The organism is Myxococcus sp. AB025B, assembly GCF_006518215.1.
In the GTDB taxonomy this organism is placed as follows: domain Bacteria; phylum Myxococcota; class Myxococcia; order Myxococcales; family Myxococcaceae; genus Myxococcus; species Myxococcus fulvus.
The window spans coordinates 1-56,479 of record NZ_SRLW01000008.1 but is presented as its reverse complement, the minus strand read 5'-3'; the positions used below and the strand labels follow the sequence as shown (position 1 = coordinate 56,479).

At 69.5% G+C, this 56,479-nt stretch carries 50 protein-coding genes, 2 tRNA genes and 2 pseudogenes (1 of these 54 cut by a window edge); 23 read left to right on the top strand and 31 right to left on the bottom strand.

The window, feature by feature from the left end:
* The 3 genes in view from FL311_RS02775 to FL311_RS02765 are tightly spaced (each overlapping or abutting the next) and all read right to left on the bottom strand, a layout consistent with a single transcriptional unit that may run on beyond the window.
* Positions 1 to 842, bottom strand: the 5' portion of a protein-coding gene (locus FL311_RS02775) for a myxosortase-dependent metalloprotease, MXAN_2677/MXAN_2678 family (RefSeq protein ID WP_228556634.1). Its footprint begins 64 nt before the window's first position; 842 of the gene's 906 nt are visible here — the first part of the coding sequence; its start codon is at positions 840 to 842; its stop codon lies beyond the left edge, outside the window.
* The gene (locus FL311_RS02770) at positions 839 to 1,738 is read right to left on the bottom strand and encodes a myxosortase-dependent metalloprotease, MXAN_2677/MXAN_2678 family (RefSeq protein ID WP_141323257.1); all 900 of its coding nucleotides are present in this window, start codon (positions 1,736 to 1,738) and stop codon (positions 839 to 841) included. The genes FL311_RS02775 and FL311_RS02770 overlap by 4 nt, the downstream gene beginning before the upstream one ends.
* Positions 1,735 to 2,301 (bottom strand): hypothetical protein, encoded by a 567-nt coding sequence (locus FL311_RS02765; RefSeq protein ID WP_141323256.1) that lies wholly within the window; start codon positions 2,299 to 2,301, stop codon positions 1,735 to 1,737. Before FL311_RS02765 ends, FL311_RS02770 begins: the two co-directional genes overlap by 4 nt.
* Before the next feature lie 89 nt (positions 2,302 to 2,390).
* On the opposite strand from FL311_RS02765, the gene gltX reads away from it, so the two are divergent.
* The 5 genes from gltX (at position 2,391) to FL311_RS02740 (ending at position 5,364) form a co-directional block, all read left to right on the top strand.
* A complete protein-coding gene (gene gltX, locus FL311_RS02760; RefSeq protein WP_141323255.1) occupies positions 2,391 to 3,830 on the top strand; it encodes a glutamate--tRNA ligase in 1,440 nt (479 codons plus the stop codon).
* A gap of 56 nt (positions 3,831 to 3,886) precedes the next feature.
* The gene (locus FL311_RS02755; protein ID WP_046712924.1) at positions 3,887 to 4,294 is read left to right on the top strand and encodes a hypothetical protein; all 408 of its coding nucleotides are present in this window, start codon (positions 3,887 to 3,889) and stop codon (positions 4,292 to 4,294) included.
* Positions 4,295 to 4,370: 76 nt separating this feature from the next.
* A tRNA-Gln gene (locus tag FL311_RS02750) sits at positions 4,371 to 4,441 on the top strand.
* A 111-nt stretch (positions 4,442 to 4,552) separates the two neighbouring features.
* Positions 4,553 to 4,624 (top strand) — tRNA-Glu (locus tag FL311_RS02745).
* A gap of 59 nt (positions 4,625 to 4,683) precedes the next feature.
* Positions 4,684 to 5,364: a DUF2625 family protein gene (locus FL311_RS02740; protein ID WP_141323253.1), complete on the top strand. Its 681-nt coding sequence runs from the start codon at positions 4,684 to 4,686 to the stop codon at positions 5,362 to 5,364.
* A 9-nt stretch (positions 5,365 to 5,373) separates the two neighbouring features.
* On the opposite strand, the gene FL311_RS02735 is transcribed toward FL311_RS02740, so the two are convergent.
* Positions 5,374 to 6,345: a response regulator gene (locus FL311_RS02735; RefSeq protein ID WP_194869019.1), complete on the bottom strand. Its 972-nt coding sequence runs from the start codon at positions 6,343 to 6,345 to the stop codon at positions 5,374 to 5,376.
* 58 nt (positions 6,346 to 6,403) lie between these two features.
* On the opposite strand from FL311_RS02735, the gene FL311_RS02730 reads away from it, so the two are divergent.
* Positions 6,404 to 7,000, top strand: a complete 597-nt coding sequence (locus tag FL311_RS02730; protein ID WP_141323249.1) for a hypothetical protein — start codon at positions 6,404 to 6,406, stop codon at positions 6,998 to 7,000.
* Here the strand turns inward: FL311_RS02730 and FL311_RS02725 are convergent.
* Complete coding sequence (locus FL311_RS02725) at positions 6,972 to 8,129, bottom strand: sensor histidine kinase (RefSeq protein WP_141323248.1); 1,158 nt, start codon at positions 8,127 to 8,129, stop codon at positions 6,972 to 6,974. The genes FL311_RS02730 and FL311_RS02725 overlap by 29 nt on opposite strands.
* Positions 8,130 to 8,367: 238 nt before the next feature.
* Positions 8,368 to 8,670, bottom strand: coding sequence for a DUF2795 domain-containing protein (locus FL311_RS02720; RefSeq protein ID WP_141323247.1), 303 nt, complete (start codon positions 8,668 to 8,670; stop codon positions 8,368 to 8,370).
* Between the two features lie 178 nt (positions 8,671 to 8,848).
* On the opposite strand from FL311_RS02720, the gene FL311_RS02715 reads away from it, so the two are divergent.
* Positions 8,849 to 9,094 carry a hypothetical protein gene (locus FL311_RS02715; RefSeq protein WP_141323246.1) on the top strand — a complete coding sequence of 82 codons (246 nt, stop codon included), beginning with the start codon at positions 8,849 to 8,851 and terminating at the stop codon, positions 9,092 to 9,094.
* A gap of 70 nt (positions 9,095 to 9,164) precedes the next feature.
* Here FL311_RS02715 and FL311_RS02710 read toward each other — a convergent pair whose 3' ends face one another.
* From FL311_RS02710 to FL311_RS02680, 7 genes and pseudogenes are all read right to left on the bottom strand, one after another.
* Positions 9,165 to 10,790, bottom strand: a complete 1,626-nt coding sequence (locus FL311_RS02710) for a pyruvate dehydrogenase complex dihydrolipoamide acetyltransferase (protein WP_141323245.1) — start codon at positions 10,788 to 10,790, stop codon at positions 9,165 to 9,167.
* A gap of 5 nt (positions 10,791 to 10,795) precedes the next feature.
* Positions 10,796 to 11,791 (bottom strand): annotated as a pseudogene (locus FL311_RS02705) (pyruvate dehydrogenase complex E1 component subunit beta); the annotation flags it as partial.
* Between the two features lie 42 nt (positions 11,792 to 11,833).
* The gene (pdhA, locus tag FL311_RS02700) at positions 11,834 to 12,958 is read right to left on the bottom strand and encodes a pyruvate dehydrogenase (acetyl-transferring) E1 component subunit alpha (protein WP_141323274.1); all 1,125 of its coding nucleotides are present in this window, start codon (positions 12,956 to 12,958) and stop codon (positions 11,834 to 11,836) included.
* A gap of 134 nt (positions 12,959 to 13,092) precedes the next feature.
* Complete coding sequence (locus FL311_RS02695) at positions 13,093 to 13,839, bottom strand: hypothetical protein (RefSeq protein WP_141323243.1); 747 nt, start codon at positions 13,837 to 13,839, stop codon at positions 13,093 to 13,095.
* Between the two features lie 55 nt (positions 13,840 to 13,894).
* Positions 13,895 to 15,460 (bottom strand): hypothetical protein, encoded by a 1,566-nt coding sequence (locus FL311_RS02690; protein ID WP_141323242.1) that lies wholly within the window; start codon positions 15,458 to 15,460, stop codon positions 13,895 to 13,897.
* Positions 15,461 to 15,532: 72 nt separating this feature from the next.
* A complete protein-coding gene (locus tag FL311_RS02685) occupies positions 15,533 to 16,993 on the bottom strand; it encodes an MFS transporter (RefSeq protein ID WP_141323240.1) in 1,461 nt (486 codons plus the stop codon).
* A gap of 75 nt (positions 16,994 to 17,068) precedes the next feature.
* A complete protein-coding gene (locus FL311_RS02680) occupies positions 17,069 to 17,749 on the bottom strand; it encodes an NUDIX hydrolase (protein ID WP_141323239.1) in 681 nt (226 codons plus the stop codon).
* Positions 17,750 to 17,890: 141 nt separating this feature from the next.
* On the opposite strand from FL311_RS02680, the gene FL311_RS02675 reads away from it, so the two are divergent.
* The 3 genes from FL311_RS02675 (at position 17,891) to FL311_RS02665 (ending at position 24,019) form a co-directional block, all read left to right on the top strand.
* Positions 17,891 to 20,404: a bifunctional UDP-sugar hydrolase/5'-nucleotidase gene (locus tag FL311_RS02675; RefSeq protein ID WP_141323238.1), complete on the top strand. Its 2,514-nt coding sequence runs from the start codon at positions 17,891 to 17,893 to the stop codon at positions 20,402 to 20,404.
* Positions 20,401 to 22,407 carry a hypothetical protein gene (locus tag FL311_RS02670; RefSeq protein ID WP_141323236.1) on the top strand — a complete coding sequence of 669 codons (2,007 nt, stop codon included), beginning with the start codon at positions 20,401 to 20,403 and terminating at the stop codon, positions 22,405 to 22,407. Before FL311_RS02675 ends, FL311_RS02670 begins: the two co-directional genes overlap by 4 nt.
* A 79-nt stretch (positions 22,408 to 22,486) precedes the next feature.
* Entirely contained in the window at positions 22,487 to 24,019 is a 1,533-nt protein-coding gene (locus FL311_RS02665; RefSeq protein ID WP_141323235.1) for a hypothetical protein, read from the top strand.
* Between the two features lie 491 nt (positions 24,020 to 24,510).
* Here FL311_RS02665 and FL311_RS02660 read toward each other — a convergent pair whose 3' ends face one another.
* The 9 genes from FL311_RS02660 to FL311_RS02620 all read right to left on the bottom strand — a co-directional run bounded on the left by FL311_RS02660 (position 24,511) and on the right by FL311_RS02620 (position 33,894).
* Entirely contained in the window at positions 24,511 to 24,945 is a 435-nt protein-coding gene (locus FL311_RS02660; protein WP_194869016.1) for a hypothetical protein, read from the bottom strand.
* Positions 24,946 to 25,407: 462 nt separating this feature from the next.
* The gene (locus FL311_RS02655; protein ID WP_141323231.1) at positions 25,408 to 25,632 is read right to left on the bottom strand and encodes a hypothetical protein; all 225 of its coding nucleotides are present in this window, start codon (positions 25,630 to 25,632) and stop codon (positions 25,408 to 25,410) included.
* A gap of 235 nt (positions 25,633 to 25,867) precedes the next feature.
* Entirely contained in the window at positions 25,868 to 27,712 is a 1,845-nt protein-coding gene (locus FL311_RS02650; protein WP_141323229.1) for a GspE/PulE family protein, read from the bottom strand.
* A complete protein-coding gene (locus FL311_RS02645) occupies positions 27,697 to 29,493 on the bottom strand; it encodes an adhesin (protein ID WP_141323227.1) in 1,797 nt (598 codons plus the stop codon). Before FL311_RS02645 ends, FL311_RS02650 begins: the two co-directional genes overlap by 16 nt.
* 118 nt (positions 29,494 to 29,611) lie before the next feature.
* Positions 29,612 to 30,346 carry a uroporphyrinogen-III synthase gene (locus FL311_RS02640; RefSeq protein WP_228556633.1) on the bottom strand — a complete coding sequence of 245 codons (735 nt, stop codon included), beginning with the start codon at positions 30,344 to 30,346 and terminating at the stop codon, positions 29,612 to 29,614.
* 42 nt (positions 30,347 to 30,388) lie between these two features.
* Positions 30,389 to 31,330: a hydroxymethylbilane synthase gene (gene hemC, locus FL311_RS02635; protein WP_141323224.1), complete on the bottom strand. Its 942-nt coding sequence runs from the start codon at positions 31,328 to 31,330 to the stop codon at positions 30,389 to 30,391.
* Entirely contained in the window at positions 31,327 to 32,661 is a 1,335-nt protein-coding gene (gene hemA / locus FL311_RS02630) for a glutamyl-tRNA reductase (RefSeq protein ID WP_141323222.1), read from the bottom strand. The genes hemC and hemA overlap by 4 nt, the downstream gene beginning before the upstream one ends.
* Before the next feature lie 2 nt (positions 32,662 to 32,663).
* Positions 32,664 to 33,479: an inner membrane protein YpjD gene (locus FL311_RS02625; RefSeq protein ID WP_141323221.1), complete on the bottom strand. Its 816-nt coding sequence runs from the start codon at positions 33,477 to 33,479 to the stop codon at positions 32,664 to 32,666.
* A gap of 34 nt (positions 33,480 to 33,513) precedes the next feature.
* On the bottom strand, positions 33,514 to 33,894 hold the full coding sequence (locus FL311_RS02620) for a hypothetical protein (protein WP_194869015.1): 381 nt from the start codon (positions 33,892 to 33,894) through the stop codon (positions 33,514 to 33,516).
* A 178-nt stretch (positions 33,895 to 34,072) separates the two neighbouring features.
* On the opposite strand from FL311_RS02620, the gene trxA reads away from it, so the two are divergent.
* Both trxA and FL311_RS02610 read left to right on the top strand, forming a co-directional pair.
* A complete protein-coding gene (gene trxA / locus FL311_RS02615; protein ID WP_046712904.1) occupies positions 34,073 to 34,402 on the top strand; it encodes a thioredoxin in 330 nt (109 codons plus the stop codon).
* Between the two features lie 465 nt (positions 34,403 to 34,867).
* Entirely contained in the window at positions 34,868 to 35,194 is a 327-nt protein-coding gene (locus FL311_RS02610; RefSeq protein ID WP_141323218.1) for a hypothetical protein, read from the top strand.
* Between the two features lie 116 nt (positions 35,195 to 35,310).
* Here FL311_RS02610 and FL311_RS02605 read toward each other — a convergent pair whose 3' ends face one another.
* The 5 genes from FL311_RS02605 to mreC all read right to left on the bottom strand — a co-directional run bounded on the left by FL311_RS02605 (position 35,311) and on the right by mreC (position 40,663).
* On the bottom strand, positions 35,311 to 35,997 hold the full coding sequence (locus FL311_RS02605; RefSeq protein WP_141323216.1) for a PilZ domain-containing protein: 687 nt from the start codon (positions 35,995 to 35,997) through the stop codon (positions 35,311 to 35,313).
* Positions 35,998 to 36,134: 137 nt separating this feature from the next.
* Positions 36,135 to 37,286, bottom strand: a complete 1,152-nt coding sequence (gene rodA / locus FL311_RS02600; RefSeq protein ID WP_046712901.1) for a rod shape-determining protein RodA — start codon at positions 37,284 to 37,286, stop codon at positions 36,135 to 36,137.
* Positions 37,270 to 39,309 carry a penicillin-binding protein 2 gene (mrdA, locus tag FL311_RS02595; RefSeq protein WP_141323214.1) on the bottom strand — a complete coding sequence of 680 codons (2,040 nt, stop codon included), beginning with the start codon at positions 39,307 to 39,309 and terminating at the stop codon, positions 37,270 to 37,272. Before mrdA ends, rodA begins: the two co-directional genes overlap by 17 nt.
* Positions 39,306 to 39,806 carry a hypothetical protein gene (locus FL311_RS02590; RefSeq protein ID WP_141323212.1) on the bottom strand — a complete coding sequence of 167 codons (501 nt, stop codon included), beginning with the start codon at positions 39,804 to 39,806 and terminating at the stop codon, positions 39,306 to 39,308. Before FL311_RS02590 ends, mrdA begins: the two co-directional genes overlap by 4 nt.
* The gene (mreC, locus tag FL311_RS02585) at positions 39,803 to 40,663 is read right to left on the bottom strand and encodes a rod shape-determining protein MreC (RefSeq protein WP_141323211.1); all 861 of its coding nucleotides are present in this window, start codon (positions 40,661 to 40,663) and stop codon (positions 39,803 to 39,805) included. The genes FL311_RS02590 and mreC overlap by 4 nt, the downstream gene beginning before the upstream one ends.
* A 218-nt stretch (positions 40,664 to 40,881) precedes the next feature.
* Here mreC and FL311_RS02580 point away from each other — a divergent pair, with 218 nt between their 5' ends.
* Positions 40,882 to 42,450, top strand: a complete 1,569-nt coding sequence (locus tag FL311_RS02580) for a SurA N-terminal domain-containing protein (RefSeq protein WP_194869014.1) — start codon at positions 40,882 to 40,884, stop codon at positions 42,448 to 42,450.
* Between the two features lie 83 nt (positions 42,451 to 42,533).
* Here FL311_RS02580 and FL311_RS02575 read toward each other — a convergent pair whose 3' ends face one another.
* A complete protein-coding gene (locus FL311_RS02575) occupies positions 42,534 to 43,628 on the bottom strand; it encodes a sensor domain-containing diguanylate cyclase (protein ID WP_141323208.1) in 1,095 nt (364 codons plus the stop codon).
* A 50-nt stretch (positions 43,629 to 43,678) separates the two neighbouring features.
* Here FL311_RS02575 and FL311_RS02570 point away from each other — a divergent pair, with 50 nt between their 5' ends.
* Together FL311_RS02570 and FL311_RS02565 are read left to right on the top strand one after the other, a co-directional pair.
* Positions 43,679 to 44,278, top strand: coding sequence for a nucleoside triphosphate pyrophosphatase (locus FL311_RS02570; RefSeq protein ID WP_141323207.1), 600 nt, complete (start codon positions 43,679 to 43,681; stop codon positions 44,276 to 44,278).
* On the top strand, positions 44,275 to 44,946 hold the full coding sequence (locus FL311_RS02565; RefSeq protein ID WP_141323206.1) for a YggS family pyridoxal phosphate-dependent enzyme: 672 nt from the start codon (positions 44,275 to 44,277) through the stop codon (positions 44,944 to 44,946). Before FL311_RS02570 ends, FL311_RS02565 begins: the two co-directional genes overlap by 4 nt.
* A 15-nt stretch (positions 44,947 to 44,961) precedes the next feature.
* Here FL311_RS02565 and FL311_RS02560 read toward each other — a convergent pair whose 3' ends face one another.
* On the bottom strand, positions 44,962 to 45,171 hold the full coding sequence (locus FL311_RS02560) for a hypothetical protein (protein WP_141323204.1): 210 nt from the start codon (positions 45,169 to 45,171) through the stop codon (positions 44,962 to 44,964).
* Between the two features lie 330 nt (positions 45,172 to 45,501).
* Between FL311_RS02560 and FL311_RS02555 the strand changes: the two genes are divergently transcribed.
* The 6 genes from FL311_RS02555 (at position 45,502) to FL311_RS02530 (ending at position 53,069) form a co-directional block, all read left to right on the top strand.
* On the top strand, positions 45,502 to 46,308 hold the full coding sequence (locus tag FL311_RS02555; RefSeq protein WP_141323202.1) for a DUF3108 domain-containing protein: 807 nt from the start codon (positions 45,502 to 45,504) through the stop codon (positions 46,306 to 46,308).
* Positions 46,309 to 46,333: 25 nt separating this feature from the next.
* Positions 46,334 to 48,025, top strand: coding sequence for a DUF4091 domain-containing protein (locus tag FL311_RS02550; protein ID WP_141323200.1), 1,692 nt, complete (start codon positions 46,334 to 46,336; stop codon positions 48,023 to 48,025).
* 22 nt (positions 48,026 to 48,047) lie between these two features.
* Positions 48,048 to 48,962, top strand: coding sequence for a DUF3108 domain-containing protein (locus FL311_RS02545; protein WP_141323198.1), 915 nt, complete (start codon positions 48,048 to 48,050; stop codon positions 48,960 to 48,962).
* Positions 48,963 to 49,098: 136 nt separating this feature from the next.
* Complete coding sequence (locus FL311_RS02540) at positions 49,099 to 50,562, top strand: hypothetical protein (protein WP_141323196.1); 1,464 nt, start codon at positions 49,099 to 49,101, stop codon at positions 50,560 to 50,562.
* A 44-nt stretch (positions 50,563 to 50,606) separates the two neighbouring features.
* A complete protein-coding gene (locus tag FL311_RS02535) occupies positions 50,607 to 51,704 on the top strand; it encodes an imelysin family protein (protein ID WP_141323194.1) in 1,098 nt (365 codons plus the stop codon).
* 27 nt (positions 51,705 to 51,731) lie between these two features.
* Positions 51,732 to 53,069 carry a di-heme oxidoredictase family protein gene (locus FL311_RS02530; protein ID WP_141323192.1) on the top strand — a complete coding sequence of 446 codons (1,338 nt, stop codon included), beginning with the start codon at positions 51,732 to 51,734 and terminating at the stop codon, positions 53,067 to 53,069.
* 32 nt (positions 53,070 to 53,101) lie between these two features.
* On the opposite strand, the gene FL311_RS02525 is transcribed toward FL311_RS02530, so the two are convergent.
* Positions 53,102 to 53,995 carry a LysR family transcriptional regulator gene (locus FL311_RS02525; RefSeq protein ID WP_141323191.1) on the bottom strand — a complete coding sequence of 298 codons (894 nt, stop codon included), beginning with the start codon at positions 53,993 to 53,995 and terminating at the stop codon, positions 53,102 to 53,104.
* Between the two features lie 108 nt (positions 53,996 to 54,103).
* Between FL311_RS02525 and FL311_RS02520 the strand changes: the two genes are divergently transcribed.
* Positions 54,104 to 55,003 (top strand): SDR family oxidoreductase, encoded by a 900-nt coding sequence (locus tag FL311_RS02520; RefSeq protein WP_141323189.1) that lies wholly within the window; start codon positions 54,104 to 54,106, stop codon positions 55,001 to 55,003.
* 64 nt (positions 55,004 to 55,067) lie between these two features.
* Complete coding sequence (locus tag FL311_RS02515) at positions 55,068 to 55,430, top strand: hypothetical protein (RefSeq protein WP_194869013.1); 363 nt, start codon at positions 55,068 to 55,070, stop codon at positions 55,428 to 55,430.
* A gap of 392 nt (positions 55,431 to 55,822) precedes the next feature.
* Here FL311_RS02515 and FL311_RS43935 read toward each other — a convergent pair.
* Positions 55,823 to 56,479 (bottom strand): annotated as a pseudogene (locus tag FL311_RS43935) (elastin); the annotation flags it as partial.

Below are 56,479 nucleotides of genomic sequence, written 5' to 3'. Positions count from 1 at the left end.
GCGCCCGGAGCCGAGGCGCAGCCGGTGCCGCGCCCGTCTCCCAAGAGGGCCAGCCCCGTGTTCTTCATGATGCACTGATTGGGTGGCAGCCCCTTCGGGTAGATGGAGCAGAAGCCCTCGGCGGAGCCTGCGTCGATGATGCGCTTCTGCGTCTCACCGAGCGGCGCGGTGCGCTCCATCGTCGCGCCCGGATAGGGCACGTGGTCCAGCCCCACCACGTGGCCAATCTCGTGCGTCATGGTGTTCTGCAGGTCCATGGCCACGCAGTCGACGGACTCGGAGCCCTCCACGCACGGCGGAGCGTCCACCGTGGTGAAGAGGTAGCCCGCCGCGTTGACCTCGATGTCCGCGTCCCACACCCGCCCGCTCTCGACGCCGTGGGAGGAGATGGTGATGGCCAGCGTGCGCGAGTCCTCGTCCCAGCACGCGTACTTGTTGCCGCAGGTCATCTCCGTCCAGCACGCGTCGTCCTCGGGGGCGACGTCGAAGCAGTACGTCTCGCGGAAGGTGATGATGTTGTAGTTGGACGCGGGGTCCTCCTTCACGTACCCCACCTCCACCTTCCCCTCCCAATCCCTGCCCCGGCGGAACGTGTAGTCGCTGCACGTCGCGGCCACGCGCCGCCACGACTCGAAGGAGGCCTCGATGGCGGCCACCTCCGTGTCGCCCGGCGTGCGCGCGCTGCCGGCGGCATCCAGGTGGTAGACGTACTCGGGGGCGGGCCAGACCAGACACATGCGGCCGTTCCCGTTCGCCGTGGTGCGGCGGTAGGGATACGTGTCCTGAGCCACGGCGGGCGCGCTGGCGACGAGCGTCAGCGCGAGCACCAGGGGCCTGCTCACGAGCGGCCCTCCGCCGCGCCGCGCCTGCGCCGACGCAGCCACGCCCACGCGAGCAGCGCCGGCCCCATCGACGTCGCGGTGGCGCCCGTCGCGGAGCAGCCCTTGTCGCCCAAGGGGCCGCCCACCAGCGTGTCCATCGCCGGGTGGAAGTCGGACTGGCTGGGCCTGCCCTTCGGATAGACATCGCAGACGAAGTCGCGCGAGCCCGGGTCGATGTCGCGCTTGGACACCTCGCCCGGCGGCGCGCTCGGGAACATGGTCGAGCCCGTCACGCGCGTGTGGTCCAACCCGATGAAGTGGCCAATCTCGTGCGTGGCGGTGTTCTGCACGTCGGTGGCGACGCAGTTGCCCTGCCCCTGCGCCGTGCACGGAGGCCCGTCCACCGCGGTGAAGAAGTACCGGCTCGCGTTGAAGGAGATGTCCGAGTCGTAGATGATGCCCGAGCGCTTGTCGTACGTGGTGAGGGTGATGGCGAGCGTGCCATCGTCGTCATCCCAGCAGTCGTGCTGGTTCGCGCACGTCTCTTCCTTCCAGCAGGGGTCGGTCGACTGCACCAGCCCGCTGCAGTTCTGGGTGCGGAAGAGCACCAGGTTGTGGTTCGTCTTGCCGCGCAGGTAGCCCACCTCCCGCGAGTCCACCAGCGGCCCCTCCCGCAGCGACAGGTTGCCGCACGATGTGAAGATGTCCTGCCAGCTCTGGAAGGAGGCCCGGACGGCCTGGAACTCGGTCTCCCCCGGCGTGGCGGGGTTGCCGTCGCGGTTCAGGTTCCAGGTGACGAGCGGCACCGTCCAGTACAGCGCCTGCGTGGACGGGTCTCCCGCCGTCACCCGGCTGCGCACGTACGGGTCGAACTGGCCGACGGCCATCAGCGTGAGCAGCGCGGCCACGGGCATCACGGCGTGGACCCCTTCTTCAGCGCGGCGCGCACGGTGGCCTTCAGCTCCTCCAGCGTCCGGGGCTTCTGCGTGGCCGTCGTGGGCTTGCGCGTGACGGGGTCCAGCAGCAGCGCGTCGGAGTGCTCGGGGATGACCATGGCGGGCTTGCCGGCCTCGTCGCGGCGCACCTGGAACTTGCCCTGGGCCATGCCGGCGACGCGGAAGGCGGAGGCGCCGCGCTTGCGCAGGAAGACGACCACCTCCTCGTCCTTCTTGAAGGTCGCCAGGCCATGCACCGTCTGGCCGACGTCGCCCACCTCGCCTCCGGGCTGCGTGACGAGCACCGTGCTGCCCGGCTGACCCTTGAGCGGGTCGGTCACCTGGACCTCGATGTCGGTGACGATGCGCCGACCATCCCCGCTCCAGCGGCTCTCCACGCGGCGCACGACGCCATGAACGACGGCATCCGCTTCCTGGGAGAGCTGCGTCACGTCCACGCGCAGCTGCGTGGTAGCGGACGCGGTCCATCCCCCCAGGAGCGCCACCGTCAACATTCCCAAGCGAAATCGCTGACGAATCGACATACGCGTTATCTCCCTCGGGGCGCACCATACCTCAGCGAGCCCATCCGCGTTGACCCCTCGACCGCCTCCCTGCTAATCCGCGCGCCCGTATGACTTCCGCCCCTCGCGTCCGCTTCGCTCCGTCTCCCACCGGATACCTCCACATCGGCGGTGCCCGGACGGCGTTGATGAACTACCTGCAGGCCCGCCGCTACGGCGGCACCTTCATCGTCCGCATGGAGGACACGGACCGCGTGCGCTCCACGCAGGAGTCGGTGCAGGCCATCCTCGACGGCCTCGAGTGGCTGGGCATCGACTGGGACGAGGGCCCCGGCAAGGAGGGCCCTCACGCGCCCTACTTCCAGACCCAGCGCCTGGACACCTACCGCGAGCACTCCCAGCGCCTGCTCGCCGAGGGCAAGGCCTACCGCTGCTACTGCACCCGGCAGGACCTGGAGGCGCAGCGCGAGGCGGCCGAGAAGGCCGGCGCCTTCTACAAGTACCCGGGCACGTGCCGTGAGCTGAAGGGCCCGCCCGAGGGCCGCCGCGAGGAGGAGGCCGTCATCCGCTTCAAGATGCCCTCCACGGAGGGCACCGTGTCGTTCGACGACAAGGCGCTGGGCGTCATCACCAAGCCCTACTCGGACCTGGACGACTGGGTCATGCTGCGCGCGGACGGCATCCCGCTCTACAACTTCGGCTGCGTCATCGACGACCACCTGATGGACATCACGCTGGTGGCGCGCGGGCAGGAGCACGTCAACTCCACCTTCCCGCAGCTGATGCTCTACATGGCGCTGGGCTGGAAGCCGCCCGAGTTCGCGCACCTGCCGCTCATCCTCGGACCGGACCGCGAGAAGCTCTCCAAGCGCAAGCACCCCGAGGCGGACGTGATGCTGCACAAGCGCACGGGCATCCTGCCGGAGGCGCTCAACAACTTCATCATCCGGTTGGGCTGGAGCCACGGCAACGACGAGGTCATCAGCCGCGAGCAGATGAAGGAGTGGTTCGACTTCTCCGGCGTCGGCACCACCTCCGGCGTGTGGAATCCGGAGAAGCTCCTGTGGCTCAACCAGCAGTGGATGAAGGAGCTGCCGGAGGCCACCGTCGCGGAGCGGCTGGTGCCCTTCCTCGAGGCCAAGGGCTTCCAGGTGAAGGGCGACTCGCGCCTGGTGCCGCTGGTGCACGCGCTCAAGGAGCGCTCGCGCACGCTGGAGGAGATGGCCACCACCGCGTCGCTCTACTTCCGCTCCGGCGTCACGCTGGACGAGAAGGCCGCGGCCAAGCACCTCACGGGGGACTCGCTGGGGCTCTTGCGCAAGGTGCGCGACGGCATCGCCGCGCTGCCGGAGTGGACGGTGGAGGCGCTGGACGGCGTGGTGAAGTCCGTCAGCGAGTCCTCCAGCGTGGGCATGGGCAAGGTGGCACAACCCGTGCGGGTCGCCATCACGGGCAACACCACGAGCCCGGGCATCGGCGAGACGCTGCTGCTCGCGGGTCGTGACGAGGCCCTGCGCCGCATCGACGCCGCCCTGTCGCGCGGCGCGTGACCTCCGCCTCACGAAGCGGTGGACGTTCCCCGCTTCGGCCCCTATCTTCACGAGCCATGATGCGAGCGCTTGACACCATGAGACAGCGTTTTTATAAGGCGCGCCCGCTCGGCGCGTTGATGTGTGCGCTCTGGGCGGTGGTGGCGAGCGCCGAGGTGGTCAGCGGCGCCCAGCTCCCGGACGGCTCCCAGAAGGTGGGGGAGAACCGGTACCGGGCGCCAAAAGACTTCGAGGCGACGCTGGATTACTACCGCTCGGTCTACTCGACGAGCAGTTATCCTCGGAGGCAGATCGTCAACCAGCCGGGCGTGAAGGCGGTCCACATCACCAACCCCTCGGGGAAGAACTTCGCGGGGCTGAATATTTACGAGGCGAACGAGGAAGTTCGCATCTACATCGTCCCGACGCAGCAAGCGGCCAAGCCGGCGAAGAAGCCGGAGCCCAAGTCAGGGAAGAAGAAGTAGAGCAGTCAGCAGGAAACGCCCACCGAAGTTGTTGCAGTCGATGGGCGGTGTTGGTAGTAGAGGCAGCCGCAGTGATTGGGGAATCGTCTAACGGCAGGACAGCAGACTCTGACTCTGCTTATCTAGGTTCGAATCCTAGTTCCCCAGCTCGCAGCACCGCAGTTCGCAGCAAAAAAAGCTCGAATCAAGATGGTTGACGAGAGCTGAAGCAGGATGTAGGAAGCAGCAGCAGAAACACGGTGGTTGCAGCGAAATGTCGGCCCTGTCGTCTAGCGGTTAGGACGGTGCCCTCTCACGGCACAAACTCGGGTTCGAATCCCGGCAGGGTCACTCAGACGCCGCCTTCTGAAAAGAAGGCGGCGTTTTGTTTTTCCGGAGTGTGGTGACACATGCGGCCGCTCGAGGCGTTGCTTGAAACCGAGGACCCCGCGTGGCCGTTGGTGCGGGAGTGGTTGGACTCGGCGAGCAACCCGGTCGAGGTCCTGCCGCGCGACGAAGCCGCCGCCGGAGCTGTGCTCCACCTGCTTCAGGTGACGACGCGCTCTCCCCTGGGCGCGGTGGCCTACGAGACAGGGGGCCTGCTCGTCGACGGGGGCTGGCTCCGAATCCTGGGCGGCGGGGGCCCGCGCATGCGCGGCAGTCTGGCGACGTGGAATGCGCTGGGCCCGCATCCCGCGGTGGCCTCGACCCGGGGAATGCTGCTCGTGGCCCATGATGTCCTCGGCGGCTTCTTCGCGCTCGACGGCGGGGCACTCGGCGAAGGGCGAGGCGGCGCGTTCTACTTCGCGCCCGACACGCTCCGCTGGGAGGACCTGGGGCGCGGCTACTCGGACCTGCTGGCGTTCTTCCTCTCTGGAGACCTCGCCGGGTTCCATGGCGCGTACCGCGCGGCCGGCTGGAGCGAAGAGGCCTCGAGGCTCTCACCGGATGAGGGCTTCTCCCTCCACCCTCCCCTCTGGACGGCCGAAGGCAAGGACCTCACCCAGGTGTCTCGACGGGCTGTGCCCATGACGGAGCTGCTGGCGCTTCAGCTCGACCTCGCACGCCAGCTCGACGCCGGCGAGGCCTGAAGCACCGGCTCATGCCGACGGCGCGAGGATGCTCTGGCGGAACGCGGAGAGCGCGGCGGCCAGTCGGTCCTGGGCTCGCTGGACACCCCGGCGCAACAGCAGCATCCGCACCTTCTCCGGCAGGACACTGGCGCCCTGCGTGGTGCCGAAACCCACCAGGTCCATGCGCAGGGTGATGGCCTCCAGCAGGTCACCCAGGTCCGCCTCGGGACTGGCCAGCAGCAGCACGTCCGGGGGCCGGCTCTGCAGGCGCTCCGCCAGCGTGCGCCACTGAGGGTCCCCCGTCTCCACCACCACCACGTCCACCTCCTCGAGCTCCGGCGCGTACGGCGGCAGCTCCCGCACCTCGAACCCGGACTCGCGCAGCGACTCCAGCGCCTCGGCGCTGCCCACCACCGCCACGCGGCCCGCCTGGACCTGGCGTGACGACTCCTCGTAGGCCCGGAGCTCCTCCTCCAGCGCCACGTGCGCGGGCTCCGGCGCGTCCTGCCCCGCGGCCAGGAGCGCCGCGGCCTCCCGGGCCACCTCCCGCGCCTGCTCTCGGACACGCGTCCCGGACGTGCGCCGCTCCAGCGCCGCGCGCACCTTGGCGCGCAGCACCCGCAGGTCATCGAAGGGCTTGAGGATGTAGTCGCTCGCCCCCGCCGCGAAGGCCGCGATGACGGACTCGCTGCTCGCGTAGGCGGTGATCATCAGCGCCTCCAGCGTGGGCTGCAGCGTCCGCGCCTGCGCGACGAGCTCCACCCCGCCCATGCCGGGCAGGTTCTTGTCCGTCACCAGCACGTCGATGCGCTGCTCACGCAGAATCGGCAGCGCCTCCTCCGCGCTCGCCGCCACCAGCACCACGAGGTCCGACTCGCGCTCCAACAAGCGGGCGCAGATGTCGAGCACGACGGGCTCGTCGTCCACCACCAACACCGTCGAGGCGAGCGTTCCCCCCTCCCCACCGTCGCCCTCACCGGTCTCGAACGGGAGATCCATGGCTTTGGAGATTCGCACAGCTTCACGCGGACTTCGAGGCTCGCATGCGGGGACCGGTATGCTTATGCCCGTGGCGAGCTTCGAGGACGCGTTGCAGGAGAATCGGGTGCCCCCGCTGTTGGGCGACGTGCGCCTGCGTTACGACGGGGGCCGGCTGGTGGGGGAATCCCGCCCGCCCCGGTGGGATGCGCGCATGCTGCCGGGCCTGTGTGTCGGTGTCGCCGTGGGCTGCGCCCTGGGCGCCGCCGTCCTGGTGGGACAGGAGAAGGGCTCGCTCCCGGCCGCCTCCGCCACCCTGGCCCTGGTGGCCGCGGCCCTGGTGGGAGCCGCCCTCCGGCTCGAGTCGAAGCTCGGCCGCCGCCGCTTCGTGCTCCACTTCCGCTCGGAGACCCTGCGAGTCGAGCGACTGGCGTGGACTCCCGGCGCCACCCGCACGGAACTCATCCCCTTCGACGAGGTCCGCGCCGTGCACATCGTCGAGCGCACCGGCTCCGGCTACGCGCTGGTCGTGGAGTACGGCCCCCAGGGCGCCCAGGCCCGGCGCGCCGTGCTGGTGGAGAAGGTGCGCCACGCGGAGGGAGAGACGCTCCACCGCGTGTGGCGCATGCTCAGCAACGCCTTCGGCCTCAGAGGGGCGGGGCTCGCCGGAGGGTGATTTCGATGTCCGTGCCCTCGCCGGGCGTGGACGACAGCCGCAGGTTGCCTCCCGCCTGCGCCACCAGCTCGCGGCAGATGGACAGGCCCAGGCCCGTGCCGATTCCCACCGGCTTCGTCGTGAACAGCGGCTGGAACACGCGCTCCTGCAGGTCCACGGGGATGCCGCAGCCGTTGTCCGCCACCGTCAGCACCACGTCGTCAGGCCGCACCGCCCAGCGCACCTCGATGCGCCCCTGCCGCCCCGTGCCCGACATGGCCTGCGCGGCGTTCACCACGAGGTTGAGCAGCACCTGGCACAGCTTCACCGGCCCGAAGATGACGCGCACCGCCTCGCCGTTGCTCGTCAGCCGTGCCCTGTCCCGCACCTCCGCCCGCGCCAGCTTCACCGCGAAGGAGACCACCTCGGCCACGTCCGCGGTGGCCTCCATGTCCTCGCCGCGCGCCTGGGCCCTCAGGCCCAGCGCCACCTGACGCAGGTGCTCGGCGCCGTCCGCCAGGTCCTTGATGAGCGCGGGCAGGTCCTCCACCGTCTCCGCCACCGACGGGTTCGGATCCGAAGACAGGTGCTTGGACACGTACTGGATGACGCTCGTCAAATCCCGCTGCAGCGAGGACACGTTCTGCGACAGGTAGCCCACCGGGCCCATCAGCTCGTGCGCGATGCCCGCCGTCACCTGCCCCAGCGTGGCCAGACGCTCCGACTTCATCATCCGCCCTTCCACCTCGCGGATGCGCAGCTCCAGCCGGGCAATCTTCAGCGCGTCGTCCAGCGCCGCCTGCAGCTCCGAGCGGTCCCACGGCTTGACGAAGTAGCGCGTCACCTGGCCGCGGTTCACCGCGTCGATGACCGCCTGCATGTCCGCGTACGCCGTGACGAGCATGCGCTTGGCGTCGGGGGCAATCGAACGCGCGCGCTCCAGCAGCTCCACGCCCGTCATCCCCGGCATCCGCTGGTCGGAGAGGATGACGCCAATCTCGCCCTTGCGCTGCTCGAGCAACGCCAGCGCCTCGCTGGGAGACGCGCTGCGGAAGATGCGGAAGCGCTGTCCGAAGTTCGCGTCGAAGACCCGCAGGTTCAGCGCGTCATCGTCGACGTACAGCACCGCGGGTAGTTCAGACGGGTTCATGACGCTCCTCCTGGCCGGCTATCCCTCAAAGAGGCCAGGCTGGTGCCGCCTAGAATAGCGCCTCCTCCGACTCCCTTTCTGCTGGGTGCCGACGGAACCGTCCCCCCGGGACGTAATGCCTCGCGAACTCTAGACCAACCAGACAGGTTTGACCCCCAGGAAAATCCAGACGAGTGCCCGTCACCCTGCCCGCTCACCGGGCATGCCGGCGACGGGAGGGCGCGGAGTGTTGGAGGGCTCAGCGAGTGGAGGTGAGGACGGGCGCGCGTGCGTCCGGGGATGCCAGGGCATCACCGCTGTCCTGCTCCAGGGCCACGGCCACCGCGTCCACGGAGGCGAAGCGGCCCCTGGGGAGGGCGCCCAACAGCGAGAGCACCGTGGGAGGGGCCTCGTTCTCACGAGCCACCCAGGTGAGCTCTTCCGCGGTGAGGGGGAACACCGCGCCGAGCAGGGCCTGGTGCAGCGACTGCGCGAGAGGCAGCGGCTGGCCCACCCGCTCCTCCAACTCCGACACACCCTGGACAAGCCGTTCGCGTGTCATGTCGTCGTTCATTTGGACGAAGTTAAGCAGCGAACCGATTCGGCTGCCGGCCTTTTTTTCGTGGCCGCCCAGCAACCAGGAGAGCGGGCCACGCAGCGGGCCCCGGGTGGCCACCTTCCGCGGGGCGCCCCACCGTTAATCGCGCAACTTCACACGCACCCTCAGGAGGGACTTCGGCATGGCGCACCAGGACAAGCCCGACGACAAGCCGCGCAAGGCGGGCAGTGACGCGGATTACGCCGAGCGCATCGACCACGTGGAGGCCGCGCGCCCCGAGCCCTGGCCCGGAATCCGCGGACGCTCGCACGAGGATGAGCAGGAGCTCCCCACCGGCACGCCGCGAGAGCAGCAGGCCCAGGTGACGCAGGCGCAACGCAAGCTCGAGGAGGAAGAGGCGAGCGAGCGCGAGCCCACCCGCGAGTAGAAACGAGAGGGCCCGCTCCCTGGCGCTCCGGGGACGGAGCGAGGAAGCGGGCCACTCACCTGCCAGCAGCCTAGAAGAGCAGCCGCGTGGGGTGCTCCAGCAGGCCGCGCAGCTCGCGGAGGAACTCCGCGCCGATGGCACCGTCGACGATGCGGTGGTCGCACGACAGCGTGGCCGACATCATCTTGCGGATGACCATCTGACCGTCGCGCACCACGACCTTGTCCGTCACCGCGCCCACCGCGAGGATGGAGGCCTGCGGCGGGTTGATGATGGCGGCGAAGTTGTCGATGCCGTACATGCCCAGGTTGCTCACGGTGATGGAGCCGCCCGTGTACTCCTCGGGCTTGAGGGCCCGCTTGCGCGCGCGCTCCGCCAGCTCGCGAATCTCCGTGGACAGCGCCTGCAGCCCCTTGGTGTCCGCGTCGCGGACGATGGGGGTGATGAGGCCCTGCTCCAGCGCCACCGCGATGCCCACGTCCACCGAGCCGTGGTGGATGACCTGGTCACCCTGCAGCGACACGTTGACCTTCGGGTAGCGGCGCACGGCCATGGCCACGGCCTTCACGATGAGGTCGTTGACGGAGACCTTGAGGTCCATCGCCTTCGCCTCCTCGCGCACCTTCACCGCGGCGTCCATCTCCACCTCGATGGTGAGGTAGAAGTGCGGCACGCCGGGCTTCACCTCCGTCATCCGCTGCGCGATGACCTTGCGCATGGAGGACAAAGGCTCGGTGCGGGACTCCGCGCGCGCCACCGTCGGCGCCGCGGGGCCCTTCCTCGCGGCCGGCGCGGACGGCGCCTGCGCGGGGGCCTTCGCTCCACCCTTGGCCAGCGCCTCCTCGATGTCGCGCTTCACCACGCGCCCCGAGGGACCCGAGCCCTGCACCTGCGCGATGTCCAGCCCGCGCGCCTGGGCGATCTTCTTGGCGAGCGGACTGGCCCGGACCCGGCGTCCCCCACCAGCCGCGGAAGGCGCCTGGGGAGCGGGAGCCTGGACCGGCTGCGCGGCGGGAGCGGCCTTGGGGGCCTCGGGCGCGGCGGCCTTCGGCGCGGGAGCGGCGGCGGCCGCCTTGCCCCCCTTGGGCGTGAGGTACGCGATGGGCGAGCCGACCGGGGCCGTCTGGTTCTCACCGACGACGATCTCCACCAGCGTCCCGTCGTCGTAGGCCTCGATCTCCAGGTTGGACTTGTCCGTCTCCAGCTCGGCCAGGGCCTCACCAGAGGAGACCTTGTCCCCCACCTTCTTCAACCACTTGACGATCTTCCCCTCCGTCATCGTCGGGGACAGGCTCGGCAGTTGGATGGCGATACGGTCCCCACCACCGGACGCGGCGGGCGCGGCAGCGGGCTTGGGGGCCTCGGGCGCGGCGGCCTTCGGTGCGGGAGCGGCGGCGGGCGCGGGAGCCGGAGCGGCGGCCTTCGGCGCGGGCGCGCCTCCAGCGGCGACCTTCTCGCCCTTCGCGCCGACATAGGCGATGGGCGCGCCGACGGGGGCGGTCTGGTTCTCGCCGACGACGATCTCCAGCAGGTAGCCGTCGTCGTACGCCTCGATCTCCAGGTTGGACTTGTCCGTCTCCAGCTCGGCGATGGCCTCACCGGAGGAGACCTTGTCCCCCACCTTCTTCAGCCACTTGACGATCTTCCCCTCCGTCATCGTCGGGGACAGGCTCGGCATCTGAATGGGCGTGGCCATAGGGGTCAGGCTCCCTCGCGGTACAGCACCTTCTTCACCGCCGCGATGATCTTGGGCGCGTCCGGCTGCGTCGCGTTCTCCAGGTTCGCCGCGTAGGACATGTTCACGTCGAGCCCCGTCACGCGCTCCACCGGCGCATCCAGGTCGTCGAACGCCTTGGACTGGATGATGTCCACCACGGAGGCGCCCACACCCGCCAGCGCCCAGCCCTCCTCCACGATGACGGCGCGGTTCGTCTTGCGCACGCTCGCGAGGATGGCCTCCTCATCCAGCGGCCTCAACGTGCGCAGGTCCAGGACCTCCGCGTTGATGCCCTCCTTCGCCAACTCCTCGGCCGCCTGCATGCAGAAGTAATACATGCGGCTCCAGGTGATGATGGTGACGTCCGTGCCCTCGCGCTTCACGTCCGCCTTGCCCAGCGGCACCACGTGCTCGCCCTCGGGCACCTCGCCCTTGAGCGCGTAGAGCCGCTCGCCCTCGAACATGATGACCGGGTTCTCGTCCCGGATGGCCGCCTTGAGCATGCCCTTGGCGTCCGCGGGCGTGGCCGGCGCAATCACCTTCAGGCCGGGGAAGTGCGCGTAGTTGGCCTCCAGCGCCTGGCTGTGCTGGCTGGACAGCCGGCCGCCGGCGCCGCCCGGGCCCCGGAACACGATGGGGCAGCGCAGCTGGCCGCCGGACATGTGGCGCAGCTTGGCCGCGTTGTTGACGATCTGGTCCATCGCCAGGATGGCGAAGTTCCACGTCATCATCTCCACCACCGGACGCAGGCCCACCATGGCCGCGCCCACGCTCATTCCACCGAAGCCCAGCTCGGAGATGGGCGCGTCGATGATGCGCGCGCTCCCGAACCGGTCCAGCAGTCCCTGCGACACCTTGAAGGCGCCGTTGTAGCGGCCCACCTCCTCGCCAATCAGGAAGACGTTGGCGTCGCGCTCCATCTCCTCGGCGAGCGCCTGGTTCAGGGCCTCGCGGTACATCAACTCGGGCATCGTCGGCTCCGACTCGAAATCAAAAAGGGTTGGGGTGTGACGGGCCGGGCACTAGTGGCTCAGGCCCGCCTTCTTGTCCGCGGCTTCCGCCTGCTCGCGCGGCTCCAGGTCCCAGGTGACCTTCAGCTCCTGGCCGCTCGGGTACTTCGGCCAGTTCGTCACCTTCACGCCCAGCACGCGCTCACGCGGGCGAACGTCCTCCTCGCCCGGCTCGACGATGGTGTCGCGCCACAGCTCCTCCAGGCTCGGCTCCGGGGACTCGTCCGCGAACTTCACCGCGGCGTCCACCTGCGCCTTCACCTCTTCCTCGATGCGCTCGAAGTCGGCGTCCGCCCCCAGGCCATTCTTGATGGCGTGGTCGCGCAGCTTGGGGATGGGGTCGTTCTTGCGCTCCTCCTCCACCTCCTGCTTGGTGCGGTAGTTGGCCGGGTCCGCCATCGAGTGGCCACGGAAGCGGTACGTGTTCGCCTCCAGCAGCACCGGGCCCTTGCCCGCGCGGCACCACGCGGCCGCGTCCTTCACGGCCTCGTACATCTTCAGCACGTCCATGCCGTCCACCGGCTCGCCGCGCATGTCGTACGCCGCGGCGCGCTTGTAGATCTCCGGCACCGCCGACGTGCGCGCGATGGCCGTGCCCATGCCGTAGCGGTTGTTCTCGCAGATGTAGATGACCGGCAGCTTCCACTTGGACGCCATGTTGAACGTCTCGTGGAGCGCGCCCTGGTTGGCCGCCGCGTCGCCGAAGTAGCAGACCGTCACGCGGTCCTCGTTGCGATAGCGGCTGGCGAAGGCCATGCCGGCCGCGAGCGGAATCTGCCCGCCGACGATGCCGTAGCCCCCGTAGAAGTGGTGCTCGATGTCGAAGATGTGCATCGAGCCGCCCTTGCCCTTGCTGTAGCCGGAGCCCCGGCCGAACAGCTCCGCCATCACCATGCCCGCGTCGCTGCCGCGCGCCAGGGGCTGGCCGTGGTCGCGGTAGGCGCTGAGCATGTAGTCGTCCTGGCGGATGGCCTCCACGGGCCCCACCGCCACCGCCTCCTGCCCGATGTACAGGTGGCAGAAGCCGGCGATCTTCCCCAGCGTGTACTGCTGACCCGCGCGCTCCTCGAAACGGCGGATGAGGTACATCTTCCGGTACATCGTCAACAGCTGTTCTTTCGAGTACGGGCTGGCCACCGCGGGTGCCTCCATGCAGGCCGTCCCTCCTCACCCGGGGACGGCGAATGCCGTGCGCCTCATAGCGCGCGGACCTGGGACTTCAAAGCCTTTCAAACCCCGCGCCCTTCCCCCGAAAATTCAGGCGCGGTGCGTCAGGAAACGAGCGTGAAGTGCGGCACGCTGATGATGCCGTCCAGCAGCGTCACGGCCCGGCCGGAATGATCCGTGGCCAGATGAATGACGGTGGCGTCGGGGAAGCGGCGCCGGTAGTCGTTGGCGTGGGTGGGCTCGTTGTCGAAGGCGGCCACCACGGTCCCCAGCCGGCCCAGTTGCGCGTGGGCCTCGCGCTTGAACGCATCGTCGTCGTCGTAGGGCGCGGGCTTCATCACGAGCATCACCCGCTCCCCATCCGGCACGGCCATGCCGAGCCGGCGCATGCAGGCGACGGAGCCCTCGCGCATGCCCTCGTGACGGCCCGTGACGTAGACGAGCCGGGCGCCAGTGCCCACCACCGCGTGCGTGAAGGCCGCCGCGCCGTCGATGGCCTCGTCCACCGCGCAGTACTCGCTGGTGAAGAAGCGCTCGCCCCAGAAGTGGCGCGCGGGCTCGAAGTGCCGCTCCACCAGGGCCGCCTCCAGGCCGCACGCGCGCATCGCCTCGCGCATGTCCCAGCCGGAGTTCCAGTGGTGGGCCGCGCACGCGGACAAGGGCTCCACCGCGTGCGCCGTGCCGTATTCCCGGAGGATGCGCGCCTGGCGCTCCCGGTTGTCGAGCAGGGTGGAGTCCAGGTCGAACGCCAGCACCGCCTGCTCCCCGAGCGAGCGGGCCTTGGCCAGGATGGCGTGGAGGCTGTCGCGCCAGTCGTCGCGGATGCGCTTCTTGAAGTCTTCGTGGGCCATGAGCGCGGCGAACATTACCCGCGCGGGCCGCCGAGCGCCGCCGAAACCGCCCGACTCAGGCGGCCGACTGCCAGGGCATGGGGCCAGGGGGCGCCCCGGCCGCCGTGTCCGCGAAGCGCAGCATGCGCTGGATGCCGTTGCGGTCCAGCACCAGCCGCACTAGCTGCGTGCTCTCCTGGCGCCGGTCCGTCTCCTCCTCCTCGACGGTGAAGCGCAGCACGACGTCCACCGGATAACGCTTGGCGCCCCGGATGTGACCCACGGACAGGTCCGCCAGGTCCACGTACTCGAGCGCCAGCTCCGGCTCGTCCATGTCGCGCAGGAAGCGCTCCACGTTGAAGCGCAGGATGTCCGTCACGCCGGACAGCCCCCGCTCCGTGCGCGGCAGGAGCCGGGCGTCCAGGATGATGTGCTTCTGGTAGCGGATGACCGTCTCGGTCAGCTCGCCCTGGGACACGGTGAGGAAGTCGTCCTGGTGGCGCAGCGAGGCCACCGAGTCGGGCACCTTGGGCGCGTAGTCCACGCGCTCCTCGCACGTGCCGATGGTCCTCCCCGTCACCGGGTCCACCAGGTCCGCGGTCCGGTCCGACAGGTGCGTGGCCGCCACCCGGCTGAGCACCCGGCGCAGACCCTCCTTGATGCGGTCCTTCATCATGTAGCCGACCACGGCGATGAGGAAGAAGTTGAGGCTCACCTGCGTGAAGCGGATCTGCGCCCACAGCGCCACCGCCGTCGCGAAGGCCATGGCGATGCCCGCCGCCAGCGCGAAGAGCACCTCCTCCCAGCCCTGCCGCTTCTGGCGCCGGCGCGAGGACAGGAAGAGCACGTTCATGCAGAACTTCTTCAGCATGCCCAGCCGCTGGATGTACTCCTCGTTGTCCCCCGTGGGGCTCAGCACGCTGCGAAGCCGGTGCTCCTTGCGGTAGGACTCCTCGCGAAGCACCGCCTCCATCAGCCCCTTGCGAAGCTGCAGCCACGGCTCCCCACGCGGAAGCGCCTTCATGTCCGCCACCGCGCGCCGGAAGCCGTTCTCCACCAGCAGGCTCACGTACTCGTCCACCAGCCGCAGCGACGCGCGCGAGCGCTCCTGCAGCCGCAGCTCCCCCACCGAGCGCAGCCACTGCCGGAAGCGCGCGAGCACCTCGCTCACCCCCGCCTGCATCGCCACCACGTCCGACTCCAGCGTCGCGCACGCCTCCGTGGGCAGCGCCACCGGCCCCTCGCAGCGCGTCTCCACGCCCGTGGCGAAGCGCCTGAGCGCCCCACGCAGCACGCACGACAGGAGCTTCGCCTGGTAGACGATGTCCTTCTCCGAGCCCAGCCCCGTGCGCAGCCACGCCTCCAGCCGCACCAGCGGCGAGGCGTCCGACGTGAGCAGCTCCTGCACCGCCATCACCGGCGTCTTGAAGCGCACATAGTTGTGGATGTCCGCGTAGAAGTCCGCGCGGGGGTACGTCTCCGCGTCGATGTTCAGGCTCCCCGGGAGGAACAGATGCGCCTCCACCAGGTAGCGCGTCTCGTCCGCCCCCGAGGGCTGGTACTCGAGCTTGATCTCGAACTGCTTCCGGTCGTGAACCTCGAAGCGGCTCTGCAGTGGCAGTGGGGCGGGTACCTGGGACACGGCCACACTCTACGTCACAACCCTGTCACGGGGGAGTGACGCCCCCGTGACGTCCTGCGGTCCACAACGGCCTCAGCCTCCCGTACCGGTCTTGGGAGTCGCCACCGGTTGGGTGACCACCGAGGCCCCCCCGACGGGCGCCGTCTTCGGCTGCGGGCGGGCATTCCACACCCGCGTGGCCAGCAGCAGGCCCGCGAAGGACAGGGGCAGCATGGCCAGGGGCCAGTTGCCCCAGTTGCTGGGGTCCTTGGCCACCTCTCCCGCCGGGAGGATGCGACCCAGCAGGATGGATTGGAGGGCGGTGCCCGCGTACACGGCGCCGTCGATGATGCCCACCGCGAGGCCCGCGTTCTTCTTGCCGCCGAAGTCCATGCTCGCCGTGCCCGACAGCATGCCGTGCACGCCGATGACACACAGGGACATGAAGATGACCGTCCAGCCGAGCGCCGGGCTGTTGAGCAGGAACAGCGTGGCCACCGCGCCCAGGCTCATGCCCGCATAGAGCACCGCCGACACCGGCCCGCGCCGCGAGTCGAACACGCGGTCGCTGATGACGCCGGCGAACATGCCGCCGGTGATGCCCGCGACACACAGCAGCATGCCCCAGTTGGCCGCGACGAACGCCTCCGACAGGCCCGTCGCCTTCGCGAACTTGGGGTACCACTGCATGATGGCGTTGCGCATGAAGCCGCTGCAGAACTCCACCATCAGGATGATGATGATGGTGCGGTTGCTGATCATCTTCTTGAACACTTCCCACACGCTGCTGGACGCCGCCTCGCCGCTGGACGCGTCCGCGGTGTCGAAGTCCGGGTGGCCCGTGTGGCTGGGCGTGTCGCGGATGACGAAGAAGTCCAGCACCACGAAGGCCGCGAGGATCGCCGCCGGCACGAAGAACACCCAGTACGTGGGCGCCGCCTTGGCGATGAAGCGGCTCCAGTCGTAGGCGAAGTAGACGCCCAGCGAGATGAGGATGCCGAAGACGCCGCCCAGCTGCCCTCGCTCGCGCACGTGGAACCAGGACGCGTTCACCTTGACGATGGAGACCGCGCCGAAGCTCTGGAAGTACATGTTGACGGCGTAGAGGAACGACAGCGTCCCCACGATGCCGCCCGGCGGCTGCCAGCCCTCGGTGAGGACCTTGTAGACCACCACGCCCATCAGCACGTTCGCCACCGACGAGCCCGCGGCCGACAAGAGGATGGTCTTGCGGCCCCCGAGCCTGTCGGTCAGCGGTCCGTTGAGCAGGAACGCGCAGCCGTAGACGAGCGTGCCCCAGAAGAAGATGGTGCCGAAGTCCGCGTTGGACGTGTGGCCCTTCATCGCGCTGGTGGCTTCGTTGAGGTTGTAGCGCCCCATGTAGAGGAACGCGTACGTCATCCCCAGCGGGAACCAGTTGAAGAAGCGGCGTCGGCGGAAGGCGTCCGTGTGGCCCAGCTCCACCTTGGGCAGCCGCGCGAGCACGAGCGCGATGGCTCCCAGCAGGATGAGAATGGGCAACAGGTTGGCCAGCCACGGGGGCAGCGACGACATGCAGCGACCTCGGCAGTGGAGTGCGAAAACGCCGCGCACCCTACCCCGGCCACCGCCCCCGGAGAAACTCCGTGCTCATCCCAATCGGGCGAGCAACCTCGTGAGCGCCACCTCCGTCTTCGCGTCCGGGATGTCCCCGCGCCGGCACGCCTCCAGCACCTCCCCCAGCGGGCGCCAGTGCAGCTGCGTCCCCTCCTCCAGGGGCGAGCCGTCTCCCTCCGGCTCCTCCTGCGACACGTCCGTGACGTCCACCGCCGCGGGGAAGACCTTCTCCGACAGGATGCCCGGTGCCAGGAAGAACGAGCCGCCCAACAGCTGGATGTCCTCGGGCCGCACCGGATAGCCCGCCTCCTCGTGGACCTCCGCCGCCGCGCGCTTCTTGAGGCCCTCCTCGCCCTTGTCCTCGGGCTCGAGCAGGCCGGCGACGATCTCCTCCACCCGCAGGTAGCCCGTGCCCGGGTCCGGCACCGTCATCGCGTCGCGTTGATCCTTCCGGAAGTACGCCGCGGGCCGGAGGTTCATCCGCGTCAGGACCTCGAGCCCCGCCGCACCGCGTCGATAGACGAGCACGGCGACGGCGTCCAACCGGGGCCGGTCCACCACGTCCACGCGGTACACGGACGACGAGGAGCCATCCGCGCGTCGGTTGCGACACCGCAGCCGCTTCACTCGGAGGAAGCCTTCGTCGCAGCGCGCCGTAGACGAGAAATCCTCGATGATCTCGATGTCAGTCACACTGGAATGACGCTGCCGCATGTCTGCTTGCTCTCCGTGAAGGGGACCCTGAATAGGGGGACTGTACGAATGCCATGGCGGCGTTGCTTGCCCGCCCGTGTCCGATACCGTACCTTGCGCCCGCTTTACTCCCGACGTCCTACCGAAACACGGAATCTCCTGATGCGTCGCCTCCTGCTCGGCCTCTTCTGCGCCCTGGTCTCGGCCTCATGCATGCCAGTGATGGAAGGCCAGGACTACAACCTCGAGGGGCAGGAGGTGCGGCTGACGCTCCTTCATACCTCGGACATCCACTCACGCCTCATCCCCTACGACTTCGCGCCGCTGAAGACGGACCAGGACCTGGGACTCATCCCGGAGGCCGGTCCATTCGGTGGCGCCACGCGCATGGCCGCGGTGCTCAAGCGCGAGCGCGCCAAGGGTGAGCGGGTGCTGCACGTCGACTCGGGCGACTGCTTCCAGGGCGCCCCCATCTTCAACCTCAACAACGGTGAAGTGGAGTTCCGCTTCCTGTCGCAGGCCCGGCTGGACGCCGCGGTCATCGGCAACCACGAGTTCGACGCGGGCGCGCTGAACTTCACCAACCAGGCCAAGCAGTTCGCGACGTTCCCGCTGCTCGCCGCCAACTACAACTGGAATGACTGGCGGCAGAACGGCAGCAACGAGACGGCGCTGGAGGCCGCGCCGTACACCATCCGCAACGTGAAGGGCCTGCGCGTCGCCATCATCGGCATGGCGAACATCTCCTCGCTCAACTCCATCGTCGAGGGTGGCAACAGCCTCCAGGTGACACCGCTGGAGCAGAACGAGGTGGTGCGCGCGTACGTGGACCTGCTGCGGCCGGTCTCCGACCTCATCGTCATCGTCAGCCACCTGGGCCTCACCGAGGACCAGGACGTCATCCAGGGCTACGAGGCCTATTACGAGTACGGCCGCGCCCGCTCCTTCATCCGCCGCGAGAAGAACCCGTGGCAGGTGCTCGAGTGGTTCGGCCCCGAGGGCAACGACAAGTCCGTGGTGCGCGTCCAGATTCCGGGCGTCAGCGGCGTGGACGTGGTGATGGGCGGCCACCTGCACGTGGTGCTCAACCCGCCGCAGCTGCTCGCGGACCCCAGCGGCCGCAAGGTGGTGCTGTCGCACTCCGGCGCGTTCGCCAAGTACGTGGGCCGGCTGGAGCTGGTCGTGAAGATGCCGACGGAGCTCGGCGCTGGTGAGGGCGGCGAGGTCGTCAGCCAGGACTACCGCGTGTTCCCGCTCGACCGGCTCTGGTGTGACGAGGCCATGCGCAAGTACCGGTATGACCCGAACATCTTCTGGGAGGATGGCCAGTTCATCCAGACCCCCGAGGTCCGCGCGGCCATGGAGGCCTGCGAGGCCCAGGAGGACCGCCAGACGACGCACTTGCTCCAGCCCTACATCATCGGCATGGACATGCGGCTGCAGCTCACGAACATCTTCTCCTACGCGCCCACGGACGTGACGCGCCGGAACAACTCCACGGGTGGCGACTCGCCCCTGGGCAACATCGCCGCGGACTCGATGCGCAAGCGTCGCCGCGTCGATGCGCAGATGGCGCTCACCAACTCGCTGGGCATCCGCGACAACCTCTATGCGGGCGTCATCACCCAGGAGTCGATGTTCAACGTGTTCCCCTTCGAGAACACCATCAACATCATGTACCTCTCCGGCAAGGAAATGCAGGAGATGTTCAACTTCGTCGCCGAGCGCTCCGCCGAGCGCGGCTGCGTCAGCCAGGCGCAGATCTCCGGCGCGAAGTTCACCATGGACTGCGCCCAGGTGCAGATCAACGACCTGCGCACCCCCTGCAACCTGGCGCTGAAGGGCGCCGACTGCCCCGCCCAGAGCCGCACGGGTCACGCGCCCTGGCAGTGCATCCAGGACGAGAGCAGCTCCTCCGACCGGGGCCGCTGCTACGCGAATCCCGGCACGGACATCTCGATCGGCCCCGAGCCGCTCAACCCGTTCGGCACCTACCGCGTGGCGGTGAACGACTACATCGCGAAGGGTGGCTCGGGCTTCAACGTGCTCAAGCGCAACACCACGCGCCAGGAGACGGGCATCTCGCTGCGTGACTCGCTCATCGGCTACATGCAGGACTTCTGCACCTGCGACGACATCAACGCGGGCTACGCGACGCGCGGCAACAAGCCGGGGGCACAGAGCTGTGGCAACCTCGTGAACGGCCAGTGGGTGGTCAACGACCGACTGCGCGCCGCGTGCCGCGAGATGCAGGACTACAAGAACGAGCTGGACGTGCGCGTCGGAAGCTGCACGTGCGGTGAGCTGCTGCGCAACGGCTTCGACCCGTCGGGCTGCGGCGTCGATACGGTCACCAACCCCGACCAGGCCCGCGCGGCCTGTATCTCCGGCAAGCAGGTGGGAACCTGCACCTGTGGAGACCTGGCCGCCCGCGGCTACAATCCGGCAGGTTGCAACATCCCCGACGTGGACACGCCCGAGGAGGCGCAGGCCGCTTGCGCGGTGTCGCCCGGTCCGTTCACGGGCCGCTGTGACTGCCGGGAGATCATCAGCGGCAGCAACCCCGTGTGCGGCACGGTGACCCAGCAGCTTCGCAACTTCTGTGACAACCCGACGGCGATGCCCATCGCCGACGCGGTGGATGACGGCCGCATCGGCCGGAGGGTGGAGCAATGAAGCGATTCGCTTTCCTGTCGGCGGTGGCCCTCGTCGCCGCCGGCTGTTACACCGACGAGACGCCCCAGCCCACCGGCCTCTCCTCGTTCAAGGTGACGGTGAAGGGCTTCTACGTCGCGGACTCCAACCCGCGCACGGCCGTGCCAGTGGTGGCGGAGTGCGCGACCGCGCACGGCGGAGGCAACCAGGCGGCGGTTCCACTGGAGCTCCGCGGCACCAAGGACTGCCGGCTCGCCATGCCCCGCAGCGCGGTGGACGTGGACCTCGACATCCAGGCGCTGGACGTGAAGGGCCAGCCCATGGAGTCGTTCAACGGCCCGGTGTCGTTCCGCACCGTCCCCGGCAACCTGACGGGTCCCTACCGTTACCGCTGGGTGCAGCTGACCAACGGCGTGGGCTCGGGCACCGTGCGCTCCTCCCAGCTCTACGGTGAGGCCCACGTGTGGGTCGAGGATGATCCGGTCGAGGTCGACTACGCGGATGGCGCAGTGGTCGACGGCGAGCTCCCAGTGGAGCCCGCCCAGCGCACCGCGGCCACGGGCCTGTCGCGCTCGGTGTTCTTCGAGGAGCCGACCATCTCCACGGTGCAGGTGCCGCAGAACAGCGACCAGCTCACCGCGTACGCCGGAACGTTCATGCGCATCGGCCGCGCGCCGGAGGCGGGCGCTCCCCTCCTTCAGAACTGCGAGCCGGATGATCCGAACCACAACCAGCCGGTGACGCTGCTGGTGACGGGCATGGACCCCAGCGGCTTCTTCGTGACGGACCTGACGGCCTGCCGCGTGCGCGAGGGCAGCATCCCCGGCGCCAACACCCAGACGGCGGAGCCTTCTGGCTTCTTCCCGGGCCGCTTCAACTCCATCTACATCTACAACTACTCCTACCCCGAGGGCCTGGACACCGGTGACCTGCTCTGGTCCATCGCGGGCTCGGTGCAGGAGTTCACCGCCACCACGCAGCTCACCTTCCCCTCGTGGAGCATCCGCGAGAAGGTCCGCCTGCTGCCGCAGTCGGAGTGGAACAAGTACCTGGCCCTGGCGCCCCCGACGGAGATCAACGGCCGGCTGTGTGGCCTCAGCGGCTCGCCCTACATCTCCGACGTGATGTGCGGCTACAGCTACGGCAACTACAAGATGGAGGGCCTGGAGTCCTCGCTGGTGAAGGTGCGCCGGGTGAAGTTCCCCACGGTGTTCCGCAACTGCGACGCCAATGGCAACGGCACCGTGCCCTTCTTCTGCCCCGATGCCCGCAATGGCGTCTTCGGCGCCTGTGGCGCAGACACGCCCAATGATCCGGACGTCCCCGAACGTCAGTGCAATGTCGACTGCACGCTGGGCATGGGCCAGTACCGCAATCAGATCTGCGCGGAGAAGAACACCTACGACAGCTTCGGCCAGTTCGTGGTGGAGATGGTCCCCATGGGCGCCCCCGAGGCAGGGCTGGACGACTCCGTGCCAGGCCGGCTGCACACGATCAACGCCGCGCCGCCGGTGGCTCCCGCCACCGAGGCCTGGACGCGCTCGACAAACTCCTACAGCATCGGCGTGACGCTCAACATCTGGTGTGACAAGGCGACGAACGTGCGCTTCGGCAGCACGAGCGCCCCGGGCCCCGCGAGCAACGTGGCGCTGCCCGCGGCCACCCGCCTGGAGCACCTGATGGGCGACAACCAGATGGTGGTGTGGGTCTCCGTCGCGGACCCTGCCAACGGCGCGGCCCGCTGCACGGTGAGCCAGAACCAGAAGGCTCGCATCAACCTGGTGACGAAGGACGCGGTCCCCGACCTGGTGGTCAACTGCAGCGAGCAGGACCCGGACGCGGAGCTGGCCCGGCAGTGCAAGCTCTTGCACGAGGCCACCTTCGACATCGTGGGCCACATGCGCCACGTGAGCGCGGCGCGGCCCCGGTGGATCATCCTGCCTCGGAACCAGGACGACCTCTGCTGCTATCCCGGCCCGGGGCTGGAGTGCCCGAAGCCCATCAAGCCTTGCGTGATTCCTTAGACTTTTGACGAGCTCGTGCCCCGGTTGCACCGGGGCGCAGGGAGGAGCGTTCCAAGCGGGCGCTCCGTGGAGAGGGACATTGAAAACGCTGCAGAAGCTGGCCCTGTCGGGGCTTATCTCCTTGAGTGCGCCCGCCTGGGCCAGTGACTTCGTGGACACGCGTCTGTCGTTCGTCTTCGCGGACGACAACGTGCTTGCGGGTTCGGGTGAGACGACGCCCAACAGCCCCAATGCGCGGTTTGGCGCGGGTAACCAGAACACCCAGTTCTACGACAACTTCAACACCCGGTTCTCCGGCTTCGAGTCGCTCTCGAACGTGGTGCTCTACAAGAAGGCGCCTGCCTTCTTCGAGGGACTGACGACGGAGGCGGCCCTGACGCTGCTGGTGCTCGAGCGCCCCAGCGGTCAGGTGGCCATCCAGGACAACTCCAGCTACATCCGGCTCAACTACCAGCCGCCGGGCTGGGGTGAAAAGGAAGGCATCTCGCTGGTGGGCTTCCCGGTGTCCGCGGATCGCTTCCGTCTGGGCTATGCGTACCGCATCTCCTGGGGTGGCAGCGGCGCGTTCACCACGCGCTCGGCGACCAACGGCGTGCCCGGCGCGAAGCTGCAGATCACGCGGGACCGGTGGTACGCGTACGTCGGCGGCAAGACGGCGCTGGTGCAGAACGAGCTCATCCTCGAGGAGGAGACGCTCTACGGTGTGATGGCGGGCGCGGGCTGGGACATCCTGGACACGCTGCGCATCGAGGCGGGCGGTGGCTACTTCCAGAAGGGCCTGGTGCCGGGTCTCGCCACGCTGGGCGTGGAGGCGCCGGTGAACGCGGCTGGCGTGTCCGGTCAGGTCGTCTACCACGTGGGTGTGCCGGTCGGCACGAGCGTGGACTTCCGGCTCTACAAGAACGACCCGGAGATCTACGAGCGGTTCTTCGCGCCCGAGCAGTACCCGGGAGGCCTGTCCTACTCCGTGTCGCTCGAGGGCAGCTACCTGTCCCAGACGCTGGAGAAGCCGGACACGTTCGGTGCGACGCAGCCGCAGGGCGCCACGGCGCTGGCGCTGCAGGCGCGCGCGAAGCTGGGCTTCCTGCGCATGAGCCTGCTGGGTCTGTACCGCAGCCTCTCATTCATCCAGTTCGACGTGCCGGGCTTCCCCCCGTTCCAGGACTTCCCCGAGGGTACGAAGCTGAACCCGGAGATGTTCCTGGCGCTGGGCGCGGACTACCACCTGCCCGAGCTGCACTTCACGCCGGGCTTCATCGTGGGCGTGCAGCGGCCGGCGTCGTTCCGCAGCCCCACCCCGCTGCTGGGTGGCAACGACACGCCCCCGAGCCTGGCGGGGACGCGCACGGTGGTGGTGCGTGACGTGAACATGCTGAGCATCCTGCCGGAGACGTGCGGTGGCTCTGGCTCGTGCGAGGCGGAGCCCATCTACTCGGCGAAGGCGACATTCCGGTGGGATTTGTCCGACTCCGTCGCGGCGGTCGGCGAGGTCTACTACACGTACGACACCAACCGGACCACGTTCCGCGACGACATCACGGGCGTCGCGCAGCCGACGTTCGAGAAGCCGCACGCGCTGGGCTTCAACACGCTGCTGCAGGCGCGCTTCTAGGACTCACGTGAAGTGAGACACGCGGCCCGGTTCCCTCTTGGGGAGCCGGGCCGTTGTCGTTCGTGGGCTTCATGAGGGTCGTGTCCCTGGGGACTCCTTGGACGAGACCCTCTGGAGCATGGACTCGAGCAGGGACAGACAGCCTTCCGAATCCGCTCCGCCGACCACCATCTTGACGAAGGATGTCTCGGTCGCCGTGTCGACCTCGCCCGAATGAAGCCTGGCAAGGTGGCCTGTCAGCCGGTGAAGGGGTTCGTTGCACCGGCGCGCTCGCTCGACCCTGGCGTCGAGGAAGTGCTCACGCGCCGCGATGGTCACTTGATGGGCATACGCGAGATAGAACCAACGTCGGCGCTCCTCGGGGAGCGCCGGGATGCACGCCTCGAGGGTCTCGGTGTCTCTTTTCACGAATCACTCCTTGGCATCAGCTATCTCGGTGGGACCGACCTCGCCGTCGGTCCCTGGCGGACAGCCACTGCTTGCGCAAACACTCATCCCTGCCGCCGACACCATTCGATGAACTCACGGGCCGTGTCAGGTGGTCGCTGTTCCCAGCCCATGAGCGCATGGCTGGAGCCGGCAAAGCGCGCAAGCTCCCGCAACAACTCCGGAGCCCGCTCTGGCAGATCCGCGAGCCCAAGGATGACGTTGCCGTCTCGCGTATAGAAAACCAGTGCCTGACGTGGAGCCAGCCCATCCCCATGGTCCCAATACAGCCCATACGGCTCGTCAGCGTGTGCTTCCAGGTGCTCCAGAATCCCGTCCTCGGTTCGCAGGACCTCCCGCGGAGGGTTGGCGAACTCTGGAATCCAGAACTCGTCCCTCTGGATTGCGCGGCCCGGCAGGAACCGTTCGAGAAAGGCACGAACAGCCTCCGCACGCCTGTCATCACTCAAGACATACAACTCTTGCGTACCACCACCCATCAGCTCACCGCCCCGCTTCGGCCGAGTCCGGCCATCCCGGTTACAAATCGCTGACACTTCCGCCCTGCCCGCTTCGAGGTCACGACCACTCGAGACGGTCTGCGCTGGCCCGGTAACGTCTTCGACCAGCTGTATGGCGCCGTCTGTCATTGGAAGAAGGCCGCCCCCGATGGAGCCTACTACTGCATCAACTGTTTTCATCGAGGGGGAAGACGGCTCCTCTCACTTCGACCACCTCCGAGCCACCGAGCACGACCTCCCCTGTCGCGCTGGCCTCGCGAGCGATGACGTGTCCCGGTGTCTTCCCCTCACCCCGACGTGAAGACGCATGGACGACTCACGGTCCGAGGATTGAACCTGGCCCATTCGGCGGTGATACCCACGACCCTGTTCGACACCCAGACACGAATGGAATGCCTTTTCGCGAAGGACGTGGAGGGACGCTCGCGCTGCCTCCCGACTTCACTCGAGCTCAGCTTCACGGGTCTCCACGCCGACGAAGCATGCCCCCAGCCCCTGTTCGAGTCCTTTCAAGGTGAATGTCTCCAGGCCTCGCTTGCCACGATCCGCGACGTGTCGACGGAGGGCATCCGGGTCCATGAGCGTGGGAGCCCACTTGATGGCGCGATCTTCAAACGGCTCGTCTCCCAGGATGGCTCCACGGACTGCTTCGAGCTGAACAGACATCCCGCCGCCACCTACTGGCAAACCGGCGCCGAGATTCCCGCGACATCCTTCGTCCTTGGAGCTCCCTCGGTCGAGTGACACCGCTGCGCCGAAGTCTCCACGCCCGCCACCAGCCTCCGCTGGTTCCTCGGCGAAGAGCTCCCCGCCAGTGAGATGATCCCCGGCAGGGCCACCCTCGACTGAGGCCCGTTCGTCCCAAGGCCCAGGCGCACGGTGAAACACCGTGCGCCCATCCTCACGCGGACGTCATCCGCACCACTTCGTCGAACGCGGTGAGCCCCTGCGCCAACTTGCGCACGGCGGCCTCGCGCAGCGTCCGCATCCCCCCCAGCCGAGCCACCTCCACCAGCTTCTCATACGGGGCCTCGCGGGAGATGTGCTCCCGCAGCTCCCTGCCCGTGGTGACGATTTCAAAGACACCCGTGCGGCCGATATAGCCCGTGCCACGGCAGCGCACACAGCCCGCGCCCTTGAGCAATCGCACGCCCCCGGGCAAGAGCGGCAGCGGCGCCTGGAGCGCCAGGAGCTCGTCGGGCGTCAACGACGTCTCCTCCGCGCAATGACTGCACACCCGCCGCAGCAGGCGCTGGGCCATCACCCCGAGCAGACTCTGCGCCAGCAGGAAGGACGGCACGCCCAGGTCCCTCATCCGCGCCACCGCGCCAAGTGCGTCGTTGGTGTGCAGCGTGGACAGCACCAGGTGTCCAGTGAGCGCGGACTGGATGGCGTTCTCCGCCGTCTCCGCGTCGCGAATCTCGCCCACCATGATGACGTCCGGGTCCTGGCGCAGGATGTGCCGCAACGCCCCGGCGAAATCCAGCCCCACCTTGGGCTGCACCTGCACCTGGTTGAACGCGTCCCATACCATCTCGATGGGGTCTTCAATCGTGGTGACGTTGACGTCCGGCCCCGCCAGCGCCTTGAGCGCCGAGTACAGCGTCGTCGTCTTGCCACTGCCTGTCGGGCCCGTCACCAGGATGAGCCCGTGCGGCTGGTCGATCCACGACTCGAAGTTGGCCTTCTCGTCCGGCTCGAAGCCGAGCTGGGCGATGTCCTGCACCAACGTCTCCGGGTCGAAGATGCGGATGACCACCTTCTCGCCGAAGGCCGTGGGCAACGTGCTGACACGCAGCTCCACCTCGCGCCCATCCCGCTCCGTCTTGATGCGCCCGTCCTGTGGCTTGCGCTTCTCCGAGATGTCGATGCGCGAGAGCATCTTCACGCGCGACACAATCGGCGGATGCACCTGCGCCGGCAACGAATACACCGGATGCAACACGCCATCGATGCGCAGCCGCACCACGCTCGTGGCGCGCTTGGGCTCGATGTGGATGTCCGAGGCGCGGTTGTCGAACGCGTAGCGCAGCAGGTAGTCCACCGCCTGCACCACGGGCCGGTCCGACGCCTCCAGCTCCTGCGTCCCGCTCAAGGAGACGAGCTGCTCGAAGTTGGAGACCTGCGCCCCACCCGACGCCGCGCTGAAGTCATCCGCCGCCCGCGCGAGCGTCTTCTTGAAGCCGTAGATGTCGGAGATGGACTTGAGGATGTCCGCCTTCGAGCTGAGCACCGGCTCCACCGGCAGCCCCGTCAGCCGGTGGAAGCTCTCGAACAGCTCCCGGTCGAACGGGTTCGCCACCGCGACCACCAGGCGCCCCTGCGGCGTGCGCTCCAGCGGCAGCAGCACGTGCTTCTGCGCATAGGGCCGCGACACCGTGCGCGTGGCCAGCCCCATGTCCAGCTTCAGCGGGTCGATCTTCCGGTACGTCAACCCGGAGGCGCGCGCGGCGGCCTCGGTGACGCGGTCCTCGTCCAGCACGCCGCGGCCATTGGCCAACGGCACCTGGAACGCGGCCACCACCTCCACCGGGGACACGTCGTAGCGCGCGGCGTCCTTGCCGCTCGCCGCGGTCTGCGCCTTGAGCACACGCGCTCGCGCGGCGGGCTCCTTCGCGAGCACCTCCTGGGCCTGCTGGGGCGTCAACAGCCCCTGGCCGACGAGCGCCTCCAGGACGAAGAGCGTGGTGAAGTCCACCCGGCTCCTCACGGCAGACGCATTCGGGCCGCTCACGGCTTGTGCCACGTCCTTCTCCTTCCAGCCACCAGCAGCAACAGGACCAATCCACCCAGGAAGGCCGCCGCCGACACGGGCGCGCCCTGGCAGCCACAGCCGTCCGGACCACCCGGGCCCTTCGGCGGCCCCGCGTCCACGGGCGGCGGAGGCGGCGTGCCCGCGTCGTTGCACAGCGTGCACGAGCCCGCGTCCGGCTTGGCCAGCGGATCGTAACAGGTGCCCGCGGCCGAGCAGAGCATGGAGGGCGCGCAGTCCTTCTCCGTCCGGCAGACGGGCAGACAGGCGGAGCTGCCCTGCTCCACCGTGCCGCACCTCAACGTCGCGTCACACGACGTCGCCGAGCAGGCCCGGACACACGCCCGCTCACCGTCCTTGTTCACCACCTGGCACGACGTCCCACCCGGGCACGCGCACGCCGCCACCGAGCACGGCTGCGCGCAGACGCCCTCCGTCCCCCCTTCCGCGAAGAGGCAGTACTGGTTGGTGCCGCACTGCGCATCCGCCGTGCACGCATCCCCCACCTGCCTGCCCGCCGTCTGCCGAGGCACGCAGACGCGGTCGCACGTCCTGCAGACGGAGTTGCTGTCGCAATCCGCATCACCATAGCAACCAGGGACACAGAGGTTCCCCTCGGGGCGCGTCTCGCAGGTGTAGCCGGGCCGACAGTCGCTCCCGCCGGGCATACAGGTCTTCAGACAGATGGAGCCCTGACCGGGGACGTCCGAGCACTCGGCGCCCGCGGGGCACGAGCCCGCGCCGCTGCACGTCTCCGTGCAGTAGCCCAGGTCCCACCGGTCGAACTCCCCGTTGCCCGAGGGCGGGTCCACCGGCGCGATGCAGACGCCGTTCGTGTTGCCACAGCTGCGCGGGCCCGGCGTGCACTCGCGGCCCACGGGCGTGACGCCGTCGGGCAGCGCCGGAAGACAGGCCTTCGTATAGCCATTCACCAACGAGGAGTCGCGGCAGACATAGGGCGCGGGGCACTCGCCGGAGGTGTTGCCGAAGCAGCCCTTCGCGCAGACCTTCAGGTCCTTGCCCGACACCGTGGACGGCGCGGTGACACACGTCAGGCCCGTGGTGCACGTGCCGCTCTCGCACGGGGAGCCGACCGCCCCCGTCTTCGGATAGAAGCGGCACAGCGCCGTCCTGTCGTAGTCCGCCAGCTGCCGCCGCGTCACGCCCGTGGGCAGGTCGAAGAACATCACCGCGCCAATGGCCTCGAAGCTGTCACCGAGCCCCAGGCAGTGGCCGATCTCGTGGGTCAGCACACTCTGGATGTCCATGCGCCCCGCGGGCGTGGGCGTCAGCGTGGACCAGGCGTAGTTCACCGCGTTGAGATAGACATCACACTGGTACACGTAGCCGCCGAAAGTCAGCGCCCTCGCGGCCGCGGGCCTGTCGCCTCCGTTGAGCGTGTCCTGAAAGTGAATATCGGTCGCGCTCGTCACCCAGATGGGAACGACGTTGAAGCGGTCCCCCGGGTCATCGACGTTCGCCATGGGCGAGCCCGTCGTCGCCACGCCGCCGTCCGCCGGGAAGGAGAACGTGGGCCACGCGCAGGTCGTCCCCTGCCAGGTCTCGAAGGCCGCGCGACTGGCCGCCGTCACCAGGGCCAGGTCGTTGCCGGCGGGCTGGGCCGCACGTCCGTCCACGTAGAAGACGAAGGGGTCCGACGGCGTGCTGAGCACCCGGTACCCCAGGTCCCTGTATTCCAGCACCTGCTGCGCCGCCGCCGTGGCGGCCAACAACAGCCCAAGTACGACGGCGCTCCGCTGCGAACCCCGATTCATCGATGAGACCCCTCCCACGTCGCCTGACTCCCGGCATGCGGCCGGCAGGGCGATGGGAGGGCCAGTCTACTCGCGAACGATTCGCCTCGTGGCACCCACGCTGCTTTCCGCCCGGAACTCAGTTCCCCCGGACGGCGCGCACCGTGGCGTCCACCAGCGACTCGGGCGTGGGTCGCTCGGCGATGGCCGAGGCCGGCAGCCCCAGTTGCTCCAGCGCCGAGGCCGTCGTCGGACCGATGGCCACCACCCGCGCGGCGCCCAACCGCTCGCGCCCCGCGGCCTCCAGGAAGGCCTCCGCCGTGCGCGGCGAGGCGAACACCGCCACGTCGGGCGGCGAGGCCCCCAGCAGCTCCAGCGCCTCCAGCGGCAGCTCCGCCGGCAGCGAGCGATAGGCCGTCACCCGCGTGACGAGCACCCCGGCCTCCCGCAGCGCGTCCTCCAGTTCGCGCCGACCGTCCTCCGCCGCGGGCAGCAGCACCTCGTCCCCGGACTGCAGGCCGTCCTTGAGCATCTCGAACAGCGCCTGCCCCGTGCCCTCCTCGGGCTCCGCGGCCACGTCCAGCCCATAGCCCTTCACCGCGCGCGCGGTGCGAGGCCCCACCGCCGCCAGCTTCACGCGGGAGAGCCTGTCGGCCGTGCCCGCCTCCCGGAGCGCGTCCAGCAGCGCGTCCACCGCGGACGGGCTCGCGAACACCACCCAGCGGTAGCGCTGGATGTGCTCCGCGGCCGACGCCAGCGGGCGCGGGTCCTCCGGAGGACGCAGCTCCAGCAGCGGGAGGCTGAGCACCTCCGCGCCCTCGTCCTCGAGGAGGAAGCACAGCTCTTCGGCCCGCTCACGCGGGCGCGTCACCAAGACTCGGATGCCTTCCAGTCGCCGTTCCACGCGCGCGGCAGTCTAGGGCCGCGCGCCCGGGCGGCGAGCGAAATCACGCAGGATGTCCGCCGCGCCACGCGACAGCAGGTCGTCCGCGAGCGCCTCGCCCAGTTCGGCCGCCTTCGCCACGGGGCCACGCACCTCGCCCCGCACCACGTGTGCGCCATCCGGCCGGCCCACGAGTCCGCGCAGGTGCACCTGGCCCTCCGACACCGTGGCATGCCCCGCCAGCGGCACCGTGCAGCCGCCCTCCAGCTTCGCCAGCAGCGCCCGCTCCGCCGTCACCGCCACCCGCGTCGTCGCGTGCTCCAGCGGCGCGAGCAGACCGCACACCCGCGCGTCCGCCCCGCGGCACTGGATGGCGAGCACCCCCTGCCCCACCGCTGGCAAGCTCACGTCGGTGGACAGCACCTCCGTGATGACGTGCTCCAACCCCAGTCGCTTGAGCCCCGCGTGCGCCAGCAGCGCGCCGGCGAGCCCCAGCTCCTTCGTCTTCGCCAGGCGCGTCTGCACGTTGCCGCGCACGCTCACGATCTCCAGGTCCGGCCGACGCGAGCGCAGGATGCAGCTGCGGCGCAGCGAGGACGTCCCCACGCGCGCCCCCTGGGGCAGCGCGTCCACCGTCGTCTGGCCCGCGGTGCCGCAGAAGGCATCCCGGGGGTCCTCGCGCTCGGGCACCGCCGCGAGCACCAGCCCCTCGGGCAGCTCGGATGTCATGTCCTTCAGGCTGTGCACCGCGACGTCGGCGCGCCCGTCGATGAGGGCCTGTTCAATCTCCTTCACGAACAGGCCCTTGCCGCCCACCGAGGACAGGGGTGCGGACAGGAAGCGGTCCCCTTCGGTGGTCATCTCGACGAAGGACACCTCGAGGCCCGGGTGGTGGGACTTCAGGAGCGCGCCCACGTGACGCGCCTGCCAGAGCGCCAGCGGGCTCTGCCGGGTGGCGATGCGCACGGACGTCATCGCTTCGCCCCCGTGGCCACCTGCGCCGGGCCCTGCGCGGACAGGGCCTGCGGCTGCTGCTCCGCCGCCTCCAGCTCCGCCTCGAGCAACCCGAACAGCTCCGCGGCCGCGCCCGCCAGCCGGTTGCCCTCGCCCTCCGGCCCCACCGCGCGCAGGCGCGAGGTCGGCTCGTGCAACAGCTTGTTGACGATGGCGCGACCCATGGCCTCGATGCTCTTGCGCTGCTTGTCCGTCAACCCATCCCCCAGCGACGTCAACGTCCGCTCCACCTCGGCGCGGGCAATCCCCTCCGCGCGTTGCCGCAACCTCGCCAGCACCGGCATCCCCTCGCGCAGCGCGCGCTCCTTGACGAAGCGCGCCACCTCCTGCGCCACCAATACCCCAGCCTTGTGCGCCTCCTCGGCGCGCGCGGCCGCGTTGTCCGCGACGAACTTCTGGATGTCGTCCACGTCGTAGGCGTGCACCCAGTCCAGCGTGCCCACCCCGGGGTCGATGTCGCGCGGCACCGCCAGGTCCACCATGAACAGCGGGCGACCACGGCGCGCCTTGCCCACCGCCCCCACGTTGTCCCGCGTGAACAGCGGCACCGGCGACGCCGTGCTGCACACCACCACGTCCGCCGCCGTCAGCAGCGTGAAGAGCTCCTCGAACGACCGCGCCGTCCCGCCCACCTCGGCCGCCAGCGCCTCCGCGCGCGCCAGGGTGCGGTTGGTGATGAAGAGCTTCGTCGCGCCCGCCTGCTGCAGGTGCCGCGCCGCCAGCTCTCCCATCTCCCCCGCCCCCACCACCAGCACCGTCTTGCCCTTCAGCCCGTCGAACACCTTGCTCGCCAGTTGCACCGCCGCGGACGCCATGGACGTCGCCGCGCGGCCGATGGCCGTCTCGGTGCGCACCCGCTTGGCGCAGCCGAACGCCGCCGCGCACGCCCGCGTCAGCTCACCGCGCACCGCGCCCGCGCCCTGCCCGCGCTCGAACGCGTCCTTCACCTGGCCGAGGATCTGCGCCTCGCCCAGCACCATGGAGTCCAGGCTGGACGCCACGCGGAACAGGTGGATGAGCGCGGCCTCGCCCCGGTGCTCGTACAGGTGCTCGGCCGCCTCCGGCCCGCCCAGCGCCTGCAGCTCCGACACGGCGCGCTCCCGGGCCACGCCCCCATCCGGCGCGGACAGGTACACCTCCACCCGGTTGCAGGTGGAGACCCACAACACCTCCACCGGGGCCTGCGCCAGCTTCTGGAGCACCTCCACCTGACGCGCTTCGGACAGGGCCAGCCGCTCGCGCACCACCAGGGGCGCCGTGCGGTGGGACAGGCCAATGCAGACGAGCTCCATACTCAGGGAATCCTCATGACGGCGGCCGCGGTCGGCGTCGCGTCATACGAGGTGAGGAAGGACACCAGCACCAGGCAGAAGCCCGCCATGGTCAGCAATGCCACACGCCTCCCACGCCAGCCGGCGAAGATGCGCGCGTTGACCAGCGCCGCGAACACCGCCCACGCCACCACCGTGGCGATGGACTTGCCGTCCCACTGCCAGCCCACCGTGGTCGTCACGAAGAAGGCCCCCGTCGCCAGGGTGATTGACAGCGCGATGAAGCCCCACACCACCAACCGCCGGTTGAGGGTGTCCAGGAACTCCAGCGACGGCAGCCGCGCGAACAACAGCCCGAAGCGCTTGGCCCGCACCTGCCGCTCCATCAGCAGGTACATGACCCCCACCCCCGCGGCCACCGCGAACGCCGCCAGCCCCAGCAGCGCCAGCGAGATGTGCAGCGGCAACAAGGGCTGGCGCACGCCGGGAGGCAGCGGCGACTGGCCCCCGTGCAGCAGCAGGCCGGGCAGGAGCACCGTCACCGCCAGCGGCGTCAGGAACGCGCCGATGACGGGCCTGCGGTAGCGCACGTCCAGCGCCAGGAAGATGGCGAGCAGCAGGAAGGCCAGCGCGGAGAAGCCCTGCGCCAGGCCCACCGGACGGCCGCCCTGGGCGCCCAAGAGCTCGAACAGGGCCACGCCGTGGAGCACCAGCCCCCCGCCCACCAGGACGCGACCGGCCATGGCCAGCCCTTCCGACTGGCGGACGAGGTAGGCGAGGTAGGCCACGGCGGCGATGCCGTAGGCGTGGCAGGCGAGCGATACGAGCGTGTGGCTCATGGAATCAGGCTCATAACCGCGGCAGACAGGCGAATCAGCCCATCTTGTTGAGGAGGAACGCCGCCAACAGGTCCGTCTCCGAATCGGGTTTCTTCCCCGCCGCCTCCGGCTTCGGAGCGCCCGAGGGGACCTCCGTCACATACCCCGGAACGACCTCGTAGGCGGACTCCCCCACCAGCACCGAGTCGGCCATCTGCTCGGCCCCCAGTCGGGAGAGCTGCTCCTCGGTCTTCACCTTGGCCACCAGGCCGTGGGTGTCCTCGCCCGACACCAGTTGCAGGAAATGCACGGCCGGTGAGACGGCGAAGGCCGTTCCACCCTCGGCCATGACCACCAGCCGGCCGTCACGCAGGTCCGCTTTGTCAGCCAGTGCCCACTCCTCGAGCTGGGCCTGGGGCAGGAAGAGCTTCGTCACGCCCGCCAGCCTACACCAGCGCCGCGCCGGGGGGCGGATGATCCTTCCAGGTGAAACCCCGGGCTCCCGGCCGCATCATTGCGGGCGGACTGGCCCCGGCCCACCGGTTCTTGCAGCGCCACGAGGCGCGTACTAGACGACGCGCCGTGCAGGCCACAGAGGGCCCCAAGGAGACATCATGGCAGGCGACAACGTGACGAATGTCGGAGACAACGACTTCCAGAAGCAGGTGCTGGACTCCGAGCAGCCCGTGCTGGTGGATTTCTGGGCGACCTGGTGCGCGCCGTGCCGCGCCATCGCGCCCTCCATCGACGCGCTCGCCGAGCAGTACAAGGGCCAGGTGAAGTTCACCAAGCTCAACATCGACGACAACCAGGGCACGCCGCAGAACTACGGCATCCGGTCCATCCCCACGCTGCTCGTCTTCAAGGGCGGCCAGGTCGTGGAGCAGATCGTCGGCGCCGTCCCCAAGGCGCGCATCGAGGACGCCCTCAAGAAGGCGCTGTAGTCCTCCGAGCGCCGGGCACGGGCCTGGCGGGTCGAGGCCAATGCCTCCCGCCCACGCCCTGTCCGGCGCTTCGTCGTACCGCCCCACGCCGTTTCATTTCCGGGACGAATCATCCCGCGCTCCGCTCCTCAGGCGTGACGCGCTTCGTCTCGCACCCAGCGTGAGCCCTTTGCGCGGCTCCGCCAATCCCACGCCACGCACACGCAAACTTTTCGTGCCCTCTCAGCGATTTCTCAGACTTCGCGCCATTTTCACCCGCGCGGACAAATCCACCGCGATGCGCAAATCAGCACGCATGGCACGTGTGGGAAACACGTATCCCTTTGCAGTCGTGTCACCAATTTTTCGGGACGACTTGCGAGTCATGAGAGACCCCTCCCAGGCTGTATTGACAACGTTGACATCCACCGCCAAATAAGCGCATTGGGAGTCTTGCTTTGTTTGACTGTTTTCACGGGAGTTTTCATGGCACGACCACGTAAGGAGTTGTCGAAGGTCCCCCTGACCCCCGCCATGGTGAATTGGGCGGAGGCGCTGGGTGACGCGATTGGCCGAGGCGTCCTCCGCGCGATGAACCAGGGCATGCCGCTGTCGAGCGGCTCGGGGAGCAATGCGCTGTCGGCGAGCCGTCGGCGCGGCCGTCCGCCCAAGGCCCTTGCGGGCAACATGGTGGCGGCGGACCGGCGCTGCACGATGCCGGATTGCACGCGCGAGCAGCGCTCGAAGGGGCTGTGTTCAGCGCATTACCAGGCGGAGCGGCGTCGCTTGTTGGCGGGTGGCAAGCCCGCCTGAGACACGGCGGTACGCGGTGGCGCCCACGGCCCTGGGCGAGCCACCCGCCGTCAATGCGTGTCAGGGGTGGGCATTCCCTCGCATGACGGGCAGGCTCGCGAGGGAGGGACGATGCGTCACTTCGCCTGCCAGGGGTCCGCTTCCGTGCTCGTCGCCTTGAGCAGCTCCCAGGCCGAAAGCACATCCACCACCCGCTCCAGCTCATTGGGCAGCGAGCGCGCCCGCTGCGAGCGCAGGTAGTCCTCCGCGAAGGCCCGCAGGCGATTGCCCACGAAGAGCCGGGCCAGGGCCACCTCCGTCTGACCACTGAAGTCGAGGAAGCGGATGCCGAAGCCGCTGCGGCCCCCGGGGCCGTCCTCGCGCTCCTCGCGGACGATTTCGGCCCGGGCCCGCACGGGCGAGGCGCCGGGCTCCAGCGAGAAGCTCACGCCCAGCACCGTCCCCAAGGGCAGGTAGAAGGTGCTCTCCAGGAAGGCGCCGCTGACGCTGACGTTGATGGACGCCAGGCTCGCCGCGAACCGGCGCCCGCCCTGGTCGTCATCCACCCAGACCTCGAAGCGTGTCGTCAGCTGCGCCCGGGGGAACTCCCGGTGCTCGGGCTCCCCCTGGTTCTTCTCGATGACGGGCAACAGCGCCGCCACGGGCGTGGGCGCCACCGTCGGAGGCCTGCGAGGCTCCTCCTTCACCGGAGCGCCCGGCCTGGCCACCACCGTCGCCGCCGGGGGCTTCACGTCCCTCGCCGCCTGCGGAAGCTCCGCCACGCGGACACTCCCCGTCGCCTTCTGCCCACCCTTCCTCTGCATGCCTGACCTCCACCGGCCCGGGAGGGCTTCACCCTCCCCCCGGAATTGGTGGGTTGATTCATACACCACCCTGGGCCGGGCGCCGAGCGCTCGTGACGACCTCGTGAGTCTCCCGTCGTCGCGCGGCTCGCGATGTCTCAGAACATGTGACGACGCATGCTGATGTTCACCAGCAATCCAATGCTGAGCATCACGGACATCATGGAAGACCCGCCATAACTCATCAGCGGCAGGGTGATGCCCGTCACCGGCAGCAAGCCGATGACCATGCCGATGTTCTCGAACACCTGCCAGAAGAGCATGGCCACGACGCCCACGGCGACGAAGGCGCCGAACCTGTCCCGGGCGCTGAACCCCACACCCAGGCCGAAGATGAAGATGGCGCCATAGAGCACCAGCAGGAGGGTGCACAGCACGAAGCCGTGCTCCTCCGCCCACACCGAGAAGATGAAGTCGGTGTGCTGCTCGGGCAGGAAGCGCAGGCCCGTCTGGGTGCCCTCGCGCCAGCCCTTGCCCGACACGCCGCCGCTGCCCACGGCGATCTTCGACTGCGCCGCGTGGTAGCCGCTGCCGCGCAGGTCCGCCTCCGGATCCAACCACCCGGAGATGCGCTGGCTCTGGTGCTTCTTCAGGTGGTGCCGGACGATGGTGGGCCGAGGCTCCGGCACCTCGCGGATGTAGTCGTTCCAGATGACGATGGCGCCCGCGAGCACCCCCGCCACCAGCGTGGCCACCAGGTACCAGCGCACCTTGCCGAAGAGGATGACGGTGAGCGACGACAGGCCGATCATCAGCGCGGTGCCCAGGTCCGGCTGCACCAGCACGAGGATGAAGGGCACGCCCACCACCACCAGCGGCTTCCACAGCCGCACCAGGCCGTAGGACGGCTCATTGGGGCGGAAGTCGTCGTGGTAGACCTTGGCCAGCATCAGCACGACGCCAATCTTCATGAACTCCGCGGGCTGCAGGCGGAACGGGCCGATGGCGAACCAGCTCTCGGCGCCCTTGGCGGTGTGGCCGACGAAGCGCAGCGCGATGAGCGCCAGGATGTTGGCGATGTAGATGGGCATCGCCATGCGTTGGATCCACCGGTAGTCCACCAGACACACCACCAGCACCGCGACGATGCCCAGGCCCAGGTACAGGGCCTGGCTGGACCACACCGGCGCCAGCGGAGGACGCGACGCCGAGGCGAGGTTCCAGATGCCCAGCAGGGCCACGGCCAGCACACAGAAGATGAGCCCCCACGGCACGTGGGGCACCATCCGCCGCTCAATCCTGAGTTGCATGCCTGTCCTCGGACTCCTCGTCGCCCGGAAGCTGCGTGGGGGGGCGCACGCCGCGCGTCATGGCCGCCTCGTCGGGAGACGGCGGGCGGAACATCGACGGGGTGTAGGGCTGGTTGGGACGCGGCGGCGGCGCCGTGGCGTCCAGCTTCTTCAGGTCCAGGTACTTCTGGATGACGGCCAGCGCCGTGGGCGCCGCGTCCGAGCCGCCGTGGCCGCCGTGCTCGTTGAGCACCACCACCGCGATTTCGGGATGGTCCGCCGGGGCGAAGCCCGCGAACCAGGCATGGTCTCGCTCGAAGAAGCTCATCTGGTGCGTCTTCAGGCGGATGGCGCCCAGGCGCGCCACCTGCGCGGTGCCCGTCTTCGCCGCCACCTTCACGTCCAGGTCGCGCATGTACTTCAGGCGCGAGCGGTACGACGTGCCGCCCGGCTCGTGCGCCACCTTCACCAGGCCTTCGATGACGGCCTTCAGGTGCGCGGGCGGCAGGTCCACCCGACGGACGACCTCCGGCTTGAACTCCTCGATGACCTGGCCGTCCAGGTTCTCCAGCCGCTGCACCATCTGCGGCTTGTACAGCGTGCCGCCGTTGGCGATGGCCGCGTACATCAGCGCGAGCTGCAGCGGCGTGACGTTGTTGTCACCCTGGCCGATGGCGCTGTTGAGCGCCATGCCCTTGGTGTAGCCGCCGGGCGAGGCTTTGTCGTGGTACGCGCTGGTCGGCATGATGCCGGGCACCTCCGCCACCACGTTGATGCCGGTGGGGCTGCCCAGGCCCAGCGACTTGCCCATCTCTCCAATCGGGTCCAGGCCGATGGTGTCCGCCACCTTGTAGAACCAGGTGTCGCAAGAGCTCTTCATCGCGTCCAGGCCGTCGACGTGGCCGTGGCCGCGGTCCAGGTGGCAGCGCCAGGTGCGCGCGCCCAGCCGGTAGCCGCCGGGGCAGTTCACCACCGTCTCCGGGCGGAACGCGCCGGACTTGAACGCCGCCAGCGCGGTGACGACCTTGAACGTGGAGCCCGGGCTGTAGTGCTCGGCCGCCACGCGGTTGACCATGGGCTCCAGCGGATCGCGCGACAGCTGTGCCATCTGCGTGGGCGTCACGCGGCCCGTCAGGAGGTTGGGGTCGAAGCCGGGTCGGGACACCAGCGCGCGGATGAAGCCCGTGTGTACGTCGATGGCGACCACCGCGCCGGTGACACCGGGGAAGGCGCGCTCGGCCTCCTCCTGCAGGCGCATGTCGATGGAGAGCACCAGGTTGCTGCCCGCCTTGGGCTGCACCACGGCGTTGTCGCCCAGCTTGACGTTGAGCTCTTCAATCTTCTGGCCGCGCGCGTTCACCACTTCCTTGCGCACGCCGTCCTGGCCGCGCAGGCGCTGCTCGAAGTAGCGCTCCAGGCCGCGCCGGCCGATGTAGTCCCCCAGCGCGTAGCGCGCGCCGTCGCCGTTGAGCCGCTCGAGCTCGTCCTGGGTGATTTCGTTCATGTAGCCCAGCACGTGCGACAGCACCGTGTGGGTCCGGTAGAAGCGGTGCGGGACGGGCGCCACCTCCACGCCGTCCAGGATGTCCCGGCGCGCCGCCAGCCGATCATACTCGTCGCGCGTCAGGTCCACGCGCACCGGCACCGGCTGGAAGGGCGCGTTGCGGCGGCCCTGGCGCACCAGGTCCTCCACCTTCTTCGCCTGGTCCGCGTCCCACTGGAGCAGCTCCGCCAACCGGGGGATGACCTGCGCGAAGCAGTCCGTGCAGAACGCGGGCGTGACGACGGCGTCGAAGGACGGGCGGCTGTCGACGAGGATGGTGCCGCGCGCGTCCTTGATGACGCCGCGGTCGGCGCGCAGCCGCACCTCCTTGACGAAGTTCGCCACGCTCTTGGCGGAGTACTCCTCGCCGCGGGTGATCTGCAGCCGGTAGAGCTGGATGGACAACAGGGCCAGGCCCGCCGTCATGGCCAGGCCCAGCCACAGGAAGCGCCGGCGCAGCTCGCGGCCCGGCGTCGTGTTGCCCAGCGTGGGGGGCGTCACCGCAGCAACCCCGCCGGACGGTCCTGCGCGGCCTCGAAGCGGCGCAGGAGCGGGAAGAGCGCCAGCGCCGCCAGCCCCGTGAGCGCCACCTGCAGCGGCAGCCCCGCGAGCGCCGGCGCCGTGCCGCCGTCCTTCACCGTCAGCCAGGTGAAGAAGGCCGCGAGCAGGCCGTGCCCCACGTCCGCGCCCATGGCGAACAGCGCGAACGACACCGCGCCGCGCACGTCCACGAAGGTGGACACCAGCCGCCCGACGAGGAAGGTGAACACGGCCAGGAAGGTGAACAGCCCCGTGGGCTGGCCGCTCATCAGGTCCAGCAGGTAGCCCACCGCGAACGCGGAGAAGGCCCCTTCGAGCAGCGTGGCGCGCAGCGCGAGGAACGCCACCAGCACCACGGTGACGTCGATGCGGCCCAGCACGAGCCCCGCCTGCTTGACGACCACGGACTCCAGCGTGAGCAGCGCCAGCGCGATGCCCACCGTCACCAGGAACTTCATTTCGACGCACCCTCCGCCGCGCTGCCCTGCGCCATCGCCTTGTAGGGACTGCCCACCACCAGCACCTCCTCCAGCTTGCTGGTGTCCACCGCCGGCACGATGTCCGCGCCCTGGAACATGCCGTGCTCCTTCTTCTCCAGGTTCGTCACCCGGCCCACCACCAGGCCCGGAGGATAGATGCCATCCGTGCCGGAGGTGATGATGAGGTCGCCGTTGTCCACGTCCTCGGTGCGCAGCATGTTCTCCAGCTTGAGCGGCCCGCTGCCCGCCCCCGACGCCGTGCCCCGCGCCCGGGAGCGCTGCACCAGCACCGCCACCCGGCTCTGCGTGTCCGTCACCAGCGCCACGTCCGAATAGCTGGAGGTCGCCCGGATGACCTGCCCCACGATTCCGTCCGGCGTCACCACCGACATGCCCCGGAACACCCCGTCCTTCTCCCCGCCGCTGATGCGCACCGACAAGAGCTTCGCCACCGGGTTGACGCCCACCACCCGCGCCGGAATCTCCGGCCCCGGCGCCACCTCCGCGTACCCCAACAGCTTGCGCAGCCGCTCGTTCTCCGTGCGCGACTCCCCCAGGGCCTGCACCGAGGCGCGCAACTGGAGGTTCTCCAGCCGCAGCGCGTCATTCTCCTGCCGGACCCCGCGCAGATCGAGGTAGTGGCGCACCGCGGACACCGAGCCCTCGATGGTGGCGGTGAGCGCCTGCTGCACGGGCGAGGTGATGGCGATGACCGCCCGGTCGATGGGGTTGGGGTCCCTGCCCTTTCGCCCGCTCAGCAGGAAGGCGACCAGCGGGTAGAGGAGCAGGACGCCGACAATCAGGGGACGCCGGTATCGCTTGAGGAGCGACAGCACAGAGGGGAATTCCGGGGTGGGAGGAGGAAGCGGAGGGAGGGGGTGCGGCTAAACTCTCTAAATCGCTTGCATTTTCTGGTGCAGTGTCCTAGGCAGTCAAGGCCCGCGAGGGGGGTGGTCGCTGGTCCGCCACCCTTCAGCCGGGCTACCAACAACACCGCGTCGCGAGTCCTTCCGCACGACTTTTCTCGGCGCGTTTGCTCTCCGAAGTGACGACAATGGACGGTCTGAACCCCCGGAAGGTCCTCTCCCTGCTGTTCATCATCGGCATCGCGGTGGTGTTCACGCTGCAATTCGGGCCGGGCAGCACCGGCTTCGGCGCCTCGGGTCCGGTGACGGCACCCGGCTCGGTGGCCACCGTGAACGGCAAGGAGATTCCGCTGCGCGACTTCGCCACGGCCTGGGCCCGGCAGATGAGCTTCCTGCGAGCACAGGGCAGCCCCATCCCCGAGTCCGTGGCCCGCCAGTTCGGCATGCACAACCAGGTGCTCGACAGGCTGGTGAACACGGAGTTGCTCGCCCAGGCGGCCGAGCAGCGCGGCATCACTCCTTCTGACGAGGAGCTGCGCAAGCTCATCCATCAGAACACGGACTTCCACGCCAAGGAGGGCGGGTTCGACTTCGCGCGCTACCAGCAGGTGCTGCGCGACTTCTACCGGAAGACGCCGCCGGAGTTCGAGACGGAGCTGCGCCGGCAGCTGGCCGCGCAGAAGATGATGGAGGTCGTCCGCACCAACGCCACCGTGTCCGACGACGAGGTGCGCGCGCGCTACGAGAAGGACGGCAACCAGGCCAAGGTCGTCTTCGCGCGCTTCCTTCCCACCATGTACGCGGACAAGGTCGCCGCGCCCACGCCCGCGCAGCTGACGGAGTGGAAGAAGGCGCACGAGAAGGAGATCAAGGACTACTTCGAGGCCAACCGCTTCGTGTACCAGCAGCCCGAGCGCATCCGCGCGCGCCAGGTGCTGGTGAAGCTGCCCCCGGAGGCGACCGCCGAGCAGAAGGCGGAGGCCCTCAAGAAGGCGGAGGCGCTGAAGAAGGAGATCGACGGCGGCAAGGACTTCGCGCAGGTGGCGCGTGACTCCAGCGAGGACCCGGGCAGCAAGGCGCGCGGTGGCGACCTGGGCTGGGTGGAGCGCGGCAGCTGGGAGCCGGTGCTGGCGGACGCGGCGTTCGCGCTCAAGGCGGGCGAGGTGACGGCGCCGGTGGAGACGAAGTTCGGCGTGCACCTGGTGAAGGTGGAGGAGAAGCAGGCCGCCCAGGACAAGAAGCTGGAGGAGGTCCAGGACGAGATCGCCACCACGCTCTTCAAGCAGGAGCGCGCCAAGGAGATGGCGAAGGCGGAGGCCCAGAAGGCGCTGGCCACGGTGCAGGGTGGCAAGACGCTCAAGGAGCTCTTCCCCGCGGAGAAGGAGCAGCCGGCGCTCCTGCGCTTCGAGACGGAAACCCGTCCGGAGGCGGTGGAGACCGACAGCTTCACGGCCGAGGGTGAGGCGGTGCCGCACCTGGGCCCCGCGCCCGCGCTGGTGAAGGCGGCCTTCGCGGTGAGCGCTCCCCAGGTGCTGGGCGAGGTCTTCCCGGTGGGCGAGGGCTTCGTGGTGGCGCAGGTGGTGGAGCGCCAGATGCCGGACACCGCGGGCTTCGAGCAGAAGAAGGACGCGCTGCGCGTGCAGGCCCAGCAGGCCAAGCAGATTGAAGTGACGGAGTCCTTCCTCAAGGCGCTGAAGAAGGGCGGCAACGTGGTGACCAACCCCGAGGCCATCGACTCGGTGGTCGGCGCCGGGTAAGTCACCCGCTTCAGCTGACAGTACGTGAGGGCCGGGCCGAGGGACTTCCCTCCCCGGCCCTCTCGCTTTTGCAGGGCCCGTGTTCAGCGCACCGGGAAGTCGGAGCCGCCGGAGGGCGTGTCCGGGCCCGGAGGCTCCGCGACGCAGAGGGCATCCCGGCCGCGGGCCTTGGCGCCGTACATGGCGAAGTCCGCGGAGCGGATGAGGTCCAGCGCGGAGGTGGCGTGGTCCGGATAGGTGGCCACGCCGACGCTGGCGGTGACGCGCACGTCCAGGCCGTGCTCCTGGAGGAAGGAGCGCCCGCGGAAGGCCTCACAGACCTTCTGGCCGATGTGCGCGGCGCCGTCCTGGTCCGTCTCCACCAGGAGGATGGCGAACTCGTCGCCCCCGTAGCGGAACACGGCGTCCAGCCCGTTGCGGCCCAGGGACATGAGCAGGTCGCCCACCTCCTTCAGGGTGGCGCTGCCCATGAGGTGGCCGAACCTGTCGTTGACGCTCTTGAAGTGGTCCAGGTCCAGGAACACGAGCGACAGCGGGTGGCGGAAGCGCGCCGAGCGCTTCACCTCCGTGTCCAGGAGCGCGCGCAGGTGCCGGGCGTTGTAGCAGCCGGTGTGCTCGTCCGTAATCGTGAGCTCCTGCACCCGGCGGAAGTTGCGCGCGTTCTCAATCGCGATGGCCGCGTAGTCCGCGATGGCCGTCAGCGTGGTGAGGTCGTCGTTGGAGAACGGCGGGTCCGTGGGGCCATTGACCAGCTCGATGACGCCCAGCACGTGCCCGCGCGACAGGAGCGGCACGGCGAGGATGGAGCGGGTGTGGAAGGCGGAGGCCTCGTCGAAGCGGGGCGCGAAGCTGGGATCTCCCCCCACGTCGTGCACCAGCCGGGCGACCCCGGAGGAGAACACGGCCCCGGCGATGCCCTCACCGGGGTTGAGCTGCAGGCCCTTGAGGACGCCGGCGCCCTCGCCCACCGCGATTTCGAAGTAGAGCTTCCCGGTGCGCTCGTCCTGGAGGATGAGGGACCAGTTGCGAGGCAGCAGCAGGCTGCTGACCTTCTGCATGACGAGCGCGAGCACCTCGCGCAGCTCCAGCGTGGACGTCAACGCCTTCGCCATCTCGTTGTAGGCGGCCAGTTGCTCCACCGTCCGCTTCATGGCCGACAGGAGGTCCGCGGGATTCATCCGTAGAGTCCACTCCGAGGCGCAAGTCTGCTAAGGCCTGGAGCCGTAACATGCACACGCACGCTGATCAAACGTTGCTCGTCCTGGCCTCCGGTTCTCCCCGCCGTCGGGACTTCCTGTCGCAACTGGGGCTCACTTTTACCGTCTCCGCGGCGGACATCGACGAGACGCCCCACCCAGGCGAGGAGGCGGCCGCCTACGTCCTGCGGCTGGCGCGAGAGAAGGCCCGCGTGGTGGCCGGGCGCGCCCCTGGCGCCTTCGTCCTCGCGGCGGACACCACGGTGGCGCTGGGCATGACGCTGTTGGGCAAGCCCCAGGACCCGGCCGAGGCTCGCGCCATGCTCACCCGCCTGTCCGGCAAGACGCACGATGTGTACACGGGCGTCGCGCTCGCGGGCCGGCATGAAGAGGCGCTCGCGGTCCACACGCGTGTCACCTTCCGTGAGCTGAGCGCCGGAGAAATCGACTGGTACGTGGGCACGGGCGAGCCGGTGGACCGGGCGGGCGCCTACGCCATCCAGGGCAAGGGCGGCTTCCTCGTCGCGCGCATCGAGGGCAGCCCCACCAACGTCGTCGGCCTGCCGCTGGGCGAGACGCTCGCGCTGCTGACGCGCGCCGGCGTGCCCCTGGCCTGGAAGCCCGCGCCATGAGCACGGGCCTCGCGGAGCGGCTGGCGTCGGTGAAGGCGCGCATCGCGAAGGCGTGCGAGCGCGCGGGGCGTCCGGTGGAGTCGGTGACGCTGGTGGCCGTGTCCAAGCTCAAGCCGGCGGCGCTCATCCGCGAGGCATACGCCGCGGGTCAGCGCGACTTCGGGGAGAACTACGCGCAGGAGCTGCGCGACAAGGCCCAGGAGCTGTCGGACCTGGAGGGCCTGCGCTGGCACGCCATCGGTCCCCTGCAGACGAACAAGGTGAAGTACGTGGCGAAGGTGGCCAGCGCCTTCCATGCGTTGGACCGGCTGGAGGTGGCGCGCGAGCTGTCCAAGCGGCGCGAGGGCACCTCGCCCCTGCCCTGCTACGTCGAGGTCAACGTGGGCGGGGAGTCCACCAAGTCGGGCCTGGAGCCCGCCGCCCTGCCCGACTTCCTGGGCCAGGCGCGCGCGCTGCCGGGCCTCACGCTGGTGGGGCTGATGTCGCTGCCGCCGCCCACGGACGACGTGGCCCGCGCGCGCGGTTATTTCGACGCGCTGCGCGAGCTGGCGAGGAGCCATGGCCTGCCCGGGCTGTCCATGGGCACCACGCACGACTTCGAGCTGGCCATCGAGGCGGGCGCCACGCTGGTGCGGGTGGGCACCGCCCTCTTCGGCGAGCGGGACTGAGGCCCCGCGCGCGGGTCAGATCTCCTTGAACTTCGCGCGGCCCTCCGCGCTGATCTTCACCTTGTACTCGCAGCCGCAGTAGTTGCAGCGCAGCTCGTCCCCATCCCCGAAGCCATCGTGCACGGGGTTGTTGGCGTCGCAGCCCGGACAGTCGAACTCCTTGAGGCGGCCGCCCTTGGTCGTCTCCTTGGCGTCGTCGTCGTCGAAATCGTAGTCACCGGCCATGTTCCCGCGTCTCCAGGGCAAGGGGGCGACCTCCAGCCGGGGCCGCCTTCTCTTCGGGAGGCTAGCAGCGGTGTCGGCCGGTGGACACGCCCGGCGCGCCGCAGGGCGGCCGGGTTCAGGGGGCCGGGAGGCGCCGTGGGGCCCCTCCGTGCGAGACTCCTGTCCCCTTCCGCCCCTCAGGTCGCCCCCACGACGAGGGAGCGGGCGTCCATTGAATGCCCGCCGCATAGGCACGTCGATGGGAAATGTGGAGTGGCGGGAATGGTTCGGGGGCATGGCCTGGCGAGTAGCAGGCGGGCTACTTAACTTCCTTGCGATGGAGCTCACTCGATGCGTGCGCAGTCCAATTGGGGGTTCGCGGCGGTGGTTGCGGGCCTGGTCTGGTCGGCGGCTGCCCTGGGCCAGGAGTCTTCCGCGAACCCGGCGTTCGGCCCCGGTGAGCAGGCGCAGTATCGCGTGAAGTACCTGGGCATGACAGCGGGCACCGCGCAGGTGACGGTGGGCGCGCCCATGAAGCAGTGGGGCGAGGACGTGTGGCCCATCGTCGCGGTGGCGCGCTCGGACGCGCTCATCGGCGTGTGGCCCATCAAGGACAAGTTCGTCTCCTACTGGAAGGCGGACACCCAGCGCGTGGTGGGCAGCGACTTGCACGCGGACGAGAACGGCAAGCGCCGCCGCCAGCGCATCAAGCTGCAGCCGGATGGCAAGAGTGTCTTCGTCGTCAAGCAGAAGGAGGGCGAGGCGCCGCGCGAGTCCACCGCCGAGGTGGCCGAGGGCACGCTCGACGTGACGGGGGCGACGTTCGCGCTGCGCAACCGCGAGCTCGTCGTGGGCGGCGAGTACGCCTACCCGGTGTTCACCGGCAGCAAGAGCTTCACCATGCGCGCCAAGGTGGAGTCGCGCGAGACCTTGAAGACGGAGCTGGGGACGCAGGAGGTCTTCAAGACGCGGGTGCAGGCGGAGTTCGGCGGCAGCCTGACGTCGAAGCGGGACATGTTCGTCTACCTCACCACGGACGCGCGGCATGTCCCGGTGCGAATCGAGGCGGACTTCGCGCTCGGCACGGTGGTGGCGGAAATCACCGACTACGAGCCGGGGCGGACGATGGCGGTGGCGAGCGCGGAGAGCGGTGGGTAGCACCGCTGGAGAGTGAAGGGGGCGGATGGGCGCGGGATGGGCGTGGGTGGTGATGGCGGCGCTGGCCGCCACGCCGGAGCCGAGGGTGGTGTCGCCCCTGGTCAAGGTGCGCCCGGGCTCCGCCTTCGCGTCGCGCCCCATGGCCCGCTTGAGCGTGGCCCGCGGCGAGTGCGAGGGCACGCAGGTGGTGCTGCCCGACTCGGCCCGTCGCCTGAAGGTGAAGCCGCTGCTGCTCGGCGGTCCGTCGGACGCGCTGCGCGCGGACCTCTGGCGCGTGGGCTACCTGGATGTCGAGGTGCCCTCCAACTCGGAGGGGGACGTGGGCCCGTGGCCCGATGCCCTGTTGCCGCTCGGCGCGCCCGAGCGTGACGACGCCCCACCCCGCCCCGTCGTGCTCTACGTGGAGGTCTGCGCGAAGGAGGACCAGACGCCGGGCACCTATCAGGGTCGCCTGCGCGCGAGCTTCAACAAGCTGGAGCACGTGAGCGTCCCCTTCACGGTGGAGGTGCAGCCCTTCGCGCTGCCGGCGACGTCCTCGCTCGCCACCAGCTTCGGCATCTCCCTGTACAGCATCGCCCGGGGCCACGGGCTCGCCCCCGAGTCACCGGAGGCCCGCGAGCTCTTGCGCGACTACGCGCGCGTGCTGCTGGAGCACCGCGTGAGCGCGCATGGCATGAGCATGACGCCGCCGTCCGTGCGCTTCGAGGGCGACACGCCCATCATCGACTGGAGCGACTACGACGCGGAGATGGCGCCCTTGCTCGACGGGAGCCTGCTCGCGTCGGGTGCGCGCTTCACCACGTCGGACGTGCGCGACAGCCGCAAGGCGGACACCGAGGAGCGCAAGGTCGCGTACTACCGCGCGTTCGCCGAGCACTACCGGACGAAGGGCTGGCCCGCGCAGCTCTTCTTCTACGCCAAGGACGAACCGAAGCCGGAGGACGTGCCGCTCGTGCTCGCGCAGTCGCGCCGCGTGCGCGCCGCCGGGGGCAGCCGCGTGCTCATCACCACGCCCATGGAGGAGCCGCTCGCGAGCGCCGCCGACATCCTCGCGCCCACGCTCAACTGCTTCTTCCCCCGCCCCGGCCCCCAGACCTGCCGCGCCGTGCACACCATGGCCCAGATGCGCGAGCAGCTTCCCGAAGGCACCCGTATCTGGTGGTACCAGAGCTGCAACTCGCATGGCTGTGACGGCGGCACGTCCCAGAAGCGTGCCCAGGAGAAGAGCTACAGCGGTTGGGCCTCGTACATGGTGGACCACCCCGCCGTGCTCAACCGCGCCATGGGCCTGCTCGCCTTCACGAGCGGCGTGGACGGTGAGCTCTATTTCGACACCGTCTTCGCCTACAACACCAAGCACGACGTCTGGACGGACGTGTTCGAGTTCGGCGGCAACGGCGACGGCACCCTCTTCTACCCAGGCACGCCCGGCCGCCTGGGAGGTTTCCGACACCACCCCGTGGCGTCCCTGCGCCTCAAGCACCTGCGCGACGGACTGGAGGACTACGAGTACCTCCGGCTGCTCTGCGCGCTGGGGGACGAGGCCTTCGCGAAAGACGCGGCGCGCAAGCTCGTGCGGTCCGGTTGGGACATCCGCCGGGATGCGCGAGAATGGGCGCAGGTCCGCCAGCTCGTGACGGCGAGGCTCCGGCAGCGGTGGTTGGCATCAGAATTCGCGAAGCGTCCGGGCCGTCACACGCCCAAGAGCACCCCGTAGTTTCTCTCTGGAAGGAAGAAGGATGAGCACCCTGCGCACCCTCCTGGCGACCTGCCTGATGCTGACCTCCGGCGGTGCCGCCTGGGCCCAGCTCCCCGACACCGAGGCCGACAAGCCCGAGGGCGACAAGCCCGCCGAGGCCACCGAAGCCAAGCCCGACGAAGCCCCCATCACCGTGGAGCCCTGCGCGCAGGCGCTGCCCGCGCTGCGCATGCCGCTCGCGTTCATGCCCGGCGAGGTGCTCGAGTTCGACCTGGACGCCATGGGCGCGCAGGCCGGCAAGATGACCCTGCGCGTCCAGAAGCCGCAGGACGGCCAGATTCCCGTGCTCGCGCAGGCGGAGACCAACTCCTTCTTCTCCAAGGTCCGCCGCGTGCGCGGCAGCGCCACCACCTGGCTCAACCCGCGCACGCTGCGCCCCAAGCGCTACGTCGAGGACGCCACCGAGAACGAGATGCGCCGCAAGGTGGAGGTCGCCTTCACCCACAAGGACCGCGCCATCAAGGTGGACTACCAGATCGGCCAGCGCCCCAAGGGCCAGTTCAACTACACCTACGACAAGGACGGCCTGGACGTGGCCGGCTCCATCTACCTGCTGCGTCAGCTCCCCCTCGAGGAGAACCTCTCCGTCTGCTTCGACGTGTACGGCGTGCGCCGGCTGTGGCGCATGCAGGGCCAGGTGCTCAAGAAGGAGAAGGTCACCACGCCGCTGGGACAGTTCGACGCCTGGCACCTGGTGGGCACCGCCGTCCGCCTGGACCGCCCCAAGCAGAAGCGCGAGGTGCACGTGTGGCTCTCCGACGACGCGCGCCGCCTGCCGCTCGCCGCCGTGGGCACGCTGGACCTGGGCGCCGTGCGCGCCACCCTCACCTCCGTCAGCCGCCCCGGCGAGAAGCGCCAGGAGGCCGGCCACGGCAAGGAGGAGATGAAGTGGTGAGGTCCAGCCGCTGAGAAAAGAAGACACGGCTCGAGGAGAGGCCCGGTGGACGGAGTTCCCGGGCCTTTCTCTTTGAACCGAAATTGATTCTGGTTTGCAAAATCAAAATCATGAGCGTAGGGTGCGCGCCGCTCCGATGCGCCCACGCTCTTGTCTTGTCTCGTCGTCGTTCCTGCTCTGTTCCACCCTGCTGCTCGCCACGACGGTCGCCCGTGCCCAGGATTCGGCCGGTGCTCCGGTGGTCTCCGCCGCACCGCCGAGTGATTCGCCCGAGGGGCCCGTCGCCTCGGCTCCATCGGCCGAGCAGCCCGCGCCGTCCCCCGCCGCCCAGGAGCCCGCGCCCGTCAGCGCGGCGCCCGCTCCGGCGGCCCTGAGTCGGGCGCGGCCGAACATCGACACGTTCGTCACCGCCTACGGTGAGCTGCTGTTCGGCTACCACAACTACGGGTTGAACCAGAACCGGACGGGTGGCGCGCAGCGCGACTCGCGGCTGGAGTTCGACACCACGCGCTTCGTGCTGGAGATGAAGGGCGCGCTGCCGGACTACGGGCTCGAGGTGGAAGTCGAGGTCGAGTTCGAGCACGGCGGCACCGGCACCGCGATGGAGCTCGAGTACGAGGAGTTCGGCGAGTTCGACCAGGAGCTCGACAAGGGTGGGGAGATCCTCGTCGAGGAGCTCTACATCTCGAAGAAGCTCGGCGACCACGCGGCGCTCGCGGTGGGCCGCTTCTACGTGGCGGTGGGCACGCTGAGCGAGTTCTCGCGCCCCACCGACTACCTGGGCACCCTCCGCGACGAGGCGGAGACGGGCATCATCCCCAACACGTGGGACGAGATGGGCCTGCGGCTGCGCTACAAGTTCCCCTGGGGCCTGCGGCTGACGGGACAGCTGGTCAACGGACTGGACTCCACGGGCTTCAGCTCGCAGCTATGGGCGGTGGGTGGCCACCAGCGCCGCTTCGAGGTGCAGCGCGCCACGGACATGGCCCTGGTGTTCCGCGCGGACGTCACCCACTTCGACGGGTTCATCTTCGGCGTGTCCGCCTACCACGGCGACACCACGCGCAACCGCCCCAAGGCGGACCTGGTGAAGAGCTGCGAGGAGGCGAATGATCGCGAGGTCGCCCCGTGCGGCTACGTCTCCGCGCCGCTGACGCTGCTCGACATCCACCTGTCCGTGGCCAAGGGTCCGTGGAGCGCGAAGGGCATGGTGATGTACGGCCACCTGAAGAACGCGGAGCTCGTCTCGCAGCGCAACGCGCGCCTGTCGAACCTGCTGGGCGTGATGCGCACGCCGGTGTCCGACAACGCGTTGGCCGCGTGGGGAGAGCTCGGCTACGACATCGCGTCGGTGGTGGGCCTGAGCAACTCGCACCACCTGTTCCCGTTCGTCCGCTACGACTACGTGGACACGCAGTTCAAGCCGCGCGCGGAGCTCTACGACAACCCCCGCTTCCGCCGGACCGTCTACACGGTGGGCGTGGCCTACAACCTGCTCAACACGGTGTACGCGAAGCTCGACTTCGGGCACCGCCGCATGGGCTCGGGCGCCTTCCGGCCGGAGAACACCCTGCGCCTCGCCACCGGCTTCAACTACTGACGCGGCCCTCCCCGTGTCCCCCTACCCCCAACGAAAGGTCAGTCATGAAGCGTACGTCCCTGCGTCTGGCGCTCGCGCCCGCGCTCCTCACCGGCTCGCTGTTCCTCGCGGCCTGCGGCGATGATGATTCCGACACCCCCAACGAGGGCGACTCCAAGGTCACCAGCGAGCTGGTCGTCACGTTCGCGGACAAGGTCGTGGTGCCGACCTATGCGCGGCTGGCCACGCGGCTGACGGAGCTGGACGCGGCCTGCGTCGCGCTCGCGACGGCGCCCACGACGGAGAAGCTGACGGCGGCCAAGGCGGCCTGGCGCGCGGCGCGCATCCCCTGGGAGCAGAGCGAGGGCTTCCTCTTCGGCCCCGTGGACAGCTTCGGCTATGACCCGGCGCTGGACAGCTGGCCGGTGAGCCACACCGAGCTGGACGCGGTGCTGGCCAACAACGACGCCCTCACGCAGCAGTACGTGAGCAACCTCAAGAACGAGCAGAAGGGCTTCCACACGCTGGAGTACCTCATCTTCGGCGACGGCGGCACCAAGACGGTGGCGGAGCTGACGCCCCGCCAGCTCGAGTACGTGACGGCCCTGTCCGCGGAGCTCAAGGCCGTGGGGCAGTTGCTGCACGGCGCGTGGGCGCAGGCGCACGACGGCAACCCGCCGTTCCGTGACACGCTCGCGACGGCGGGCCAGTCCGGCAACACCGCGTATCCGTCCGTGGAGGCCGCCGCGCAGGAAATCGTCGGTGGCATCACCACCATCCTGGACGAGGTCGCCAACGGGAAGATCGCCGAGCCCTACTACACGCGGGACCCGGACGTGGTGGAGAGCCAGTTCGCGTACAACTCGCTGGAGGACTTCAGCAACAACATCCGCAGCGTGGAGAACGCGTACCTGGGTCACCTGCAGGGCGAGGCCAAGACGGGCATGTCGCTGCGTGACGTGGTGGGCGTGGACAGCGCGCTCGACGCGAAGATCCGCCAGCAGATCGCCGGCTCCATCAGCGCCCTGGCCGCCGTCCGCGAGCCGTTCCGCGACTCCATCCGTGACGAGACGGAGCGCCCGAAGATCGCCGCCGCGCAGGAGGCCATCCGCGCCCTGCACGACACCTTCCAGGGCGAGGTCCTGCCCCTGCTGTCGAAGTGATGTAGGAACCCAGGCCAGGTGAACGCCATGCGACGTGCGGTGATGCTGGGAGGCCTGCTGCTGTGGTCCGCCGGTTGTGGCGAGGAGGCGCCGATGGTGCCCCCTGAGCCACCGAGAGCGGGCGGGGCCACCACCGTCGACAACCGCACGTCGCAGGCGTTCGCGCAGCCGGCCGCGAACCTGCGTCCCGAGTACGACCGGCTGCACCGTGCGGGCGACGCGGCGTTCGCGGCCATCTTCGTCCCGGCGCCCTCGCGGGTGAACCCGGGGCTCGGGCCGACGTACAACAACGTCTCCTGCAACGGCTGTCACCTGCGCAACGGGCGCGGCATGCCGGTGATGGGGGCGACGGCGCAGCGCACCCAGCTCCTCGTGCGCGTGAGCCTGCCGGAGGGCGTGCCCGACCATCCCCACGGCGCGGTGCCCGTCCCCGGACTGGGGCTCCAGGTGCGTGACCAGTCCATCTACGGCCAGGTGCCGCCGGCCTCGCTCACGCTGTCGTGGGTGGAGCGCACCGGACAGTACCCGGATGGCACGCCGTACACGCTGCGCTCGCCGAGCGTGCGCATCGTCAAGTCGGATGGCTCGGCGCTGCCGGAGGACATGATGATGTCGCTGCGGCTTCCTCCGCCCGTCTTCGGACTGGGGCTGCTGGAGGCCGTCCCCATCGAGGCGCTGCGCGCGCTCGAGGACCCGGATGACCGGGACGGTGACGGCATCTCCGGACGGATGAACGAGGTCTGGGACGTGGCGCTGCGCACGCTGTTGCCCGGGCGCTTCGGCTGGAAGGCGAACAGCCCGCACCTGCTGCAGCAGTCCGCGGAGGCGTACTTCAACGACATGGGCATCACGAGCCCGCTCTTCCCGGAGCCAGACGGGACGCACGAAATCACCGCCGACATCCTGCAGGCGGCCGTCTTCTATTCCGAGTCGCTCGGCGTCCCCGCGCGCACCGCGCTGGAGGACCCCGTCGTCCAACGCGGCGAGAAGCTGTTCCGCGCGCTGGGCTGCGAGTCCTGCCACCGCGAGACGCTGGAGACGGGCGAGGCCGCCTACGAGGAGCTCGCGTTCCAGCGCATCCATCCGTACACGGACATGCTGCTGCACGACATGGGGCCGGAGCTCGCGGACGGACGGCCGGATGGCGCGGCCACGGGCACGGAGTGGCGCACGCCGGCGCTGTGGGGCCTGGGGCTGACGCACACGGTGCTGCCCTACTCCGGCTTCCTGCACGACGGTCGCGCCCGGACGATTGAAGAGGCGGTGCTGTGGCACGGCGGCGAGGCGCTCACCGCGCGCGACGGCTTCCACCGCCTGTCCGCCGATGACCGCGCCGCGGTGCTCAAGTTCCTCGGCTCGCTCTGAGGTGAGCGCGGCGGGAGTGTCCGCTCCCGGCCTCACATCGGGAAGGAGCGCTGCTTCAGCGTCTCGAGGAGGAAGTCGCGGAAGGCAGCGACCTTGCGAGGCATGTGCCGCTCCGCGGTGGAGACGAACCACACGCTCCCCGCCGGCATGCTCCACTTCGGAAGCAGCGCGACGAGTCGCCCCTCGGCGACCTCCGGTTCCGCGAGCATCGTCGGCAGGAACCCGATGCCCGCGCCCTGACGAAGCACCTCCCGCATGAAGAACATGTCGTCGCAGACGATGGCCCCATCCTGCGGCATGACGAGCGTCTCGCCGGGCCCCACGAGCCGGAAGGGCAGGGGCGAGCGGAAGGACACCCAGGTGTGGCTGGAGAGTTCGCGAGGATGGCGCGGCATGCTCCGGCGCGCGAGATACGCCGGCGACGCATAGAGCCGCAGGGAGAGCGTCCCGAGGCGGCGGGCGCGCAGCGACGAGTCCTTCAACGGGGCGATGGCCAGTCGCAGCGCGGCATCGAAGCCCTCCGCGACCAGGTCCACGACGCGATTGTCCAGGTGCAGGTCCACCTTCACCGCGGGGTAGCGCGCCACGAAGCGGGTGATGACCTCCGCGAGCACCGTGGTCCCCCAGTCCACCACCGACGTCAGCCGCAGCACGCCCGACGGCTCCTCCTCCAGCTCGGGCAGCTCCCCCACGGACTTGCGCAGCGCGAGCAGCATCGGGGACACCCGCTCGTAGAGCGCCTGTCCCGCGGTGCTGAGCGACACCCGGCGCGTGGTGCGGTGGATGAGCTGCACACCGAGCGAGGACTCCAGGCGGGCGATGCCCCGACTCACCGACGACTTGGGCAGGCCCAGCTTCTTCGCCGCGCTGGAGAAGCTGGCGCCCTCGGCGACGGCGACGAAGAGGGTGAGCTGGTTCAGGTCCATTGTTCCTCCCGTGGAACAGTATGCTCCAGCGGGCCGCATTGTGCAGGGCGCCGGGCGGCGCTACCCATGAGCCGGAGCCAATGTCGCTCCCTCGCTCTGGAGATTCACATGACGACCACATCCCCCACCCTGCTCGTCACCGGCGCCTCCGGCCATCTGGGCCGCCGCGTCGTGGAGCTGCTCCTCGAGGCCAGGAAGGGGCCTCTCATCGTCACCACGCGCGAGCCGTCGAAGCTCGCGGACCTGGCGGCGCGCGGCGTCGTGGTGCGCAAGGCGGACTTCGATGACGCGTCGACGCTGGACGCTGCGTTCGCCGGCGCGGAGCGACTGTTGCTCGTCAGCACGGACTCGCTCGATGTTCCTGGCCGCCGAATCACCCAGCATCGCCAGGCCGTGGAGGCCGCGCGGCGCGTGGGGGTGAAGCACGTCGTGTACACGTCGCTGACGCGGCCGGAGCCCGACTCGCCCATCACGCTCGCCAAGGACCACTGGGCCACGGAGCAGGCGCTGGCGGCGAGCGGACTGGGCTTCACCGTGCTGCGCAACAACGTCTACATGGAGATGCTCTTGCACAGCCTGCCCCAGGCCGTCGCGCAGGGGCGGCTCGTCACGGCCACGGGGACAGGGGCCACGGCGTATGTCACGCGCGAGGACTGCGCCCGGGCGGCGGTGGCGGCGCTCACCTCCTCGTACGAGGGACAGCGTGTGCTGGAGATCACCGGACCGTCGGCGGTGACGCAGGCGGAGCTGGCGCGGTTCGCGGGTGAGCTGTCGGGGCGCCCCGTCGAGTCCGTCGCCGTGGACACAGCGAGCCTCGCCGCGGGCCTGGTGGCGCACGGGTTGCCCGCACCGCTGGCGGAGGCCTACGCGTCGTTCGACGCGGCGGTGGCACAGGGCCGCATGAGTGGAGTGAGCACGGCCATCGCCGACCTCACGGGGCACGCGCCCGTCGACATCCGCGACTTCCTGTCGGCCCATCGCGCGGTGTTCGCGGCGAAGGGACACTGAGGGGCGGAGGCCCCGCGGGGGTGGGAAAATTGACGGGGTGCTACGGGCCTGTAGCGTCGAGCCCATGCCCCCTCTCGCCCTCGCCGCCCCCGTGCTCTCGCGCCAGGCCGACCCGGTCCGAGTGGCGACCGAACGCCTCGCTCGCGCGCTCCCTGCTCGCACCGACGCGGCGGTGCTCGTCGACCTGCTGGAGGACGATTTGAGGGAAGGGCTGGACGCGCTCGGTGACGTCGAAGCGCACTTCCACGACGTGTTGAGCACGCTGCGCGGCGCGACGTTGTCACCGGTGAACCTCATCAACACCGGGGATGACCTTCGCGTCCTCCAGCGGCTCGACGAGCTGCACGACGTCGTCGTCCAGATTCGCAAGCGATTGGCCCAGGCAGCCGCGATGGCGCATCAGGGCGCGCCCTCGCGGGTTCGCTGACCGCGGGCAACGCCGGCACGTCCTGTGCTGAAGCGGGAGCCGTGGGTCCGCTCAACGCTCCCGCGCAGCGGAGGTGTGAGCGCCTCCATCTCATGGCTCACGCCTTCACCTGGCCGTCGAGGAGGATGCGCCCCTCTCAACGCTCCCGCGCAGCGGAGGTGTGAGCGCCTCCATCTCATGGCTCACGCCTTCACCTGGCCGTCGAGGAGGATGCGCCCCTCTCAACGCTCCCGCGCAGCGGAGGTGTGAGCACCTCCATCTCGCGGCCCACACCGTCACGTCGACGCCGAGCCGCCGCCCGCCTGCGGCACGCGGCGGATGATCGGGCCATGACAGCGCTCGCGCAGCGCCACCGCGAGCAACAAACGCTCGCGGCGCCACCGGCACGTGCCTCAATTCGCTGGAGCCGCGCCGCCTGGTGCGGACGTCGCGGGCACGGCACTGGCCGGGGCAGGCGCCGCATTGGCCGGAGCGGGTGTCGCGGGCAGCGTCGTGGCGGACCCCGCGTTCAACGGCGTGGGAGACCCGAAGAGCGGCGGTGCGGGCGCGGCATTCAGTGGCGTGGGCGTTCCGAGCAGCCCCGGCGGCGGCGAGCCCGGCGCCGCATTGAGCGGCGGCGCCGTCGCGAGGATGCCCGGACTCACCTGCGACGTGCCCAGGAACGCATCGAAGCTCGGCGTCGACACGGAGGGCACCGGCACCGAGAACGACCCCGTGGTCGCCAGGCTCGACGTCGTCCCCGAGGAGCCGAAGAACCCAGGTGCCGTCCCCACCGGCGACGCGCCCGTCGTCAGCACACCCTCCGCCGCGAGCGTCGGGCTCGTCGTCGGTGTCCCCAACGTCACCCCCGAGATGTTCACCGGCGGCTCCGCCACCACGCTCGTGGGGAAGCCGCCACTCACCACCGCGGGCGACTCGGGCGCCGTCACATCGGCCGTCCCCGTCCCCACCGTGGCGCCTCCCTGCACCACCGTGGCGCCTCCCTGCACCACCGTGCCGCCCTGCCCTCCGCCCACGAACACCCGACTGCCCCCGGGCCTCCCCACCTC

Coding starts and splice junctions, on each gene's coding strand:
- FL311_RS02765 (WP_141323256.1), bottom strand. CDS start 2,301: ATGTCGATTCGTCAGCGATTTCGCTTGGGAATGTTGACGGTGGCGCTC.
- gltX (WP_141323255.1), top strand. CDS start 2,391: ATGACTTCCGCCCCTCGCGTCCGCTTCGCTCCGTCTCCCACCGGATAC.
- FL311_RS02755 (WP_046712924.1), top strand. CDS start 3,887: ATGATGCGAGCGCTTGACACCATGAGACAGCGTTTTTATAAGGCGCGC.
- FL311_RS02740 (WP_141323253.1), top strand. CDS start 4,684: ATGCGGCCGCTCGAGGCGTTGCTTGAAACCGAGGACCCCGCGTGGCCG.
- FL311_RS02735 (WP_194869019.1), bottom strand. CDS start 6,345: ATGGATCTCCCGTTCGAGACCGGTGAGGGCGACGGTGGGGAGGGGGGA.
- FL311_RS02730 (WP_141323249.1), top strand. CDS start 6,404: ATGCTTATGCCCGTGGCGAGCTTCGAGGACGCGTTGCAGGAGAATCGG.
- FL311_RS02725 (WP_141323248.1), bottom strand. CDS start 8,129: ATGAACCCGTCTGAACTACCCGCGGTGCTGTACGTCGACGATGACGCG.
- FL311_RS02720 (WP_141323247.1), bottom strand. CDS start 8,670: ATGACACGCGAACGGCTTGTCCAGGGTGTGTCGGAGTTGGAGGAGCGG.
- FL311_RS02715 (WP_141323246.1), top strand. CDS start 8,849: ATGGCGCACCAGGACAAGCCCGACGACAAGCCGCGCAAGGCGGGCAGT.
- FL311_RS02710 (WP_141323245.1), bottom strand. CDS start 10,790: ATGGCCACGCCCATTCAGATGCCGAGCCTGTCCCCGACGATGACGGAG.
- FL311_RS02695 (WP_141323243.1), bottom strand. CDS start 13,839: ATGGCCCACGAAGACTTCAAGAAGCGCATCCGCGACGACTGGCGCGAC.
- FL311_RS02685 (WP_141323240.1), bottom strand. CDS start 16,993: ATGTCGTCGCTGCCCCCGTGGCTGGCCAACCTGTTGCCCATTCTCATC.
- FL311_RS02680 (WP_141323239.1), bottom strand. CDS start 17,749: ATGCGGCAGCGTCATTCCAGTGTGACTGACATCGAGATCATCGAGGAT.
- FL311_RS02675 (WP_141323238.1), top strand. CDS start 17,891: ATGCGTCGCCTCCTGCTCGGCCTCTTCTGCGCCCTGGTCTCGGCCTCA.
- FL311_RS02670 (WP_141323236.1), top strand. CDS start 20,401: ATGAAGCGATTCGCTTTCCTGTCGGCGGTGGCCCTCGTCGCCGCCGGC.
- FL311_RS02660 (WP_194869016.1), bottom strand. CDS start 24,945: ATGGGTGGTGGTACGCAAGAGTTGTATGTCTTGAGTGATGACAGGCGT.
- FL311_RS02655 (WP_141323231.1), bottom strand. CDS start 25,632: ATGTCTGTTCAGCTCGAAGCAGTCCGTGGAGCCATCCTGGGAGACGAG.
- FL311_RS02645 (WP_141323227.1), bottom strand. CDS start 29,493: ATGAATCGGGGTTCGCAGCGGAGCGCCGTCGTACTTGGGCTGTTGTTG.
- hemC (WP_141323224.1), bottom strand. CDS start 31,330: ATGACGTCCGTGCGCATCGCCACCCGGCAGAGCCCGCTGGCGCTCTGG.
- hemA (WP_141323222.1), bottom strand. CDS start 32,661: ATGGAGCTCGTCTGCATTGGCCTGTCCCACCGCACGGCGCCCCTGGTG.
- FL311_RS02625 (WP_141323221.1), bottom strand. CDS start 33,479: ATGAGCCACACGCTCGTATCGCTCGCCTGCCACGCCTACGGCATCGCC.
- trxA (WP_046712904.1), top strand. CDS start 34,073: ATGGCAGGCGACAACGTGACGAATGTCGGAGACAACGACTTCCAGAAG.
- FL311_RS02610 (WP_141323218.1), top strand. CDS start 34,868: ATGGCACGACCACGTAAGGAGTTGTCGAAGGTCCCCCTGACCCCCGCC.
- FL311_RS02605 (WP_141323216.1), bottom strand. CDS start 35,997: ATGCAGAGGAAGGGTGGGCAGAAGGCGACGGGGAGTGTCCGCGTGGCG.
- rodA (WP_046712901.1), bottom strand. CDS start 37,286: ATGCAACTCAGGATTGAGCGGCGGATGGTGCCCCACGTGCCGTGGGGG.
- FL311_RS02590 (WP_141323212.1), bottom strand. CDS start 39,806: ATGAAGTTCCTGGTGACGGTGGGCATCGCGCTGGCGCTGCTCACGCTG.
- FL311_RS02580 (WP_194869014.1), top strand. CDS start 40,882: ATGGACGGTCTGAACCCCCGGAAGGTCCTCTCCCTGCTGTTCATCATC.
- FL311_RS02575 (WP_141323208.1), bottom strand. CDS start 43,628: ATGAATCCCGCGGACCTCCTGTCGGCCATGAAGCGGACGGTGGAGCAA.
- FL311_RS02570 (WP_141323207.1), top strand. CDS start 43,679: ATGCACACGCACGCTGATCAAACGTTGCTCGTCCTGGCCTCCGGTTCT.
- FL311_RS02565 (WP_141323206.1), top strand. CDS start 44,275: ATGAGCACGGGCCTCGCGGAGCGGCTGGCGTCGGTGAAGGCGCGCATC.
- FL311_RS02560 (WP_141323204.1), bottom strand. CDS start 45,171: ATGGCCGGTGACTACGATTTCGACGACGACGACGCCAAGGAGACGACC.
- FL311_RS02555 (WP_141323202.1), top strand. CDS start 45,502: ATGCGTGCGCAGTCCAATTGGGGGTTCGCGGCGGTGGTTGCGGGCCTG.
- FL311_RS02550 (WP_141323200.1), top strand. CDS start 46,334: ATGGGCGCGGGATGGGCGTGGGTGGTGATGGCGGCGCTGGCCGCCACG.
- FL311_RS02545 (WP_141323198.1), top strand. CDS start 48,048: ATGAGCACCCTGCGCACCCTCCTGGCGACCTGCCTGATGCTGACCTCC.
- FL311_RS02540 (WP_141323196.1), top strand. CDS start 49,099: ATGCGCCCACGCTCTTGTCTTGTCTCGTCGTCGTTCCTGCTCTGTTCC.
- FL311_RS02535 (WP_141323194.1), top strand. CDS start 50,607: ATGAAGCGTACGTCCCTGCGTCTGGCGCTCGCGCCCGCGCTCCTCACC.
- FL311_RS02530 (WP_141323192.1), top strand. CDS start 51,732: ATGCGACGTGCGGTGATGCTGGGAGGCCTGCTGCTGTGGTCCGCCGGT.
- FL311_RS02525 (WP_141323191.1), bottom strand. CDS start 53,995: ATGGACCTGAACCAGCTCACCCTCTTCGTCGCCGTCGCCGAGGGCGCC.
- FL311_RS02520 (WP_141323189.1), top strand. CDS start 54,104: ATGACGACCACATCCCCCACCCTGCTCGTCACCGGCGCCTCCGGCCAT.
- FL311_RS02515 (WP_194869013.1), top strand. CDS start 55,068: ATGCCCCCTCTCGCCCTCGCCGCCCCCGTGCTCTCGCGCCAGGCCGAC.